Raw genomic sequence first — 56724 nt, forward strand, 5'->3', positions numbered from 1 at the left:
ACGTGTCGATGCTGGGCGCGACGCTGGGGATCGCGGCGCTGCAGACCTCGGAATATTTCGGCAGCGGCAAGGATCCCGGCCGCATGGGCTCTGCTCATCCCCGCAATGCCCCCTATCAGGCGTTCCAGGCGCGGGATACATATTTCGGCATGGCGGCCGGCAACGACGCCTTGTGGCACAGCGTCTGCGCCACGGTGGAGCGGCCCGATCTGGCGAGCGATCCCCGGTTCACCGACACATCGGCCCGCGCCGCCCACCAGATTGTACTGCGGGAGATCCTTGAGGAAATCTTCGCCACGGCGGATGCCGCCGACTGGCTCGAACGATTCCGCGCGGCGGGCGTCCCCTGCGCACCCATCAACGCATACTCACAAGTGCTGGACGATCCGCAGGTCGCGCATATGGGCTGGGTTCAGCCGATCGACCTGCCCAATGGTCAACGGACCCGGACTTTCGGCCCGCCGGTGGCGTTCTCCGATCAGCAGACCGCGATTCGGCGCGGGCCGCCGGCGCTGGGTGAGCATACCGAAGAAGTGCTGGGTGCCTTGCCACGGGGCAAAACCTGATGACCGCCGGTCTCAGCATCGACCGCCGCGACGACGTCTGCACGGTCACGCTCGACCGGCCCGAGAAGCGGAACGCCCTTGGCGCCGACGTCGTCGAAGCCCTGATCCGGACGGTTACCGAAGCATACGGCGACAGCACCCGCTTGCTGGTGCTGCAGGGCACGGGCCGGAACTTCAGCGCCGGCTTTGATTTTGGCGGCATCGACCAATCGAGTGATGGCGAATTGCTGTTGCGATTCGTGCGCATCGAGGTGCTGCTGCAAATGATCGACCGGGCCCCGTTCCTGACCCTCGGCCTTGCCCATGGCCGCACGTTCGGCGCCGGGGCCGACCTGTTCGCCGCCTGCAAGTGGCGCATCGCAGCCGAGGGTGCAGAGTTCCGGATGCCGGGCCTGAAATTCGGCATCGTGCTCGGAACGCGGCGATTTGCGAAATTGGTCGGCCGCGACATGGCACGGGGTATACTGGAGACGGCACGCCCATTCGACGCGGCCGAGGCGCGCAAGATCGGCTTCGCGACCCGGATCGCCGATCAGCCTGCATGGCCCGAAATCATTGCTGAGGCCGCCGATGCCGCGCGCAGCCTTCCCGATACCAGCCGGTCGCAGCTTTACGAGGCGCTTGGCGACGACGGATCCGACGGCGATCTCGCCCGGCTCGTCCGGTCGGCCGCGGAACCGGGTTTGGTGGACCGCATTCGCCAGCACCTCGCCGCGCCGCGATAACGCAGGAGACCGCTCATGGCCCTCAGATTCATCGACAAGAACAAGCAGGTCTCGCTGGCCGAGCTGGCGGCCAGGGTGCCGGACGGCGCCTCGGTGGCGCTGGGCGGCAGCTTTCTGCACCGGGGGCCGTTCGCCTTCGTGCGCGAGTTGATCCGCCAGGGCCGCCGCGACCTGGAGATCATCAAGCAATCGCCAGGCTATGATCTGGATATTCTGTGCCGGGCCGGTGCCGCCCGCAAGGCACGGGCCGGCATCGTGGCGATGGAGGGCAATTTCGGTCTGGCGCGGGGCTATCGCAAAGCCGTGGAAAGCGGTGCGCTGGAACTGGAGGAACACGCCTGCGCCAGTCTGACGGCGGGGCTGCGGGCCGCTGCCTTCGGCGTTCCGTTTCAGCCCTGCGGCGGCCTGCACGGCAGCGACATTCCCGAACTGAACGGGTGGAAGGCGCTGGCCGACCCCTATGGCTCCAACAGCGATGTCTGGGTCATCCCGGCTATCGCACCGGATTTCGCGGTCATCCACGCGACCGAGGTCGACACCGAGGGCAATGTCCGCGTCGCCGGCACCAGCCATTGGGACCGGATCATGACCCGTGCCGCCAAAAGCGTGCTGGTCGTGGCCGAACGCGAGGTCGACACGCGCGAATTCAAAGCCCGGCCGGAATGGACTCTCGTGCCGTATTTCATGGTCGAAGCCGTAACCGTCGTGCCGAACGGCGCCTGGCCCGGATCGGCCTGGCCGGACTATGGAATCGATTATCCGGCGGTCGAGGCCTATGTCGCCGACAAGGATCTCTCCCGCCATCTCGATGCCGCACCGGAAAGCAGGGCTTGATCGATGACTGATACCTGGACGGGCTTTTCCTATATCGTCACCAATCTCGCCCGCTTCATTCGGCCCGGCGAAGTCACCTTCAGCGGCGTCAACTCGACGCTGCCGATGCTGGCCTGCCTGATGGCCAAGCGCGCCTATGACTGGGATTTCATCTATATCAACGTCGCCGGCGGCGTCGATCCGGAGCCCTCGGCAATTCCGCTGTCGAGTTCCGATCCGCTCCTGGCCGAACAGTCGGCGTCGATTTTCTCGAATGAGGATTTCTACGACCTGTGCACGCGCGGGCAGATGGATCTGGCCTATCTGGGCGCTGCCCAGATCGACGGTGAGGGGTCGGCGAACAACTCGGTCATCGGCGACTGGCATGCGCCCAAGGTGCGGCTGCCCGGCGGTGGCGGCGGGGCCGTCATGCTGCCGACGGCCAATCGCGCCTGCACCTGGCGAACCGAGCACTCGCCCCGCACGCTGGTCGAAAGGCTGGATTTCGTGACCTCGTGGGGCGGATTCCACGGCGTCGCCACGCCGATCGCCGTCTTCGTCAAGCGCGACGGTCGACTGGCGCTGGAGTCCTGGCATCCGGAAGCCAGCCTGGACGAAGTGCGCGACCGGACCGGTTTTGCGTTCGACGCAACCTCCGCCAGACCCACGCCGTTGCCGACCGATCGCGAGCGCGCGGCGCTGGCCGCACTGGACCCGGAACAGCGCTTCGAACGCGATGCGGCGATCGAATTGCGGTGACCTTCATGAATTTTCAGTGGCCCTCCCTTCCCGAAGCCTGCTACCGGCAATGGCACTCGTCGGATCTGCGGGAGCGCATTGCGCTGGTCTCGGACTCCGAACAGCTGGATTATGCCGCGCTGGCCGAACGAACGGCAGCAGCGGCGGCGGCGCTCGTCACGATGGGGACGGCGCGCGGCGATATCGTCGCCATCGCCATGAACCGGTCGATCGATGCGGTGATTGCCATCCTCGGGGCCCTCTGGGCCGGCGCCTGCCCCTGCCCGCTCGACAGCCAGCTATCGGCCGGGCAATTGCGCGCCATGCTGTCGGCGGTCGGGGCGGCGTGGATCGTGGCCGACGACGATCACATGGATTGTGCCCGGGACCTTGGATATGGCGCCAGCCGTCTGATCGCGGCGGATTTCAGTACAGCGGCCGCCTATCGCGACCTCGACCTCGGACCCGACAACCGGGCGCTGTTGCTGTTCACCTCGGGCAGCACAGGCCACCCGAAAGGGGTAATGCTTTCACACCGCAATCTGCTCAGCAATGCCGATGGCGTCATTCGTCATACGCAGCTGACGGACAGAGACCGGTTGCTGCACAGCATGCCGCTCCATCACACCAACGGCCTGAACAATCAGATATTCGCGCCATTGCTGGCGGGCGCCACCGTCGTCCTGGGCGGACGCTTCAAGGCCGACACCTTTCCCGATCTGGTCGACCGGCACCGCCCGACGATCATAACCGGCGTGCCCACCATGTATGCGCGCCTTCTGGACCAGCCATTCAACCGCGAGGCGTTGCAGGGCCTGCGCATGGCCCGCTGCGGGTCGGCCCCGATCACCGAGGATCTTCACCGGCGGGTCGAGGCTCATATGGGTTGTGATCTCGTCGTCTCGTACGGATTGTCGGAGGCGACCTGCACCAGCCTGATGAATCCGCCGGGCAGGCGCCGGATCGGTACCGTCGGGACGGTGCTGCACGGCCAGCAGGTGTCGCTGCTGAAGCCCGGCAGCAGCGAGCCGGTGGCCGACGGCGAGGAAGGAGAGATTGCGATCTCGGGGCCCAGCCTCATGACCGGTTATCTCGGCGCCGATCCCCAGGCCGACCGCGCCGTCGTCGATGGGCGGCTTCGCACCGGCGATCTTGGCCGATTCGACGCCGACGGCTACCTGACCATCACCGGCCGCCTGAAAGAAGTCATCATTCGGGGCGGCGAGAATCTGTCGCCGCAGGCGATCGAACAGGCGCTTGCCGCCGACCCGGGTGTCCGGACCTGCTGCGTTGTCGGCCGCGCCCACCATGATCTGGGCCAGGTGCCGGTCGCCTTCGTCGTTTTGGCGGACGGCACCCCCCGCGATGCCGACCGTCTGTGCGATCTGGTGGCTTCGTCGCTGTCGCGGACCCACCGGCCCGCCGAGATCATCTTTCTGGACGCGCTTCCCGAAACTTCCGTCGGCAAGATCGACCGCAAGGCGCTGGCGACCCGCGTAAAGCAAGCCGCCGACGGATGACAGATCAAAGCGTCTTTGGATTTTCGACAACTGCACCGGAGGCTGTACCGGGCGGCTGTGACGTGGCATAACGCTGCCACCATGACACTCATCACCGATCAAAAATCTCTTGACGCCTTCTGCTCCGCGATGACGCGGGAGCCGTACGTCACCGTCGACACCGAGTTCCTGCGCGAAAGCACTTATTGGCCCAAGCTCTGCCTCGTGCAGATCGCCGGCGCCGATCAGGCCGCGGCGATCGACCCGCTGGCCGATGGCATCGATCTGGCGCCGGTCCTTGACCTGCTGGCCGATCCCAACGTGCTCAAGGTATTCCACTCCGCCCGGCAGGACATCGAGATATTCGTGCAATTGACCGGGACCGTGCCTGCACCGGTGTTCGATACCCAGATTGCCGCCATGGTGTGCGGCTTCGGCGAAAGCATCGGGTTCGAGGCGCTGGTCACACGGCTGACCGACCACCGGGTCGACAAGTCGTCGCGTTTCACCGACTGGTCGCTCCGGCCGCTGTCGGAAAAGCAACTGGCCTATGCGCTGGCGGACGTCACCCTGCTGCGACCGGCCTACGAGGCGCTGCGCGACGATCTGGCCCGCAACGGCCGCGAGGCCTGGCTGTCGGAAGAAGTCCAGACGCTGACCGACAAGGAAACCTATGTAACCCGGCCGGAGGATGCGTGGCGGAGGATCAAGACGCGCTCCACCGACCGAAAGGCACTGTCTGTTCTGAAACACGTCGCGGCGTGGCGCGAACGCGAGGCCCAGGCGCGCGACCTGCCGCGTGGCCGGGTCCTGCGCGACGAACCGCTGGTGGATATCGCCATGCGGACACCGAAAACGGTCGAGGAACTGGCCAAGACGCGCGGCATCGCCCCGACCATGGCGCGCGGCAAACAGGGGACCGCCATTCTGGCGGCTATCGCCGACGGCCTTGCGGTCCCGGCCGACCAGCGCCCCAAAGTCGCCGGACGGCCGCCGGTTGCCGATAATGGCGGCGGCGTGCTGGAAATGCTGAAGGTGCTGCTGAAAATGACCTGCGAGCAGCACAAGGTCGCGCAGAAGCTCGTGGCCAATTCCGCTGACCTCGAACGGATCGTGGCCGAAGACAATCCCGATGTGCCGGCCCTTTCCGGCTGGCGGCGCGAGATTTTCGGCCAGCAGGCGCTCGACCTGAAGGCCGGCCGGCTGGCGCTGTCGGTCAATGGCGGCACGGTCCGGGTTCATGACCTGAGCAAGATGGACGCCCTTTCCACCGGCGGCGACTGACCTCCTCCCCAGTGCTGCGGTTGGCGCTCTGCACCTCCATTCCGGAGTCGGTGGCAACGGGTCACCCTCCTGATCGCCCCCGACATCGATCCTGCTCGATTCACAGATCGTCCGTGCTGCGCCAACTGTACTTTTTAACCCGAACTCCGCGTCCTATCCCCTCCCCGGAGGCGCGAAGCGCCATCCGGCGACTGTGTTTATTGCCTCAGCATCCGCCCCTGTCTCATCCCCGGAAGCACGAAGTGCTGTCCGGGGTCCACACGTTCCGCGAGAGCCCGGCCCGCGTTTCGCCCGCCGAGAGCCACGGCACCCGATCCCGGGTCTGCAGCCCGTCACTTCGCGCCGCGCTGCGCACGGGAATTGGAGAAGGTGGAAAGCGCCCCGGACCACCTTTTCCTGCCCCGAAAGCGCGAAGCGCCACCCAGGATCAACAACCTCAGAGAGAGCGTTGGCAGTATGGGCCCCGGCCCTGCGAAGCAGCATTTCATGCTGCATCGCGTCCGGGGCGGGGGAGTTCTTTGGGCGCTGTCCCCTTGTCCGTTCGCCAGGAAAGGAAAAAGCGCCCGGGACGATCAGGAGATCGGAAGCGCATTGTGTGAATACCGTAGAGATGGGACAGGGGATCTTCCCTGACTACCGTGTAAGCGCCAGAGCAACCAGGCGCAGGGCATCACGGGCGTCCTGCTCGAAGACCTCGCCGTGACTCCAGTGCATATCGGGCGTCAATGTCGGACTTCCGGGCTGCACATGGACGAGCCGGTTGCGCAGCAAGCGCAATTCCTCGAACTCCGCCGGCAGGCCCAGCCGATGGAAAAGGTCGCGGGTGTTCTCCAGCGCATTGCCCGGGGCGGCGGTTTCCCGGAGATGAGCCTCGATGACAGCCGTGGACAGGATCACGGCCGACAGCCATGCCCCGACGCAAAACACGTCCTCCAGTTCGGCAAGCAGCGCCTCTGCCTGCTGGCCCGGCTGGGCGGCGGCATCGTCCAGTGCGCGGGTCACCGTTTCGGCGAACCAGCGCCGCCGCGCGGTCCAATCGGCTTGTGTCGGTCGCTCGGACGTCACTCGAACTCCATGATCTTGCCGTCGACGGACAGGCTGTCGCCGGGCCTGGCATGAAAAGCGGTCACGGTACCTTCCCGCTCGGCACGCAGGATGTTTTCCATCTTCATCGCTTCGACCACGCAGAGCGCCTCGCCGACCTGCACCTGCTGGCCCTCCTCGACCATCAGTGACACCAGAAGGCCTGGCATCGGCGACAGCAGGAATTTGGACATATCCGGCGCCTCGCGCACCGGCATCAGATCGGCGAGTTCCGCCGTGCGCGGCGACAGGACCTCGATATCCACGATCGCCCCGGCGTGGTACATGCGATAGCCGATACCGAGCCGGTCGATCTGTATGGCCACATCGCTGCCATCGACCGACCCTTCCCACAGCGTCAGGCCGGGCCGCCAGGTGTCTTCCACCAGAACCTGCTGTCCTTCGACCGTCACCGTGAACGCGCCGCCGGACCGGCGCACGATAACCGGCAGGTTGGCCCGATTAATCCGGATCGCCCAATCGCTCTGCGTCGGCGTATCGGTATTGGCGATCCGGCCGGTGAGGCTGCGCTCGCGGTCCGCAATTCGCCAATGAACGCTGGCAGCAACTGCCATGACCCGCATAAGGGCATCGCCGTTAAGTTCCGCCGGCCTGACACCGCCGGGAAATTCTTCTGCGATGAAGTTGGTCGTCATGTCGCCGGCGCGGAATCGGGGGTGAAGCATCAGCTGCGCCAGAAATCCGGCGTTGTGCTGGATGCCCCGAACCTCCAGCCGATCGAGCGCGCCGATCATGGCGTCGATCGCCTCGATCCGGGATTGGCCGCTGGTCACCACCTTGGCGATCATCGGATCGTAGTACATGGTTATCTCTGATCCCTCGGCGACACCGGTATCGATTCGGACCGTGCCGGTGGCCGGCGGCGTACGATAGCGGGTCAGGCGGCCGATCGAGGGCAGAAATCCGCGATAGGGGTCTTCGGCATAGAGCCTCGTTTCCATCGCCCATCCGCGCAGAACGACGTCTTCCTGCCCGAAGCTCAGCGCCTCGCCCGCCGCAATGCGGATCATCCATTCGACGAGGTCGGTATCGGTGACCATTTCCGTGACCGGGTGCTCGACCTGGAGCCGGGTATTCATTTCCAGGAAGTAGAAGTTGCGATCCTTGTCGACGATGAACTCCACCGTTCCGGCCGACACATAGCCGACGGCCCGTGCCAGCGCGACCGCCTGCTCGCCCATCGCCTTGCGGGTGGCGGCGTCCAGAAACGGAGACGGAGCCTCCTCGACCACTTTCTGGTGGCGGCGCTGAATCGAGCACTCGCGCTCGCCCAGATAGACGACGTTGCCATGGGTGTCGGCCAGCACCTGAATCTCGATATGCCGGGGTTGCTCGACGAATTTCTCGATGAAAACCCTGTCGTCGCCGAAACTGCTGCGCGCCTCGCCGGTCGCGCCGTTGAAGCCGTCGACCACCTCCGCCGCGGCGTTCACGACGCGCATGCCCTTGCCGCCACCGCCCGCCGACGCCTTCAGCATGACCGGGAAGCCGATCTCCTCGGCGATGCGCTGGGCCGACTCGACATCGGCGACGGCGTCGGGATGGCCGGGCACGGTGCTGACCCCCGCCTTGGCAGCGAGCTTCTTCGAGGTAATCTTGTCGCCCATGGCGGCGATCGCCTCGGCGCCCGGGCCGATGAAGACGATGCCGGCTTCGGCCAGGGCTTCGGCGAAGCGGGTGTTTTCCGACAGGAAGCCATAGCCCGGATGGACGGCCTCGGCGCCGGTATCGCGGCACGCCCGAACGATGTTCTCGATGACCAGATAGCTCTCGGCCGCCGGCGCCGGGCCGATGGCCACGGCCTCGTCGGCCATGCGCACATGCACGGCGTCACGGTCGGCGTCGGAATAGACCGCCACCGTGGCAATGCCCATGGCGCGCGCAGACCGGATCACCCGGCAGGCAATTTCCCCGCGATTGGCTATCAGGATCTTGGTGAACATCGGGTGGGGCCTCATGGCGTTGTTGTGGGCATTGTTACGGTATGGTCCTGGAACGAACCGTCAAATGGCGGGTTGCCGGATTGGACCATCGGCCACACCATCCGGCAACAGGGAATCAGCATGCTACAGCACCGATGCGCACCGCTCATCCCCACAGTTATCCACCGATCCATACACAAGATCATGTAACATCGGGCCGTCAAGGCACATAATCTGGTTGCCAGCCGGAGGTGCCAGGGCCTATCGTGGCCGCCGCATCGGTGATTGCCGCTTCGGCCCGCACCGATGCCGGGGTGCTGGCGGTTCTTCCCGGCTCGTTAGCGCTCTATTAACACTTGTCGGATCCCAAATCACTAGATATAGTATGGTTGGTCCGTTTGCTCACTAAATATTGGAGCAAATCCCGGCTAATTTTGGTTCCGGCCGACGGCCCACATCTATTCACGATCTTTCGAAGAAGAGGCACGGCAATGCGTATCGATCGGCGATTCACCGCTGACATTCACGCCGACGGCAAGGATGTCTATGACGGCATTCCCTTCCGCAAGGGATCGTCGGAGATCCGGAATCCGAATGGTTCCGTGGTGTTCCGCCAGACCGATATCGACGTGCCCGAGGACTGGTCCCAGGTCGCCTGCGATATCATCGCCCAGAAATATTTCCGCAAGGCCGGCGTCCCGGCCCGCCTGAAACCCGTTCCCGAGGACGGCGTGCCTGAATGGCTGTGGCGTTCGACCGCCGACACCAAGGCGCTGGCCCATCTGCCGGAAGACCAGCGCTATGTCGGCGAGACGACGGCAACGCAAGTGTTCGACCGCATGGCCGGCACCTGGACCTATTGGGGCTGGAAGGGCGGCTATTTCAACACCGAGGATGACGCCAAAGCCTATCGCGACGAGATGCGCTATATGCTGGCCCGCCAGATGGCGGCGCCGAACAGCCCGCAATGGTTCAACACGGGGCTGCACTGGGCCTATGGCATCGACGGCCCGGCTCAGGGTCATTACTACGTCGACCACAAGACGGGCGAGGTGCTCCGTTCGACCAGCGCCTACGAACGTCCGCAGCCCCATGCCTGTTTCATCCAGTCGATCCAGGACGATCTGGTGAACGAAGGCGGCATCATGGATCTGTGGGTCCGGGAAGCCCGCTTGTTCAAATACGGATCAGGCACGGGCTCGAACTTCTCGTCGCTGCGTGCCGAGGGTGAGCCGCTTTCCGGTGGCGGACGGTCGTCCGGCCTGATGAGCTTCCTGAAGATCGGCGACCGCGCCGCCGGGGCGATCAAGTCGGGCGGCACCACGCGCCGCGCCGCCAAGATGGTCAGCGTCGACGTCGATCACCCCGATATCGAAGCCTACATCGACTGGAAGGTCGTCGAGGAACAGAAGGTCGCTGCACTGGTCGCCGGTTCCAAGCTGGCCGACCGCCACCTGAACGCGATCATGGATGCCTGCCATGGCCGTGGCGACGGCACGATCGGCAATCAGGGCGACGAGCGTTTCGACCCCAAGGCCAATCCGGCGCTGAAGGCCTCGATCAAGGCCGCCCGAAAGATGATGATCCCCGACAACTACATCCAGCGGGTCATCCAGTTCGCGCGCCAGGGCTATGACGACATCGAATTCCGGGTCTACGACACCGACTGGGATTCCGAGGCCTATCTGACTGTTGCCGGCCAGAATTCCAACAACTCCGTGCGTCTGTCGCAGGATTTTCTGGAACAGGTGCTGGCCGACGGCGAATGGGCACTGACCCGTCGCACCGACGGCAAGGTCGCCAAGACCATCCAGGCCCGCGATCTTTGGGAAAAGATCGGCCATGCCGCCTGGGCGTCGGCCGATCCGGGTCTGCAGTTCGATACCACGATCAACGAGTGGCACACCTGCCCGGAATCGGGCCGGATCAAGGCATCGAATCCGTGTTCGGAATACATGTTCCTCGATGACACGGCCTGCAATCTGGCATCGATGAACCTGATGCAGTTCCGCACCCCGAATGGCGGCATCGATGTCGACGCCTATCGCCACGCCTGCCGGCTGTGGACGGTCACGCTGGAAATCGCCGTGCTGATGGCGCAGTTCCCGTCGAAAGAAATCGCCCAGCGTTCCTACGACTATCGCACCCTGGGGCTTGGTTACGCCAATCTGGGCGGCCTGCTGATGGCGACCGGCTATTCCTATGACAGCGACGAAGGCCGGGCGATCGCCGCCTCGCTGACGGCGATCATGACCGGGGTCGCCTATGCGACGTCGGCCGAGATGGCCGGCGAACTTGGCCCCTTCCCCGGCTACGAGCAGAACCGCGAGGCCATGCTGCGGGTGATGCGCAACCATCGCCGCGCCGCCTATGGCGAGATCGAAGGCTACGAGGCGCTGTCGGTGACGCCGGTACCGCTGAAAGCCGGCGAATGCCCGCAGGCTGAGCTTGGCAAGGCCGCCCGCCATGCCTGGGACGAGGCGCTGGAGCTGGGCGAGGTCCACGGCTATCGCAACGCCCAGTCGACGGTGATCGCGCCGACCGGCACCATCGGTCTGGTCATGGATTGCGACACCACCGGGATCGAACCCGACTTCGCTCTGGTCAAGTTCAAGAAGCTGGCCGGCGGCGGCTATTTCAAGATCATCAACCGCGTCGTTCCCGAGGCACTGCGCTGCCTGGGCTATGGCAAGGACGAGGTCACGGGGATGATCCGCTATGCCGTGGGTAACGGCACGCTGGCAGGCGCTCCGGCGATCAACCACAAGACCCTGACGGCAAAGGGCTTCACGCCTGAAGCGCTGGAATCGCTCGAAGCCGCGGTCAAATCGGCCTTCGACATCAAGTTTGCGTTCAACAAATGGACGCTGGGCGAGGCTTTCTGCATCGACACGCTGGGCATTCCCGCGGAGAAGCTGGAAGAAGTCGGCTTCGACATGCTCGCCTGGCTCGGCTTCACGCGCAAGGAGATCGAGAACGCCAATACCTTTGCCTGCGGGGCCATGACGCTGGAAGGCGCGCCGGGGCTCAAGGACGAACATCTGCCGGTGTTCGACTGCGCCAATCCGTGCGGCAAGATCGGCAAGCGGTTCCTGACCGCCGAAGCGCATATCCGCATGATGGCGGCCGCGCAGCCGTTCATCTCCGGGGCGATTTCCAAGACCATCAACATGCCCAATGCGGCCACGGTCGAGGATTGCAAGGACGCCTATATGCTGTCCTGGCGCCTGGGGCTGAAGGCCAACGCCCTCTATCGCGACGGCTCCAAGCTCAGCCAGCCGCTGGCTTCCAGCATCATCGAAGACGATGAAGAAGACGCCGACGGCGACACCTTTACCGACCGGCTGATCGACGCCCCCACCGGCGCTCGCGCACCGATGATCGCCGAACGGATCGTGGAGCGGGTGATCGAAAAGATCGTTGAAAAGCCTCAGGGCCGCCAGAGCCTGCCGGGCCGCCGCAAGGGCTATACGCAAAAGGCGGTGGTCGGTGGCCACAAGGTCTATCTGCGTACGGGCGAGTACGACGACGGCAAGCTGGGCGAGATCTTCATCGACATGCACAAGGAAGGTGCCGCCTTCCGCAGTCTGATGAACAACTTCGCCATCGCGGTGTCGATCGGGCTGCAATACGGCGTGCCGCTTGAGGAATTCGTCGAGGCGTTCACCTTCACCCGGTTCGAGCCCGCAGGACCGGTGCAGGGCAACGACGCCATCAAGATGGCGACGTCGATCCTGGACTATATGTTCCGCGAGCTGGCGGTGTCCTATCTGGGCCGTCACGATCTGGCCCATGTCCAGACCGACGACCTGATGCCCGACAGCATGGGCACCGGCGAGCAGCAGTCCGAGATGAACCCGGAAATGACCGAGGTCAGCCGCAAGATCGACGAGACGCTGCAGCGCATTGCCTCGACCGGGTATACCCGCGGCAACCATCTGCGGGTGCTCGATGGCGGTAATGATGGAAGCCGGGACGGCAGCCGGGATCGCGACGAGGTAAAGAGCCGGGCGACCGGTACCGACGGCCCGACGGCCTATTCGACCACGACGATCTCGACCGAACGAGTCGACGCCACGGTCTCTCGCCGGGAGGAAGGCCCCGCATCAGGCGCCAGCACCACCACATCCGCCAGCGTCTCCGCCGCGTCACAACGGCGCCAGGACATGCTGATGGCCCGCGCCAAGGGCTATGAAGGCGACCCCTGCCCGGAATGCCAGAACATGACTCTGGTCAGAAACGGCACCTGCCTGAAATGCGATACCTGCGGCGGTACGACGGGCTGCAGCTGAGGCATTTCGCGCCGTTGGCGGGACGCACCCGCTAAAGCCCCCCGGAGGCGCTTCGAGGCGCCTTCCGGGACCTAATGGATGAATTCTGACTGGCCTAGAAAGCGCTACCCGGATTTTCGTCCCGGCAAAGAGTGCAGGACGACCCGCAAAGCTCTGGCGAAGCACATACGTTGGCTTTAACAGCTTTCAGCCGGGTCAGGGTTTTCCGGGCACTGGGGCGGTGTGGAGGCGGAAGATCATCAATGTTCCGTTGCAGCGTCTCGATGGCGTCGTCGAGCAGTGGTCGTTTCATGCTGTGTCCTTGAATTTTTGGTCCGGCCCTGCTTAGAAACCTGCCCCGCCACCGGCGTTGATCTGAATCAATTCGCTGGCACACAACCCGTTTTTAGAAAATTATTTTGATTAATAAATTTCAGGTTGCGCGTATGCGTTCGGCTGCATAACTCCATGCTTGCCAACGGATGCGCGCCTGGAGTTTTCTTCTGATCTATCGCAATGGACAGATCAGGGAACGATCATGGATTGGTATCCGGGGTTCCGAACTCAGGAAGATCTCGACGCCGCTTACGATCTGGCGGCAGCCGCTCCCGACTATGCGACCTGGACCGCATTCTATCGCGACCAGAGCGCCTCGGCCCGGGACGAGTTGCCCTGCGCCCTCGGCCAGCGGTTCGGTCCGACGGTTGAGGAATATGTCGACGTGTTTCCCGCAGACAAGCCGAATGCGCCAGTCATGGTCTACATACATGGCGGCTATTGGCGGCGTCTGAGCGCGCGGGAGTTCAGCTTTGCCGCCCGTGGGTTCACGCGCGCGGGCTTCACGACCGTCGTGACCAATTACGCCCTGTGCCCAAAGGTCACGATCAGGGAAATCACGCGCCAGAGCCGGGCCGCCCTGGCCTGGGTCTATCAATCCATTGCCGATTTCAACGGCGACCGAAACCGCGTTTTCGTCACCGGCCATTCCGCCGGCGGCCAGCAGGCGATGCGCGTCGGCGTCACCGATTGGGCTGGCGAGTACGACCTGCCCGCCGATCTGGTCAAAGGCGTCGTTCCGGTCAGCGGTGTCTTCGACCTGCGGCCCCTGCCCTATAGCTATTTGGCCACGGCACTGCGTCTCGACCTGGAGACCATCCGGCTTGAAAGCCCGATGCTGCATGGGCCTGCGGGCGCTCCGCCGGTTCTGCTGTCGGTCGGCGGGCAGGAGCCGGGGCCGTTCCGGCAGCAAACGCTCGATTTTCTGAAATTGTGCCAGGACACCGGTCACGACGTCAGCTTTTTCGACCAGCCGGACCGGCACCATTTCTCGGGCATTGCCGATTTCAATGATGCCAACGCGCCGCTGGCTCGGGCAGTTGCGGATTTCGTCGCCGCCAATTCCTAGACAGGCCTTCCGGTCACAGTCGCGAACCGGGTGCATCCGGCTCGGGGTCCCCGATCGGTCGGGTTTCCACCTTCTCCAATTCCCGGGCGCAGCGCGGAACGAAGTGACGCGGTGCGACCCGGGATCTCGCGCAGCAACTTACCGCCAGCGAAACGCGGGCCGAGCTTAGACGCAGAGCTGAGGTCCACACCATCAGCGCACTCGTGGCGCGTGTGGACCCCGGACAACGCTTCGCGTTTCCGGGGACAAAATAAGGGGTGCGGCGGTTTCCACCTTCTCCAATTCCCGGGCGCGGCGCGGAACGAAGTGACGCGGTGCGACCCGGGATCTCGCGCAGCAACTTACCGCCAGCGAAACACGGGCCGAGCTTAGACGCAGAGCTGAGGTCCACACCATCAGCGCACTCGTGGCGCGTGTGGACCCCGGACAACGATTCGCGTTTCCGGGGAAAAGGTAAGGGTGCGGCGGTTTCCACCTTCTCCAATTCCCGGGTCGGCACGCTATTTCCGCAAGTGTTCGCCGTGATAGCGGAGGTGATCCTCGATAAAGCTGGCGATAAAGAAATAGCTGTGATCATAGCCCGTCTGTCGGCGCATCATCAGCGGGTGGTCGTGCTTTTCGCACACATCCTCCAGCCGCTCTGGCTTGAGTTGTTCGTCAAGGAAACCATCGGCCTCGCCCTGATCGATGAATAGCGGCTGGCGCGGATTGCCGGCCTTTGCCCCCGCTTCGACAAGCGCGCAGGCGTCATAGGCCTCCCATTCTTCGCGGTCGTCGCCGAGATAGGCCGTGAACGCCTTTTCGCCCCATGGACAGTCCATCGGGTTGACGATGGGCGCAAAAGCCGAGACCGAGCGGTAGCGGCCGGGCTGGCGCAGCGCCAGCACCAGCGCGCCATGGCCGCCCATGGAATGCCCGCTGATCGCGGCGCGCATCGGATCGACCGGCAGCAAACCGCCGACCACGTCCGGCAACTCCGCCGCCACATAGTCGAACATCCGGTAGTGCCGGGACCACGGCTCGCGGGTCGCATTCACGTAGAAACCCGCCCCCGACCCCAGATCGTAGCTGTCATGTTCGCCCGGCAGATCGGTGCCGCGCGGGCTGGTGTCCGGGCAGACGATTGCGATACCGAGGTCCGCCGCCACCCGATGGGCGCCGGCCTTCTGCATGAAATTCTCGTCGGTGCAGGTCAGGCCGGACAGCCACCAGAAGACCGGTACGGTTTCGGTTTCCGCCTGCGGGGGAAGAAAGGCGGCGAAGGTCATGTCGCAGTTCAGCACTTCGGATCGGTGGCTGAACCGCCGGTGCCATCCGCCGAAGCTCCTGTTTTCCGAGACAAGGTCGGGGGTCGCGGTCATCGCCGGTATCCTTTTATGGATGTATCAGTAATGCAGCACCGTGCGGATGCTCTTGCCGGCATGGAGCAGGTCGAAGGCCTCGTTGATCCGGTCGAAGGGCAGGTCATGGGTGATAAACTCGTCGATCTTGATCTCACCCTTCATGTAGCGATCGACATAGCCCGGCAGTTCGCTGCGCCCCTTGACGCCGCCGAAGGCCGATCCTTTCCAGACCCGGCCCGTGACCAACTGGAATGGCCGGGTGGAGATTTCCTCACCGGCGCCGGCAACGCCGATGATGATCGACTCGCCCCAACCCTTGTGACAGCACTCCAGCGCCGAGCGCATGACGTTCACATTGCCGATGCACTCGAAGGAATAGTCCACGCCACCATCGGTCAGGTCGACGATGACCTTTTGTATGGGGTCGTCGTAATCCTTGGGATTGACGAATTCCGTGGCGCCGAACTGACCGGCGAGGGTGAATTTGTCCGGGTTGACATCGATGGCGATGATGCGGGTCGCGCCGGCCATCTGCGCGCCCTGGATGACCGCCAGGCCGATGGCGCCCAGCCCGAACACCGCTACCGTCGATCCCGGTTCGACCTTTGCCGTGTTCATCACGGCGCCGATGCCAGTCGTCACGCCGCAACCCAGCAGGCAGATCTTGTCGAGCGGCGCGTCGGGCGAGACAACGGCCAACGAAACTTCGGGCAGGACGGTGTATTCGCTGAACGTCGAGCATCCCATGTAGTGATAGAGCGGCTTGCCATCGAGGGAAAACCGCGTCGTGCCGTCGGGCATGAGACCCTTGCCCTGCGTCGCTCGCACCGCCTGGCAGAGATTGGTTTTGCCGGAGAGGCAGAATTTGCACTTGCCGCATTCGGCCGTGTAGAGCGGAATCACATGATCGCCGGGTTTCACCGAGGTCACACCGGCGCCCACCTCCTGCACGATGCCGGCGCCCTCATGGCCGAGGACGGACGGGAACAGCCCCTCCGGGTCGGCGCCGGACAGGGTGAAGGCGTCGGTATGGCAAACGCTGGTGGCCGCAATCCGAACCAGGACTTCGCCGGCACGGGGCCCCTCGACATCGATCTCCGTCAATTGCAGGGGTTTGCCGGCTTCCAGCGCGACGGCGGCACGTGCCTTCATTGTAGTCCTCCGGGGATAACGGATAGCGGATGGCCAAAAGCCGAAAGGGTGGCTCGCCCGACAGTCTAGGCGAGACACCCTTTCGTTACAAACGTCGTCAGGAACGAATAATGGTCACTGAGCGACACGCATCCGCGCCGTGGTTGCCAGACCATGTTCGCCAAAACCGATCAGGCTGACGCGATAGCTGTCATCGGCCTCGCGGTAGGCAAATCGGACCGCCGTCGGCTGGCCGGCTTCTGTGCCGTCGGCAACGGGCGGAACATCGAGAACGAAGCTCTCCCGCGCCAGCAGATGCTCCAGGGTCACCATCGGTTCGAGGAAGATATACTGCCCGCCATAGTACCCCAGGATCATGGTTGCATCGAACGGGTTCTCCGACTGGATCTCGTCCAGGGCGGCCGCATGATACCCCATTGCCGGAACACAGGCATGGGGATCGTCGAGCGGCGGCAGGACATAACCGGCCGGTACGATCGCGGCGTCCGGCATCGTGGCGTCGGTGCAATCGATGGCAGCGATGGTTTCCGGGTCGTCGAAGTAGAAGTGGATGTCGAAATGCGGAACGCTGAACCGGGCCGGTGGATGGCCAAACGGCCCCCAATCGACGGAAACATGGTCGATCGACGTCGAGTCGCGAACCTCGTCGGAGAAACGCTCCAGAGCCATGATCGTCATCGGCGGCGCGCTCGTATCGGTTGGATCGAGCGCTTCGACCATCGCCAGCGGCAGATCGAATCCGGCGATCCGAATGGTTCCGTCGTTGGTGGTTTCGTCCCAGACCGCCACGGTGCCGACGGGCATCCCGGCCGCATCGTGGCCGCTGGCCAGGTGTGTGGCGGCGATCGTCAGCGCGAAGACGGAAATCGCCATGGCCGATACGGTGGCCGTCCCAATCCCTCTTCTTGTTTTTCTCGCGTCCATTTCAGTGATCCCTTGACGAAATAATCCGCCTCAAAACTCCCGGGTTGTGCTCCCCAGGGAGCCGGGCCAGCAATTCCACACCGAATGGCCAGCCGGAATCAAGTGAGCTTAAGGGGGACGAATCTGCCTTCAGCCGGGTGCCATTTCCACTTTGACGCCGTTTTCAAGCTGATGACTGCCCCTCGGCGTCGGCAACGATCCGCTTGACCGAAACGAAGCTGTCCGGCGTTACCGATATCGAGTCGATTCCACATGCCACGAGGAAGGCGGCAAACTCCGGATGATCGCTGGGTGCCTGGCCGCAGAGCCCGATCTTGATGCCGGCCTTGTGAGCACCCTTGATCGCGCGCTCGATCATCCATGTCACAGCCGGATCGCGTTCATCGAACACGCCGGACAGGGCATCGCTATCGCGGTCGACGCCGAGAACCAGTTGCGTCAGATCGTTGCTGCCGATGGAAAAGCCGTCGAACCGGCGGGCGAATTCCTCGGCCCGAATGACGTTGGATGGAATTTCGCACATCATATAGACCTGCAATCCGTCGCGCCCGCGCTCCAGACCGTTCTCGGCCATCACACGCAGCACGCCGTCGGCCTCCTCCGGCGTTCGGCAGAACGGGATCATCACCACGACATTGGTGAAACCCATGTCGGTGCGAAGACGCCGGATGGCCTGGCATTCCAGCGCGAAGCCCTCGCGGTAGCGGTCGCTGTCGTAGCGCGATGCGCCCCGGAACCCCAGCATCGGATTTTCCTCGTGCGGCTCGAAGCCGGCGCCACCCAGCAGGTTCGCGTATTCGTTGGTTTTGAAATCGCTCATCCGGACGATTACGGGGTTCGGATACGCCACGGCCGCGATCCGGGACAGCCCCTTGGACAGCCGGTCGACGAAGTATTCCGCGCCGCTTTCATAGCCCGCGATCAGGTCGGCGATCGCCGAACGGGCTTCTTTATCGACCTGCTCGGGATGGATCAGCGCCATGGGATGCGCCTTGATCGCATTGGAAACGACGAACTCCATCCGCGCGAGACCGACGCCGTCGGCCGGCAAGCGCCACCAGCGCATCGCAGCCGCCGGGTTGCCGATGTTCAGCATGACCCGGGTTTTGGTCGCCGGGATATCACCGATGGCGATTTCCTCGACCGAGATATCGCCGAACCCTTCGTAAACCGTGCCGACATCGCCCTCGGCACAGCACACCGTGACGTCCTGCTGGTCATGCAGCAGCTTGGTGGCATTGCCGGTGCCGACGATCGCGGGCAAGCCGAGCTCGCGGCTGACGATCGCGGCGTGCGAGGTGCGGCCGCCATGGTCGGTGACGATCGCCGCCGCCTTTTTCATGATCGGCACCCAGTCCGGATCGGTGGTGTCTGTTACCAGCACGGAACCCTCGACGAACCGGTCAATCTCCTTGACGTCGCGGATCAGGCAGACACGGCCGGTGACGATCTGGTCGCCGATACTAAGGCCAGTCGCCAGCGTCTCGCCCCGATTGTCCAGGCTATAGCTTTTGAGAACCTCGGCCCCCCGGCGTGACTGCACCGTCTCCGGCCGGGCCTGAACGATATAAAGCGGGCCGCCGCGGCCTTCGCGGGCCCATTCCATATCCATCGGCATGCCGTAATGGTCTTCGATGATGCAGGCCCAACGCGCCAGAGCGACGATCTCGTCGTCGTTCAGGACATAGCGCCGCCGCTCGGCCTCCGAGGTCGGGACGGTCCGCGTTGGTTTGCCGTCGGAAGCGGGATCGCCGCTGCCGGCATAGATCATCTTGCGGTCCTTGGCGCCAAGCCGCCGCTCGATGATCGGCGACAGCGCCGGGTCGGACAACAGCGGCTTGAAGACCTGATATTCGTCGGGGTCGACAGCGCCTTGCACGACCGTCTCTCCCAGCCCCCAGGCGCCAGTGATCAGGACGACGCTGTCGAAACCGGTTTCGGTGTCAATGGAGAACATCACGCCGGCGCCGCCCTTGTCGGCCCGCACCATCTTCTGGACGCCGACCGACAGCGCGATCTTCATATGATCGAAGTCTTTGGCCTTGCGATAGCTGATCGCCCGATCGGTGAACAGCGACGCATAACAGCGGCGGCAGGCGTCGAGCACGGCCGCCTCGCCGGCGATATTCAGATAGCTTTCCTGCTGTCCCGCGAAACTGGCGTCGGGCAGATCTTCCGCCGTCGCGCTGGAGCGCACGGCCACCGCCGTATCGGTCTCGCCGGTTCTTTTGCCCAGTTCGCGATAGGCGCCGAGAATCGCTTCGGCGCTTTCGGGGGGCCAATCGCCGTGCACGATCGCTGACCGGATCATCCGGCCGATTTCGGCCAGCGATTTCTTGCCCGCCTCCCAATCGGAAAGCGCGCCGCGGATCGTTTCGGTGAGCGTGTTATGCTCGATGAACCGCCAATACGCATCGGCCGTCGTCGCGAAACCCGGTGGGATCGGAACTCCCTTGGCCGCCAGGTTGCGCGTCATCTCGCCCAGCGACGCATTCTTGCCGCCGACGACGGCGACCTGCTCGCGGTCGATGTCATCGAACCACAATACGGAATTGGCCATGGGATCCCCCTCGCGCCTTGCAAACCGACTATTCGGGTGTGAGGTCAAAGGATAACCAATGCAGTCGCGCCGTCGTTGATACAGATCAACGGCTTGGAACCCATTGGCGACAGGCGTACAACACACACTCGCGTCACCTCGTGGCACCTTGCTCGCTGATACCGGAAACTCCATGACGACCGAAGACCTCAAGACAAGCAGTCCCCGGGGAGGATTGATGCTGATCCTCGGAACGGTGACCGGCATTCAGGCTTTGGCCAGCCTCGCCGTTCTGGCCCTGGCAACGGTGGCGCCGGTCGCGTCGGCCAGTTTCGGCATTGGCGCCGAGATGATCGGCTATCAGGTCAGCCTGATGTATATCGCGGCGTCGTCCACTTCAGCCGTCGGCGGAACACTGGTGCGGCGGTGGGGCGCAGGTACTGTCAGCCAGGTGACACTACTGGTCGGGATTGTCGGCGTCCTGGGTGTCGCCAGCGCCAACCTCGTTCTGCTGGTCATCGGATCGCTGTTGATCGGCATCGCCTATGGCTTGCCCAATCCGGCCGCGTCCCATCTGCTGTTCAAGGCGACCCCGTCTCATCTGCGGAACTTCGTGTTTTCGCTCAAGCAGACCGGCGTCCCGATCGGCGGCATCCTGGCGGGCTTGCTGCTGCCGGCGGTGACGGTGCTGGCCGGCTGGCAGGCGGCGATGATCACGACGGCGGCCCTGCTGGGCCTGCTGGCCATCGCGATGATACCACTGCGCGCCCGCTGGGACACCGACCGCGACCCATCCGCCCGAATATCGGGTTCCCTGCTCGATGGCATCCTGCTGATCTGGCGCCTGCGGGCTCTTCGCGGACTTGCAATCATGGGATTCTGCTTCGCCGCGCTACAGTTGTCGCTGCTGACCTTCGTCATCACCATGCTGGTTAAGGATCTGGGCTGGTCGCTGGTACTGGCGGGCGGCGTCGTCGCCATCATGCAGGTGTTCGGCGCCGGCGGGCGCATCGTCTGGGGGGTGGTTGCCGACCGTCTGGGTAACGGACGTTACGTTCTCGGCATTATCGGGCTTCTGTCCTGCGTTGCCACGCTGGTGACCGCGATGCTGGCCCCCTACTGGCCGATTTGGGCCGTCGCGGCTCTGCTGTGCTTTTTCGGCATCTGCTCGATCGGCTGGAACGGCGTTTTTCTGGCCGAGGTCGCCCGCCTGGCCAATCGCAACGAGGTCGGAACCGCAACCGGTGGCGCGTTGTCGCTCACCTTTCTGGGTGTGGTGCTTGCACCGTCGCTGTTCTCTACCGTCTATCCTCTCACCGGCGCCTATACCACGACCTTCGCCCTCATGACGATCTTTCCAGCCATTGGGACTATTGCACTCATCGTCTTTCGCCCTCGTTAACGATAGTTTAATTGCTATCTAATTATTTTTGGGCCGATGTTCTCGACCAATACAGTCGATGTTGAGCAAAGGCGACTCCAATGTCCGTCAAGCTGCCGGCAATCTGGATTTTTGGCGTTCTGGCCGTCCTGTTGACCGGCCTTCGCTATCCAACAGAAGGGAGCACGGTCACCGTTGTCTTCGCCTCGCCGCCAACGGCGATGCTGGCGATCCAGCGGCTGGCGAAACTCGACGCCGTTGCCGTGGGCACTTCGGCCACCGGCCGCTTCGTCACCGCCCGGTTCGATGCAACGCCGTCGCCGGGTGCCCTTCGGTCCGCCGGAATTCTCCTCGTCCTGCCCGGCGGGGGCGCGGGATGCCGAGGCGGGGCTGAAGCCTGACCCGAATTTCTTGCCCGGGTATTCTGAAGCCATCCTGGATCTGCCGTTCCCACCGTCGCTCGTCACAGTATTGCGGAATTCGTTTCATGACCTCACTCGATCAGATCCGCCAACGCGTGGCGTGGGCCTTCGCCATTCTCGTTGCCCTTCATCTTCCGATCGTGATTATCCTGGGATGGGCAGTTGAGGTGACGTGGATGCCGGCCGCCACGGGGACGGCGATCCTGTCGGCACTGCTGACGGCGACCACGTGGACGGCGCCGCGCGCGACGACGACCCATGCCCTGGCTGCGGTCAGCCATGTGGCCGTCATCGCCATTCTGGTGGCCATGCTGAACGGCCACCCCTGGCAGATCGACATGCACATGTACTTCTTCGCCGGGATCGCTCTGATCGGCATGTTCTGCAACTGGCGGCTGATCGTCATGGCCGGCGGGCTGATCGCCGTACACCATCTCGGCCTCAATATCCTGATTCCGGCAGCCGTGTTCCCCGGCGGCGGCGATATTGGCCGCGTTCTGCTGCATGCGCTGATCGTCGTCGTCGAAGTCGGCGCGTTGTCGTGGCTTGCCGTCCGCCTGGTCGCCGCCTTCGCCGGCGCCGAAGCGGCCATCGCCGACGCCCGCGCGGCACAGGCCGAAACTGCCCGTCTGGCCGCCGAACAGGCGGATTACGAGGCCACGATCCAACGGACAGCCACCCAGCTCCGCTGCGAAATCGCCGCCGGGTTCGAGGCCGATATCGGCGGCATCGTACGCGAGATGGCCATCGCCGGACGAGACCTGCAAGGCGCGGCCAGGGGGCTGACGGATGTGGCAGAGAACACCCGCCAGGGAGCAGCAGGCGCCAACCGCAGCGGAGAGAACGCTGCGGTCAACATCGATGCCATCGCTCTGGCGTCCGACGAACTGTTGCAGTCGATCTCGGAAATTGCCCGCCAGATCAACCATTCCGAGACCGGTGCGCGCGATACGGCCGCGAAGGCCGGGCAGGCCGCCGAAACGGTTCGCCAGTTGGGCGAGCGCACCGCCGAGATATCATCGATCGTGGACCTGATCGACGACATCGCCGAGCGCACCAATCTTCTGGCCCTGAATGCCACGATCGAGGCAGCGAGAGCCGGAGAGGCCGGCCGCGGCTTCGCCATCGTGGCGGGCGAGGTCAAGGCACTGGCACGCCAGACGGCGGAAGCCACGCGCGGCATCCAGCGCCAGGTCGAGGATGTTCAGGCGGTCAGCAAGCAGGTTGAGGCGGCCATCTCCACCATTGATGGTGGCATTCGCGCCGTTCTGTCGGCGGTCGGCGCGATATCGAGTGCGGCCGAAGAACAGGAAGCCGCCACCCGCGAGATCGCCAACAAAGTGCAAGCGGCCGCCGACGGTACAAGGGATGTGTCAGCCGCGATCGCGGGCGTCGATGCCGTCGCGGTCACGGGCGAAGAGCGATCCGGCGTGGTTCTGCAGGCGTCGACGGCGTTAAATGACATTTCCGGGCGTCTGCGTGCCGCCATGACCGACTTTGTCGACCGCATCAAAGCTGCCTGACCAGCCGGGCTCCGCGACCATGGACCGAGAACCGGCTTGACCCGCCTTTGCCAAGGCAGAGACACTCTGGTCGCATATAAGAACAGGAAAAGGCGTACCCATGTCCAGAATGCCGCTGTCCGTCATTTCGCACGCTTCGCTCGCCGCCGCTGCGGCCCTGATGTCACTCACGGTGGTTCCACCAACCGCCGGCGCGCAGTCGGTCGCCGAGGTCTCGGAGTCCTTCGCCCATGTCGCCGGATATCGGCCGATCGATGTCGAGGGATTCACGAACGCCATCATCGATGATTTCGAATGGCACGGCACACCCAGCATCACGCCGGTGCGAACGATCGGCCCGCTGGCGATGGCCATTCTGGCGGTCGAGGCCTATGAAGCGCCGTTGGAGCGCGTCAGATACCGCATCGAGTACGGCATGGCACAAGGCGGCGGCGAGCCACCGAACGGGCCGACCAATGTCAGCCTTATCCGGATCGACCGCATCAATCTGGGCCCTGCGATACGCGAAGACATCATCGACAGCTATGGCCGGGAGAATGCCCCGCCGCCGGGCGTCTTCGGCGACGGTCCCCATGTTTCCTACCGGTTCGCCATGAGCCCGATACAAGGCACGCCGGCCTCGATCAACGCGATCTCCCGCGCGGAAATGCCGGACGCCCAGGTGGCTTCGCTGGATTGCTTCGGATCGCCATGCATGACAACGGCGTCGGTGATCGAAGATGCCGCGTCCTGGCAGAACGAACGCACCGCGGCGATGAACTTCGACCAGCCATACGGCGTCTATCGCGACAATGTGATTTCGCCGGCCGCCGCCATGGATCTCATTTCGCTGCAGCACGGTCTGGCAGTCAACCACGAAGGCTGGATCAGCTGGAACGGCTTCGAGGCGCGGGAAGGCGTCCCGGAGGGCGAATCTTTTGCCGAAGCCGTGATCGAAATCAATCTGGGGCAGGAAGAAGCTGTCGATTCGGCGCTCCGCGACACCCATCTGATGGATCACACCACCGACACCTTATGGCGGCGAATCGCTGCCGTATCCATGGGCCCCAATGCCGTACCGCACATAACGGCATTCGACGCGGTCGAACCCCGCATGCAGCAAGCTGGCCCTGCCCCGCGCGCCGATCGTGATTCTTCGCCAACCCGGCCCCGGAACGCGCCCGGCCCCTCAATCGACGACATCGTTCCGGACGAAGCCTTGAAGATGCCAGCCTATCGGCCCGACGGCGCCCATCTGCCGCCGGTCGCGGCAGCGGATCTCGTTGATTGCGGCGCCATCGACCAGAGCCGTCCGGGTGGTATCATTGCGTTTCCGAATGCCCGGGGTCGAAACTGGACCGAAGCCGGTATGGGACCGGTGACCGTCGGTTTCGTCGGCTGCTCCAACACCTTCGAAGCCAATATCCAGTACGAAGCGTTTCACGGCCAGGACGAGGATCCGACGATCGAGGGTTTCACCATGGGCGGCACGCTCGGCGACTGGCGAGCCTTCGAATTCGAGGAGAGGTTCTGGACGGCAGGGGAATGGACATTGGTCGTCTTCGAATACGATGCCGCAAGCGGGGACCGGCTGGAATATGATAGCGTCACGTTCACCGTCGAGCGGTGACGCCGTCCCGTTCGCCCGAACCCAACGACCGATCCGACCGAATTCCAGTTCCGCAACCGAGAGCCGACGACCGCCAATGACCCGCAATACGCTACACAGCCTCGTCATTCCGTCGGAATGGATCGATTACAATGGTCATATGAGCGAGGGCTACTATGCCCTCGTTTTCAGCGACGCAACCGACGCCCTCTATCTGCATGTCGGCGCCGATGCCGACTGGCGGGCAGCAAATCGGCAATCCCTCTATACCGTCGAAACCCATATCCGCTATCTACGCGAAGTCACAGAAGGCGCGACGGTCTCGGTCGTCACCATGGTCGTCGGACTCGACCGCAAGCGGATCCACCTGGCTCACGAACTGATGCTGGGCGAGGACTGTGTCGCCACGCAGGAGGCCATGGCCCTGGCCGTGGACCTGGAAACCGGGAAAAGCACGGCCATCGAGTCCGGCCTGTTCGACACCCTGGAGGACCTGGTCGTGGACGAGGCGCCGAGCTATGTCGGACGCCGGATCGCCCTGCCTTGAGGCTATTCCTGTACGCAGCCCAGGCTCGCAAAAGGGGGGTCAGCCGCCCTCGGCGTACCGCTTCAACCGGTCATTGATCGTTCCTGTATGAAGCTCAAACATATGATTGTCGTCATCGTAGAAATATATCGAACGCCCTTCGCCCTCAACGCGTGACCGGCCCTCCCGGACCTCCAGGCCAAGTTCGCAAATGCGTTCCAGATAGCGCTCGTACTCGGCGTCGTCGATCTTGAAGGCAATGTGGTTGTAGGTCCGCGTCGGCAGCGGGTCGCCCTCCATTGTCGCCATCCAGATCGGCTCTGCGCCTTCGCCAACGAGGAAAAAGCGCTCCCTCGACAAAGAGAACGTCTCCGGGCCGCTGTCGTAGACCATTTTCGCGTCCAGAACCGTCGTCAGGATTTCTTGCATCCGGTCGAGATCGCGCACGATGAACGTCATGTGGCTGAGACCCTGAACCAGATTTTCCTCCTGTTGCCGGAAAAGACGGCGTCACCGATGCATAAGCGCCCCGGTCAGCAAGACATAATGAAGCTGGCGATGACTAATAGCGCACCGAAAGTTGCACGCCGACTTCATCGCCGCTGTGATAGGCATTGAGCGAGACGTTGTCGTTGTCGAAGGGGCTCATTCCGGTGGTCAGGCGGCCGATGCCGTATCCAACCAGCGCACCACCGACGACATCCGACAGGAAATGACCGTCGTCGTTGATCCGCGAAAGCGCGACGCCGGTGGCAAGACCATAGCTGACGATGGGAACCACCGGCGTGTCGCGGTATTGTTCCGCGACCACCGATGCGGCCGCGAACGCGGCGGCGGCATGCCCTGAAACGAAGGACGAATTTCTGAGTGACCCCGGCCCACCCCAGTCCCACGCGTCGTCACCGTCGCCGGGACGTCGGCGGCCACCGACCCACTTGATGCCTTCGACCGTGGCGGCCGTGATCAAAAGGCTCTGAGCCGCCAGCAATGCCGTCGACTGAAGGCGGCGGTTGCCGGAAACCGCACCGACCAGATAGGCCGAACCGGTTCCGATCGCCATGTTCTGAACGACGCCCATCTCGTAGAACGGCTCGGAGACATCGTCCGATCCGTTGCTGCGCAGATCGTTCTGCCACGACCGCTGAACGCTCTCGTCCAGGGCGAAGGCGAGCCCGATCCCCGCCAGCGCCAGCGCATTCTGCGTCAGCCCCTCGCGGTCCGTGCGAAACGGCTGCCGCAACGCCTGTCCTGCCACTCTTGGATAGTTGAGCAGGTATTCGGTGTCGAACGGGTTCACGATGCGCGACGTTTCGGCGCCGGCTTCCTGGGCGCTTGCAGCGCCGGGAACCGCCAACCCGCCGATCAGCGGGATGCACAGGATCATGGCCCGGCAGACACATCCGCCCATGCGGGAAAGCAGGCGCAACGGCATTGGTCTTTTTCCTTTTGGTCGGTCGAAGGGGGATGTGTAGAAGGCGGGTATTACTTTTGCGTGAATGAGCGGGGCGGTCCGGCTGGACGCTGTCTCCTACTTTTGAGGTAGAATCGATGTACCACAGAAGCTGGTCGTCCGGAAGAACGCGGAACAGGATTCGGCCCACCCACGTTACCCGAACATTCCGGAACCGAACATCCAGGAGCTTCTGCGCAACTTGCTGTTCAGCGGTCCGCCAGCTTTCATGAATACCATCGCTACCGCCGTTCCCCGAAAATGGGTCGGGACCGACATCTGGTCACCGCGCGCCGTCGCCATGATCATGGGCGCCTATTTCGTCCTGCATGCCGTGACCCGGCTGCTCATGGGTCCGGTACTCGGAATCGACGACGCCGAACAGACATTGTTCGCCCAGCACCTGAATTGGGGCTACCGATTCGCTCAACCGCCTCTGTTCACATGGATCTATGTCGGCCTTGGGAACGCGATAGGATTCGGCATCGTCGCGGCGACGATCATGCGCTACGCATTGCTGGGGCTGACGGCGTTCTTTCTTTATTCGACGGCACGCCGCCTGATCCCGGACCGGCGACTGGCTGCGCTGGCGCTCTTCAGCTTCGGCCTGATCTATGTATTTGCCGTCTATTCCCACCACGACCTGACACACACGACGACTCTCGCCGCCACGATCGCGGCAACGCTCTACGTCGTCTGCCGACTGACCGAATCCCCCCGGTGGCGCTGGTATGCGGCGCTCGGGATATGCGTGGGGCTCGGCGTGCTCGCCAAATGGAACTATGTAATGCTGCCGGCGGCATTGTTCCTGGCCGCCGTGGCGCGGCGGGAAACGCGGGAGTTGGTCTTGACGCCGAAGCTGGCCGCAGTCCTGCTCCCCGCCGCAGCGATCCTGGCCGGGCCGCTGGTCTGGGTGTTCTCACATATCGACAGCTTTGCGTCGGTACAGAGCTCGGTCCTTTCCGAAGGCGGCGCTCCGCCGACGTTTCTACAGACGCTGGCCTCTGGAACGGCCGATTTCCTCGTCGCCCTGGCAGCGTTCCCCCAGCCCTTGCTGGTCATCTTCGCAGCCGTTTTCCTGCCCGGTCTTTGGTTCCTCCGGCACGGCCGGCGGGACGCGAGCCCGCGTCCCGCCTCGCACCCCCGCGGCGCGTGGGATCGCCGTCACCGCCTGCTGCTGTCGACGATCGTCGCCGGTATCATTCTCCATTGGGCACTGGTTCCGGTACTGGGCGCGGTGTCGTTCAACGAACGCTGGATGCATCCCGTTCTGATGCCGGCGCCGCTGCTGGCTTTCGCCGCACTTGCGTGTCGGCCACCAACCGACCGGGCTGTGCGCATCTTCATCGCCATTCTGGTCGGCGTCACGGCACTGGCCTGGACGGGGCTGGTCGTGCGCCATCTTCTGGGCGCCGACGCCTGCGGAAGCTGCCGAACGCTGACACCGATTCCGGAGCTGGCCGAACAGATCGCCGATGAAACCGCCTTCGACAACGGAACCATCGTGACGAGCGGATTTCATCTGGGCGGCAATCTTCGCGTCGCTTTTCCGGGCGCGCGCGTGATAGAAACCGGCTATCCCGATGCCGTCTGGCCTCCATCGACGGGCGCCGACGGGCAATGTCTCGCCGTCTGGACGGTATCGCCGGGATCCGACGCATCCGCACCGCGGGTCCCGGAAGCGATAATGAACCGGCTGGGCGTATCTCTGGGCATCAGCGCCGCACAGTCGCCTCAACACCACGGCACTGTGGAAACGTTGATGCATGGATCGGAAACCCGCCGCTACGCACTCGGCTACGCCCTGTTCGACAATGAAGAAGCGACCTGCTGATGCCCAACGAAAGCCGCGCCCCGATCTCGGCCCCCGGCACCAAACCCGATACCAGCAATGGCACCGACCCGCGGCCCACCATCGCGGTTGTGGTTCCCGTCTTCGATGAAGAAGACAGCCTCGGGCCACTGGTGGACGAATTGCTGGCGGTCGCTGCGGAGCATAATCTCGCGCTCCGCCGCATCGTCATGGTCGATGACGGCAGCCGGGACGGCAGTTGGAGCGCGATACGAACACTGTCGACGACTCATCCGGTGGTATCGGGCCTGCGGATGCGCCGGAACTTCGGCAAATCGCTCGCCCTGGACGCCGGTATCCGCACCGTCGACACAGACATCATCGTGACCATGGACGCCGACCTGCAGGACGATCCGTCGGAACTGCCGCGCTTCATCGCCGAGATTGACGCAGGGTGGGATCTGGTATCGGGCTGGAAGCGCCAGCGCAACGATCCGACCTCGAAAACCCTGCCGTCGCGCCTGTTCAACCGCGTCACGGCCGCAGCCAGCGGTGTAAAGCTCAACGATTTCAACTGCGGGTACAAGGCGTACCGGCGTGAAGTCTTTCACCGCGTGCAGCTTTACGGCGAATTGCACCGCTATGTGCCGGTGCTGGCCCACTACAACGGCTTTACCGTCACGGAAATTCCGGTCAACCACCGGGCCCGGCGGTTCGGGCGATCGAAATTCGGCGCCGAGCGCTTCATAAAGGGGTTCCTTGACCTGCTGACGGTCATGGCGATCACACGTTTTGCCCAGCGCCCCGGGCATCTGTTCGGCGGCGCCGGCATTCTGATGATGCTGCTGGGCGGCGGCACGCTGACCTATCTGACGCTGCTGAAACTGATCACGGGGGCCGATATCGGCGGACGGCCGCTTCTGATGTTCGGCGTCATGATGACGATCATCAGCGTCCAGTTGATCGTGTTCGGCATGCTGGCGGAAATATTCAATGCCCGGATGCGGCCGGGCACGTCGCTCGACGCGGTCAAGGAACGGACCGGCCCGCCCGCATCCAGACCCCCGATGCCGGAGTCTCCCGCACCGACATCCCCTGTCGCAGGCGAAACCGAACGCCATGGCTGATCCTGCGCGTGTGGGCGCGCCGCCTTCGCGATCCCGCATCTGGCTTCGGCGCGCGGCGTTCAGCCTTGCCGGCCTCGCTATGGCCGCAGCGATGCTGTGGGTTCTGATCACGCCGGAGTCCGCGGCCGCCATGCGATCAGCCGTGCGTGGCGCGTCTCACATCTGGTTTCTCGCCGCCCTGGCGCTGATGCCACTGATCCAGACCATCCGGGCGGCGCGTTTCGGTCGGCTTCTGTTCGGCAGCGACCGCCGACGGCCGGGGCTCTGGGCCGTCACCACGACATTGCTGGCGGTGAACACCATCCTGCCGTTCAAATTGGGCGAAGCCAGCTTTCCGGTCATGACACGGCGCCTTTATGACGTTCCACTCGCAGACGGAACCGGCGTCATTCTGTTTGCCCGGTTCCTGGACCTCGCCGCAACGCTGACCCTTTTGGGTCTGGCGGTCATGCTGGCCGATATCGACACCGGCATCGGTATTCCCCGGTGGCTATCGATCGCCGCCGTAAGCCTGACGGCCACCCTCAGCCTCGCGCCGTTTGCACTCGTCCCCGCCGCCCCGCCGAACACGCCGCCAGCGGCACAGGCTGGCCGATTGCCGAGCCGCCTGAAGACGATCCTCGCCGACATAACGCGGCTGCACACCCGTATTACGAACGCCAGGACGGCGGGCGCGATCGTGGTGTCGAGCTATGGCATCTGGGTCCTGCACGCCCTGGCCGCGATGTGTGCCGTTGAGGCCGTCGACGCCACCCTTCGCGTTCATATCAACGCCGGAACGTCCGCCGCCGCTGGTCTGGTGACCAATATCGCCTTTGCCTTGCCGATAACGGGGGTCGCCGGGCTCGGCGCGCCCCAAGCCGCCTGGGTCGCACTGGCGCGGCTGGCCGATATACCGATGGCCGACGCCGTTGTGGGCGCATTCGCCTATACCGCGGTGACGCTGACAGCGACTGCCGTTCTGGGGGCGACCGGCGCCACTCTGCTGTCCTGGCGGCTCGCCCGACAGCCGGCGCACCGGCGCGACGCGGACGGCAATGGTATTCCCCCGCGCCCTGATCGGCGTTAGCCTTCACCGCGAACCCTGCTCCTGAGCCCGATCGATGGACACCCAATGCTGGAAATCCTGACCAATCGCACTTATCGCCACCTGTTTGCAGCACAGATTTTCTCGCTGATCGGCACAGGCCTGACCACGGTGGCGCTGGGCCTGCTGGCCTACGATCTCGCCGGCGCCAATGCCGGCGCAGTCCTCGGCACCGCGCTGGCGCTGAAAATGGTCGCGTATGTCGGCATTGCCCCAATCGCGGGGCCGATTGCGGCACGCCTGCCACGACGGCAGCTGCTGGTGACGCTCGACGCCATCAGGGCGGGGTTCGTGCTGCTGCTGCCCTTTGTTTCCGAGATCTGGCAGATCTATGCGCTGGTCTTCCTGTTTCAGGCGTGTTCGGCAATATTCACCCCGACCTTCCAGGCGACGATCCCGGAAATCCTCCCCGACGAACGGCAATATACCCGTGCGCTGTCGTTATCCCGGCTGGCTTACGATCTGGAATCGCTGGTCAGCCCCCTGCTGGCTGGATTGCTGCTCACGGTTATCACCTTTCAGTGGCTGTTCATCGGCACGACGCTGGGTTTCCTCGCCTCTGCCCTGCTGGTCGTATCGGCCGGCGTGCCGAGCCTGGTCAAGCGACTGGCCGACGAAACCTCCTTTTGGGAGCGGGTGACGCGCGGCTTGAAGATCTATCTGAAAACGCCGCGGCTGAGGGCATTGCTGGCGCTCAATTTCGCCGTTTCCGCGGCCGGGGCGATGATAATCGTCAATACGGTCGTTCATGTCCGTGCCAGTCTCGGCGGCAGCGACAGCGATGTCGCAATGCTGTTCGCCGCCTATGGTCTGGGCTCGATGGCGGTGGCGCTGTCGCTGCCCCGGCTGTTCGACCATCTGACGCCGCGATCGATCATGCTGCCGGCGGGGGCTGTGCTCGCTGTGTTGACCGCGTTGGGCGCGACCGCAGACACCTTCGCCATCAGCCTCATTTTGTGGCCCGCCATGGGCGCCGCCGTTTCGGCGGTCATGACGCCGGGCGGGCTGTTGCTCCGGCGTTCGTCCCATAGTGACGACCGCCCCGCCCTGTTCTCGGCACACTTCGCCCTGTCCCATGCCGGCTGGCTGATCACTTACCCGCTGGCAGGGTGGCTCGGCGCCCGCGCCGGGCTGGATGTCACGTTCCTCGTCATGGCGGTGCTGGCGCTGGCGGGTGTCGGACTGGCGGCCGCGCTGTGGCCCCGTCCGGATGAGGAAACGTTGGAACACGCTCACCCGGTTCAAGAACACACGCATACGCATGTGCATGATGAGCATCACCAGCACGACCACGAGGGCTGGGAGGGGCCGGAGCCGCACAGCCATCCTCATCGCCACGGTATGCTGCGCCATGCCCACCCGTTCGTGATCGACGATCATCACCCGGTCTGGCCGTCCGGGTAGCGGTTCGGCGCCGGCGTCACGCGCTGCAGACCCGGGCCCACGCTATCAACGCTCTCGCTGAGGTTGTGGACCCCGGATGACGCTTCGCGTCTCCGGGGATGAGATAGGGGGCGGATACTGTGTCAATAAACACAGTTGCCGGGGATGGGTAAGGGGCGGCGACGCCCCACAAAGCCACCCTGCCCCGGACGCGATGCAACATGAAATGTTGCTTCGCAGAGCCGGGGACCACACTTTCAACGCTCGCGCGGAGCGTGTGGACCCTGGATGACGCTTCGTGTCTCCCGTCAGGTCTTGAGAACCGCCATCCGCGCGGCATTCCAGCCGATCCAGATCCGGTCGTCGTCGATCCGGTCCAGAATGAACGGATCGACCGAGGCCTGCAGGGTGGCATCGCCGCGATCGGGCAAAGCAATATCAATGGTGGTGCGATTGCCCTTGAAGACGCGCCGGATGACCCGGCCCTCCAGAACATTGGTGGTGCTGGGCGCCGTGTCCGGTCGATAGGACTGACACAGAATGTTCTCCGGGCGCACCGCGGCTTCGACCCGCGTCCCGACCGCGACCGTTCGGCCGGCGCCAGTCGCCCTCAACTCGGCGCCGTGCCAGTCGAGCACGATCTCGTCGCCGTCCCTGCCCTTGACCGTGCAGTCGATGAAATTCGTTTCGCCGATGAATCCGGCGACGAAACGGCTGAGCGGTTGGTGATAAAGCTCCTCCGGCGTTCCGTCCTGTTCGATGCGGCCCTCGTTCATGACCACGATCCGGTCCGACATGGTCAGCGCTTCTTCCTGATCATGGGTCACGAAGATGAACGTCTTGCCGGTGCTGCGCTGGATGGACTTCAATTCGACCTGAACCTGACTGCGCAGCTTGGCATCCAGAGCGCCCAGCGGCTCGTCCAGCAACAGCACCTTGGGATCGGGCGCCAGCGCCCGCGCAAGCGCGGCCCGCTGCCGCTGACCGCCGGAGAGCTGGTCCGGCATCCGCCGCGCGTGCTCGCTCAGTTGAAGGAAGTCTAGAAGCGATTCGACACGTTCGTCGATCTGCCGGCGATTCCGGCCCTGTAATTCCAGACCGAACGCCACGTTGCGATGGACCGTCATATGGGGAAACAGGGCATAATCCTGGAACACCATGTTGACGTTGCGTTTGTTCGGCGGCACCCGAGTTACGTCGCTGCCATCGAGCAGAATGCGCCCCCGGTCGGGAACCTCGAAGCCGCCCAGCAGACGAAGCGTGGTCGACTTCCCGCAGCCGGACGGCCCCAGCAGCGTCACGAACTGGCCCTCGGCGATTGACAGGTCCAGATCGGCCACGGCTTTGGTGGCACCAAAACTCTTGGTGATGCCGTCGAGACGGACGATAGCGCCAGCTTCATCATTCATGTTTTTCTCAACTCCGATTCAATCGTCGCATCGACCGTTCCGCCCACAGGCCGCCCAGCGCGGTCAGCAGCAGCACGACCGTCGCGATGGCATTGATTTCCGGCGACATGCCCGATCGCAGTTCGGCGAAGATCAGCACCGGCAGCGTCGGCTGATACCCTCCCAGGAAGAACGAGCGGACGAAATCGTCGAAACTGAGCAGCAGGCAGAACACGGTGCCGCCAACGAGCGCGGGCTTCAGATAGGGCAGCGTGATCCGCAGGAAAGTGATCAGGTTGTCCGCGCCGAGATCGCGGGCGGCATCCAGATGGCTCTGGCGCAACGACGACAGCCTCGCCATCACCAGCAACGCCACGAACGGCACATTGTGGATGGTGTGGCCGAAGATAATCGCCCCCATCCCCGGCTCGATACCGATCAGGCGAATAAAGATCCTGAGCGCAATGGCCGAGATCACACCCGGCACGACGGCCGGCAGGCACATCAGGCCGAAGACCGCGAGCTTGCCCCAGAACCGCGTCGGGCCCAGCAACAGGGCCACCCAGGTGCCGATGAAAAGCGAAAGTACCGTCGAGACGACCGCGATCGTGATGGAATAGATAAACGTCGATCTGATCGTGGGGTCCGTCAGGGCGGTGTAATACCAGTCGGTCGTCCATTCGTTGATCGGAAAGCCGATGAACTGGGAATCCTTGAACCCCATCAGCGTCATCATCGCCAGCGGCAGAAACAGATAGGCGACAAAGGCCCAATAGATGAAGGTGAGCGTATTCGGACCGCTGGTTCTCGTCATTTCAGGAGCCCTCCGCCCTTGCGGCCCATGACCTTAAGAAAGATGCCGGTAAGCGTGAGCGCACTGATCAGCATGATGCTTGAGAACGCGGCGCCGACCGGCCACTGGTCGCCGGCGACGTGGAAGAACCGGGCCACTGTCTGAGCAAAGACGGTCGTATTGGGGCCGCCCAGAAGGACCGGTGTGGCGTAATAACCCGTCGACAGCAGGAATACCAGGGTACAGCCAGAGGCGATGCCGTCGCGCGACAACGGCAGGATTATCCGGCGGAACCGGGTGAACGCCCCGGCGCCGAGGTCGGACGCCGCCTCAAGATAGTTGTTCGGGATTTTTTCCAGCGCCGAATACAGCGGCAGCAGCATATAAAGCGAGGTCAGATAGATCACGCCCATGCCGAGCGAGAAGTTCGTGTACATGAAGGGTATCGGCCGGTCGATCAGCCCCATCCAGTCCAGCACAATGTTCACGAAGCCGCGATTGCCGAGCAAAATCATGATTGCATAGGTACGGACGATCTCACCGGCCCAGAACGGCACCAGCAAAAGCAACAGGAACAGCAACCGTCGATCCGCCGGCACCAGCTTGGCGATGTAATACGCCACCGGATACATGATGATCAGCGTGATGAAGGTCAGCGTCGCCGCAAATACGAATGTCCGCACAAATGTCGAGACATGGATGGGGTTGCTGAAGAACTGCGCCCAGTTGTCCAACGTCCACGATGGCGTCTGCCCGGAGCTTGGCGGATAGGCATCGAGAAAGCTGATCTGGAACATCTGGACGATCGGGCCCAGATGCATCGCGAATATCCAGAACAGCGGAAAGAGCGCCAGCAACCAGAAACGGCGGCGTTCGGTGGCCAGCAGCGGACCGGTGATGGACAGATACACCGGATTGCCGGTCAGGCGTGCCCATACTCCCCGCCTGGACGGAGTGCCTGCTCGCCCACCGGGCCGATCCCTCGTAACATCCATTGCGGAAAAGCCCTCGGCCCTGAACGGGAACAAAAATCCCCGCACCAACAGGGCCCGGTGCCGGGAATGGGACGCCCGCGGACCGTCATCGACGGATTCCGCGGGCGCTTCTGCGTTTCGATGCTATGGCTTACGCGCGCATCATCCAGCCTGAATTTCTTCAACGGCGGGATCGACCAGTTCATACTTCATTTCGTTGGCGTCGGCCCTGAAGAAGCGCAGCCCCGACAACTCTTCCTCGGTGAACGACGACGCCTGCTGTTCCAGTTCGGTCAAATGCTGCTCCACACCACGGAACGTCGAGATGAAGCCCGACGCGCGGGTCATTGCCGCGCCCACTTCCGGACTGGCCAGAATGGCGTCGAGCAGACGATAGGCGTTCTCTTCGTTGGGCGCGTTGTTCGTTACGTTGAAGTTATAGACGAAACCATAGGTGCCTTCCTGAGGGATCGTCATGTCGACCGGGAAGCCATCCATGATCAGGCGGGAGATGGGGCCCGACCAGGCATGCGCCAGCACGATATCCTGGTTGACGAACATCTGCTGCACTTCGGCGCCGGCGGAATAGAAGTTTCGCACCATGTCCTTGTGCTCGATCAGGAAGTCGCGGGTTTCGTTTACGATCTCCTGGGCCCGTTCGCGGTCTCCCATATATTCGATCATGTTGCCGTCATAGCCCAGATAGAGCATCGCCACCGACATCATGTCCTGAATGATATAGGCCGTCTGTCCGCGATACTTGGGATCGAACATCACGTCCCAGCTGCGGGTTTCCGATTCGTCGACGATCTCGGTGTTCCAGGCCAGCACCTCCGCGCCGGTCAGAATGGGCACACCCCATTTTTCGCCATTGATGACGATCCAGTCGCTGTCCCTGTAAATCGGATTGACCGTGCTCCAGTTCTGCAGCCGGTCTTCGTCGATCGGGACCAGCAGATCGCTGTCGATGAACTGGCGGAACCGGTGACCGGCAATGGTCATCAGGTCGACTGATGGTTCCGGTGCTTCGGCGGCCAAAAGATTGAACTGCTGCCCCTGGTCTTCCACCAGCCGAATTCTGATCTCGATGCCGGTTTCATCCTGGAACTGCTCGCGGAATGCATCCGGAATGAAATTGGCATAGGTCCAGACATTCACGACGTTATTCTGTGAAAACGCCGACCGCGACCGGATGATGGCGGGCGCCGCCAGGATACTCGCACCGATCGAGGAGTTCTTGATGAATCCGCGCCGGGTAGTTTGGAATTTTGACATTGTCGTGCCCCCTTGTTGATGAGTGTTATTGCCGTACGAGAATCAAACGGCCGTGTCCGGCGTGTATCCCGCCGTTGCAAGCCGCTTCAGGTCTTCAGGTCCGAGTCCGTCCAGCCCCACCGCCGGCAGCAGATCGTTCTCGCCGGCGAAATCGCGCCCATAGGCAGCGCCGAATATGGCAATGCCCGACTCATGCAATCGCGCAGGAACGCCGGCCAGTGAAGCCAGACGCGCCGTGGGAACAAGCCCGAACGGAACGTCTTCCAGCACATAGCGGCTTTCCAGCGTGTCGGGACCGATACCTCCGCGGCCGGCGGCATGCATTTCCTGGTTCATCGCCGACACCGACGCCATGGGAACGTGAAACGACAGCGAGAAGTGCTCGAAGATCGTTCGGACCTGAACACCGAAAGCTTCGGCAACGGCCAGACGTTCAGCGTCGAGCGCCTCCAGCAAACGGCCGACGGCCGGCGTCACGTTCTCGCCCTGCCCCCATTTCTCGCCGCGCTCCATGCGCGTCAGATTGCACAGCGCGATGCCCATATGGTTCTGCGGGTTCAGATTGGAAAGCGCGATCGCCAGGAGTCCGTCGCGCCGCACAAATCGGTCGCCGAACAGTTCGGTGCAGATCGCGTGGCCGGCGTCAATCGACGCTGCAGGAACGGTCGCCAGATCGATCCGCTGGCGCACCGTGTTGACGTTCACCTGTGTATCGCTGGTCTGGCGCCCGGTGGTCAGCGTGGTTCCCCAGGCGACGATCGGGACCGAAACGCCGCGGCGCGCCAGCAGACGGGAAAGATAAAGTGCCCCGAACGAGGCATGCGACGATATCACGACGATCTGCCCGGCCTGAAGATGGGGTGCAATGGCATCCATCGCCATCTTGTGGCCATTGCCGGGAAGCGCCAGTAGAACGACGTCCTGATCGGCGACCGCCTCGGCAGCGTCAGCGGCGACCCGGGGAACGAAGCTTGTCTCGATCGCACCCGTTGCAACCAGCGGCGCGCCACCGGCAAGCGTTCGCGTCCGCTGCCCTGACGGCGACCAAATGGTGGGCCGGTGGCCGGCATCGTTCAGAAATGCCGCCATGCCGAAGCCTATGGCACCGGCGCCCAGTATTCCCACACGCATCAACGACGCTCCTTCCGGCCGTCACCTCGATCAGAATGAGCCGCGGAAAGGTTCACCCTTCATGCCGCGCAAGACCGCCGGCAAGGCGGACAAGCGAAGGATGTCGGGCAAACCCCATGCGGCATGACCCTCCGCCTTCCGATGTCCTGAAGTCGCTTCCAGCCCCGACATCACTTACGTACCGGATCACGACTGAAATCCGTCGATCGAGGCCTTGACGCTGCGAGGACCGCAACACAGTGGTATTACGAAAACCCTAGGAGAAGTGTCGGCGGGAAGTCAACGCCGATCCATCGTCTGTCGGCAAGGGCCCCATTCACAATCTGTTTGATGATATGGACGGTGTTTCACGTTCCCGTCCGCTAGATTCCGCGTGCCATCCGGGCTTTCCGGGTCGACGACATCTTCATCCCCGGGGCGGTGAGGCGAGCCTCCGGCCCGATCCATGCATAGGCCAGCAGGCAGGGTTCGCGATCCGCCGTCGTAATGCGGTGCTCGTCGCCGGGCCGATTGAGGATCAGCGACCCCGGCGCATAGACAGCGACATCGTTCTCGGACCATGCGCCCGCGACCGAAACATAGCTTTCCTCGATCTCTTCGTGGCTATGCTGTGGATAGGTCGTCTTCGGTGCGAATAGAACGAATCCAAGCACCAGCCGGTCTGACTGCACCGGCCCCCGTGGCCCGAGAATTTCGCAATAGGCGTATTTCTTCTCAAGCGCCCTGGGAACCTTCTTGTAGCCGTACGCCCACGTCAATTGGTCGGAAACCCGCGACAACGCACGGGCCAGACCCTGGACGACGCCCCGCTCGCCCAGATCGAGTGCGCGAGGCAGATGAGCGGAGACCGGCTTGCACTCGCAGGGGCGCGTCAAAATTTCCGGGTTGGCGTCGATGACCGCGGAGAGCGTTTCTCGAACGCGTTTACGGTGGCTGCGGATCAACTTGCTGCCGCCGGCAGAGCCGTGGCGGTAGAGCGACTCAAACTCCCGCAGCAGGTAGACCCAACTTGGGCGGTCCATCAGCCGCGGCTGTGACGACGTTGGCGCCTGGGCGGGTTCGCAGCCGGAGTCGGGGCCGGAATCGGGGCCGGAATCGGGGCCGGGCTTCTGGGCCGGCTCCGTCATCGAGGGGAGTTCAGCAGCCATCTGAGCGCCGTCAAAACAGATATGCATTCGGGGGGGATGGAAGTGGTGCCCAGGGACGGAATCGAACCGCCGACACGGAGATTTTCAGTCCCCTGCTCTACCGACTGAGCTACCTGGGCCACCGCGTTTCGGCCGGGGCCGAACGCGCCCCCTCGTATAGAAAACGCGGGTTCCGCTGTCCAGCCGAATTTTGCCTATGGCTGAAATTCTATTGCCCAGGGTCGGGAAGCGGCGTCGGCTTCAGCCGCGTTCGGGATCGTCCCCGTCCTCGTTTGCCGATCTTGCGAGGGCTTCATCGCTCTCGTCGGGTGCCTCGACCGCCGGTATGCGATAGTCTTCGCCGAACCAGCGGGCGAGGTCGACATCGCGGCAGCGATTCGAGCAGAAGGGACGGGTTGCGAGGCTTGCGGCCTTTCCGCAGATCGGGCAGGCAGCGGCTCGTTTCTTCGGTTCCGATTGCATGAACAAGGTCTTCCAGCTCCGTCGTTCAGACGCGGGCACACCAGGGCACCGCTTAGATATCATCCGGGCTCAGAATCGCCGACAGGGGCATGCCCCGGCGTTCGCGCGCAAACTGTATCAGACCCAAAGGCGACGGGCCGTCCAGCGCGTGGATACGGCGGGGGTCGCCAGCGAGGGCCGATTCCAGCCGCGAGCGAATTCCCGTCAGCGGCTTGCGCGACCGATCGGTCAGAAAGTCGATCACGATCGTACCCGCCAGGTTGCGCAGTCGCAAATGCCGGGCCACGGCATCCACGGCTTCGCGGTTCACCTGCGCCGGTGTCGGACAGCTTCCCTGGTCGACATCGACCGTCACACAGGCTTGCGTCTGTTCCATTATGATCCTGCCGCCGGACGGCAAGGCGATCTCCGGCCCCAGCAGCATGGCAGCCGCCTCGACCAGATCAGACGCCCGATTGTCGGCCACCACATTGACATCGGGCAGTCTCGGCCGAAGCTGTCCCGCAAGAAACAGCGCGGCGTCACCGGTCGGGCAGAGAACCTTGCTGCAACCGGGGTGATCCAGCAGCAGCCGCTCTGCCGGCCTGGTGGCAGGGGCCAGCACTTTCGGCAGGGTATCGGCGGAACGGCTGCTGTTTTTGCAGTCCTGCCAAACGGATGACAACCGCCGCACCTCGTCCGCGATTGCCGCGTCGTCGGCCGTCACGGCGGCAGTGCGAAGAATCCAGCCCAGCGATTGTCCGCCCGGGCCGCCGCCCTCACGCACCAGTGCCGCCACCGTCTGGCGGCGTGGGTCGGGCCAGTTGCGTCCGCCACGGATCGCCGAATCGAACGGCGTCAACACGACGAAGCGGCCGGTAAGGCCGATATCGCGGGCTACGGTGAAGCCTTTGCCGTCCCGGGGCAGACCCTTGATCTGAAACAGTCCGGTGTCGGCTGCGATGCCGTTGCCCTTCTCGGCGTCGGGCGCGCGGTCGGTCCCTTGGGCGAGAAAGGCCGGCTGCGACGCCCCGATCTCGACACGCAGATTGCGCCGCTTTGGATCGTGACCGACGACACGGCCCAGAACGACCGCATCCAGGCCGAGCCCGTCCGTATCCACCGCGTCACACACAATGTCCGTGATGGTCTCGCCCGACGAAACACCAGCGATTTCCACCTGCCGGCCGTCACGGCGGCGAATGGTCATGCTGATGACGTGCTGGACGCCACCGGCCGCCTGATCGGATCCCGTATGTTCAGATTTGGGGGGCGGCATGGCAATCGGTCATGGACGCGCCGGCCAGACCCTTGAGAATCGGGAAGCCCACGCCAGCCAGCATCGATCCGGTTTCCCAGAGCGGCAGCCCCACCACATTGCTGTAGGACCCCTGCAGGGATCGGACGAACAGCGCCGCCAGCCCCTGCACGGCATAGCCGCCAGCCTTGCCCCGCCATTCGCCAGAGGCCAGATAGGCGTCGGTCTCCTCGGCGGTCAGGCGCTTGAATGTAACCGTCGTCGTGACGAGGCGCTGCGCAATACGGCCATCTGGCGCCATCAGCGCGACCCCGCCATGCACCCGATGCCGCCGACCCGACAGCAGGTCGAGACAGCGGCGTGCGACCGCCGCATCGTCCGGTTTCGGCAAACAACGGATGCCGCAACCGACCACCGTGTCCGCCGCCAGTACGAAGCGCCCCTCGTAAGCGCCCGCCACGGCACGCAATTTTGCCGCCGCAAGGCGCTGAGCAAGATCGCGTGGGCGTTCGGCCTGCCGAGGCGTCTCATCGACTTCCGCCGGCGCCACTGCTGCCGGTACAATACCGATCTGTCGCAACAAATCCACGCGCCGCGGACTTGCCGAGGCGAGCACCAGCCCACCGGGACGATCGGCGCTTGGCCCAGGGCCCACGATGCCGTGATCCGTGCCCACTATTTGAATCGGAACGTTATCCGTCCCTTGCTCAGATCATATGGGGTCATCTCGACATTGACCCGGTCACCAGCAAGCACCCGGATGCGATTCTTGCGCATTTTGCCCGATGTGTGGGCGAGCACCTCGTGCTCGTTGTCGAGGCGGACGCGGAACATTGCATTTGGAAGCAATTCCATGACCGTCCCATTAAATTCTATCAGATCTTCCTTTGCCATGTTGGCCTTTGGCTACCTCTTGGTTTTGATCACATGCGACCGGTTCGCTCAGTCGGTTGATACCTGTGCGACCAAGCGTTGACGGTCAAGAACTTTTCCGATTGGCAACATCCGAACCTCGCCCGGATGGCGTATTCACTGATCGGGAGTCGCCACCGATTCGCCCCGACGCCGGACCGGAAGCCACAGCATTGCCGGACTGAAACCGTTCCTCGATCCGCCCGATCAGCTGATCCCGTGTGTTTCTGTACGCCTCAACCTGCTGATCGCGGGTTCCGCGTATGGCCGTCGGGTCGAAAGTCGGCCAGTAGACGACATCGCAGGACGTCGTTCTCGTAAGCTCCAATGCCCTGTGATGTGCTTCCGGAGACAGGGTTACCACAAGATCGAAGGTCCCATCGTCCAAATTATCGAGCGATTTGCTGCGATGTGCGGAAAGATCCATGCCCTGCTCGGCCATGACGGCGACAGTGAACGGATCGATATCGGCCGGTACGATGCCCGCACTCTGTACGAAAATGCGCTGTCGAGCCACGCGTTTCAAGATCGCCTCGGCCATCGGTGAGCGTATGGCATTGTGCGTGCAGACGAACAGTACGCTGGTCGGGATCGGCGCCATATGCAATCAGCCTCTGATATGCAGGACGCACAGCAATGTAAAAAGCCGTCTTGCCGTATTGTGATCGACGCTGACCTTGCCTTTGAGACGCGATTGAAGAATGCGCGACCCTTCATCGTGGATTCCGCGCCGCCCCATGTCGATTGCCTCGATTCTTGATGGTGGTGCCGATTTGATCGCCTCGTAGTAGCTTTCGCAGATAAGAAAATAGTCGCGAATAATTTGCCGGAAAGGCGAAAGCGACAAATGTATGCTGCGCAATGTTTGGCCGTCTTCTGCGCGCCCGATATCCAGGACGAGCCGATTGTCCTGCACACCCAACGACACGAAATAGGGTCCCGGCTCGCAGTTCTGCGGTGAAAAACTGTTCTGTTCGAGCAGGTCGTATATGGCGATCCGGCGTTCGTGTTCGATCTCCGGCGATCGCCGGGCATTCAGGCTGTCATCGAGCGTTATCGCGGCTATGCGCTGCGGCTGGTCGGCCCCGTCGGCCCGTCCCCGATCACCTGACCCCGGATCGCCCGCCCCCACATCACCCGATCCCGAATTTTCGATCTCCGATTCTCTCGGCATCTCTCTCCTGCCTTGCGCCGTGCACGATGAGGCCGGTCGCTATCCTTCGGGTGCGGACATCAAGCGCACGCGAATCGACAGCGCGTGCGCGCTCAACCCCTCTTCTTCGGCCAGGGTCATTGCGGCCGGGCCAATGTTGCCGAGACTGAGCGGATCACAGCGAACGATGGTCGTCCGCTTCACAAAATCCGCCACGCTCAGACCGGAGGCAAAGCGCGCGGTCCGATCGGTCGGCAGAACATGATTGGGACCGGCGACATAGTCGCTGACGGCCTCCGGCGTGTAGCGGCCGAGAAAAATCGCCCCCGCATGGCGGACTCGGGCGGCCAGCCCCTCGGCGTTGGCAACCGCGAGTTCCAGGTGCTCCGGCGCGATACGATCGGCGAGATCGACCGCCTCATCCATCGTGGCCACCGTGATCACGGCCCCATGGTCGTGCCACGAGGCACGGGCGATTTCCGCGCGCGGCAACACCTCGAGGTGAGCCTCGACCGCGCGCTGCACGGCTTCGGCAAAGGCCGGATCGTCGGTGATGACGATCGAGCGTGCCATCGGATCATGTTCGGCCTGCGCCAGCAGATCCGCCGCGATCCACGATGGGTCGCTGTCGCCGTCCGCAATCACCAGCACTTCGGACGGACCGGCAATGCCGTCGATGCCGACGCGACCGAACACCTGGCGCTTGGCCTCCGCGACATAGGCGTTGCCGGGACCGACGATCTTGTCGACCGGCGAAATCGTGTCGGTACCGAAAGCCAGCGCGGCGATCGCCTGGGCACCGCCGATGCGATAGACCTCGTCGACGCCGGCCAGACGGGCAGCGGCCAGCACGACATCGCCTATGCCCTCGCCGGCGGCCCCCTGATGCACGGCCTCGGGGACCGTCATGACCACACGCTGAACGCCGGCGACCCGCGCCGGCAGCACATTCATCAACACGGTGCTGGGATAGGCGGCCCGGCCGCCCGGAACATAGACACCGACGGAATCGATCGGCGTGTATCGTGCCCCCAGCCCGACACCGGCGGCATCGGTATAGCGAAAGCCCTCGAAGGTCTCGCGGGCGTGGAATGCCTCGATACGCTCGGCTGCTGTTTCGAGTGCCGCCCGCGTTTCCGGGGAAATGCCGGCCAGCGCCGACTCAAGCCGCTCGTCCGGGATTCGCAGATCGGCAGCCGTGTCGATCGGCGCATCAAACTGGCGCGTCAGATCGAGCAGAGCGTCGTCACCCTCGTCGTGGACGCGTGCAAGAATACCTGCAACCGTGCGCCCGACATCGTCGGCCGGTGACCGGCGGCTCTCCAACACGCGCTGGAAGCGGCTCTCGAAATCCGGGTCGAACGTTGAAAAACTTTGCGGCATAAGCTTCAGGCGGTCTCGACCGCCTCCTCGAAACGGTTGATCCAGGGCGCCACATCGTCCGGCCGCGTCTTGAGCGCCGCCCTGTTGACGATCAGGCGTGAGGTGATGTCGGTGATGTGCTCGATTTCGCGCAGGCCATTGGCTTTCAGAGTTGCGCCCGACGAGACGAGATCGACGATCCGGCGGCAAAGGCCCAGGCTCGGCGCCAGTTCCATCGCGCCGTTCAGCTTGATGCATTCCGCCTGCACACCGCGCGCCGCAAAGTGACGGCGCGTAATTCCGGGATATTTGGTTGCCACGCGAATGTGGCTCCACCGCGTCGGATCGTCGTCGTCGCCCATGTCGACGGGTGCGGCGACAGCCAGCCGGCAGGGGCCTATACCCAGATCGAGCGGTGCATAGATTTCCTGATAGTCGAACTCCATCAGAACGTCGCGACCGGCGACGCCGATATGTGCCGCGCCGAAGGCGACAAAGGTCGCCACGTCAAAGGATCGCGCTCGAATGATTTCCACGCCGGGAACATTGGTCTTGAAACGCAAACCGCGATGGCCGGGGTCGTCGAACGCCGGCTCCGGCTCCAGACCGGCGCGCGTCATCAGCGGCCGCAGTTCGTCCAGAATCCGTCCCTTCGGCAGGGCAATAACGAGCGGTTCATCGATAATGGCGGTAACCCCTTGTCGGCTTTCCGGTCACTGTCGGCTCGGTTCGCACGGGTAATCCGGCGAATGCGCGCCACCTTAGGGCCGGTTCATCATGTTCTCAAGGCCTGCGGGAGCCGCAGAGGGATTTGGGCTCAATCATGCTCCGGAACCGTCGTCGTCGGCCAATCCGTGATCGGGCATGCGATTGGTCGGCCACGGCTCGCCCAGGTCTTCCAGCAGAATATCGAGGTCCAGGGCGGTTAGACGCGTCCAGGCACCACCGGAGAACGCGATCAGAATCTCGACTTCACCCGGCGTCGCCCCGGCGTCGGCTGTAATCGCCAGAATATTCAGGAATGCGCCCCGATCCTTTATATCGATGCCTTTACTGGCAACATGCGTCACCGACGAGACCCGAACGGCAGCGTTGGTGCGATAGTAATGTCCGCCACCATCCTCGCCGCGCGCCTCTGCCTCGTCGTCCTCATCCGATCCAAGTCGGGAACTGTCCTCGACCATCCCCACATCCCACCGGAAGCGGTTGACGACCATGGCGAACAGTTTCTCGTCCTTCAGGAAGGCCATATCCATGACCGGGACGATGGCATCCTGAAGCTGGGCCGAAAGCACGAGGAGGTCGTCCGCGTCCCGCGCGCGAAGCCGCAGCGGCGCCGGCGTGCCTACCGCAGGGAGTGGCGCCGAATCCCTGGCTTTCGCTCCGGCCTTCGAAGCGTCGCTTGCACCCGAAGCCTGAATGTTTCTATCGGTCGGTGAACCCGTCATTCGTCATCCGCTATTCGTTCGATGTCGGCGCCGCATGCCGACAGTTTCCGCTCCAGTTCCTCGTAGCCGCGATCGAGATGATACACGCGGTTGACGATCGTTTCACCCCGCGCCATCAGCCCGGCCAGAACGAGTGAGACGCTCGCCCTCAGGTCCGTCGCCATCACCTGGGCCCCTGTCAGGCTCTCGACCCCGCGCACCAGAACCGAACTCTGGTGTACTGTAATATCCGCTCCCATGCGCATCAGTTCCGGCACATGCATGAATCGGTTCTCGAAAATCGTTTCCGTGATCATCGACGCACCGCTGGCCGTACACATCAATGCCATGAACTGCGCCTGCAGATCGGTCGGAAAACCGGGATAGGGTTCGGTCATCGCGTCGACGCCCTTGACGCTGCCGGGCGCGCAGGCCACGCGAAAGCCGTCGGGCTCTTCGGTCACGGCGATACCAGCCCGGCGCAGGATATCGACCATGGCCTGCAGCGTGTCGATCCGCGCGCCCTGCAGCAGGACATCGCCGCCCGCGATCGCCGCGGCCATCGCGTAGGTGCCGGTCTCGATACGGTCGGGAATGACCGGATGCCGGGCGGCCGACAGCCGATCGACGCCCTGAACATGGATCGTGTCGGTGCCAAGCCCCTCGATCCGCGCGCCCATTGCCTGCAGGCACAGGCCCAGATCGACGATCTCGGGCTCGCGCGCGGCATTGACCAGCACCGTTTCGCCGTCGGCCAGGGCAGCGGCCATCAACAGGTTTTCCGTGGCCCCGACCGAGACCTTCGGAAATACCACCCGCGCACCCTTCAGACGACCGGCCGGAACCGAGGCGTGGATATAGCCCTGATCGATCGACACCTCGGCGCCCATCGCTTCCAGACCGGAGATATGCAGATCGACCGGACGCGTGCCGATTGCGCAGCCACCGGGCAACGAGACCTCGGCCTTTCCGCATCGCGCCAGCAGCGGCCCCAGCACGAGCACCGATGCGCGCATCTTGCGTACGATGTCATAAGGTGCGGTGGTGGAGAGAATTTTCGGCGCCGCGAGCTCCAGGACCGCGCCCAGGCGGTCCTCGTCCGGCTCCTGGACGCTGCGGTCGACGATCTCGACCCCGTGCTGGCCCAGCAGCGCACTCATCGTGCGGATATCGGCCAGACGCGGAACGCCCGTCAACGTCACCGGTTCGTCGGTCAGCAGCGCGGTCGCCATCAACGGCAGTGCCGCATTTTTCGAGCCGCTGATCGGCAGGCGCCCCGTCAGCCGATTACCACCGCGAATGCGAATCCGGTCCATTCATTTACTCCCCTAAATCGGCGTAGCATTGATCAGCGCATTGGGGCCGGCGTCGCCCATTGCCCGGCACCGCATGATGCCCCGCTATAGCCTGGGCAGCGTGACGCCGCGCTGGCCCATATATTTGCCCTGGCGGTTGGCGTACGAGGTCTCGCAGGGCTGGTCGCCCATAAGGAACAGGAACTGGCAGGCCCCCTCATCGGCATAGATCCGGGCCGGCAGGGGCGTCGTGTTGGAGAATTCCAGCGTCACATGGCCTTCCCAGCCCGGCTCAAGCGGGGTGACATTGACGATGATCCCGCACCGGGCATAGGTCGACTTGCCGACGCAGATCACCAGCACATCGTCGGGCACCCGGAAATACTCCACCGTCGACGCCAGCACGAAGCTGTTCGGCGGGATCACGCAGGTCTTGGTCTTGCGGCGGACGAAGCTCGTTTCAGAGAACGCCTTGGGGTCGACGACATCGTTGTCGACATTGGTGAAGATCAGAAACTCATCCTGGACGCGGGCGTCATAGCCATAGGACGACAGTCCATAGGAGATAACGCCGTCGCGATTCTGCTTTTCGACGAACGGCGTGATCATGCCGGTCTCCGCCGCTTTCTCGCGTATCCAGATATCGGACATGATCGTCATGGCCGGCCTTCTCCATATGCTCTTACTGGTTGGGATCGCCGGAATTCGGATTACTGGCGGATCCCGGTTCCTTGTTCGTGCCGCCGTCGTCCGGTCCACCGGATTCCGACCCGCGATCTGCCCGTGCGCCGTTCGTTGCCGTGCTGCGCCGGGCCCGCTGCTGGCTTTTGCGCCGGGCGAGATTGGCCCGCAATGCGGCGGCTTCGCGGGTTTCCCGATCGCCGGACCCACCGGATGCGCGCGATGATGCCATGACCCTCTCCGTCGCCGAAAATAACGCCATCCGTAACGGCGCTCGTTCGCGCGTAACGGATAGCGTAACCGGTATGGTCGTGCGACGTAAAATTGTCCATAGCGGGGCAGATACGCGATGAGCAATAGACCGAAAAAACGGTTGAGTCCCGGGTCATCAAAGTCCTTGCCCCCCGGCACAAGCTGTGGCAGTTTCCGCGCGCATTGGGACGCGGCCCTGCGGGGCCGGGCGTCGGAAGTTTCTTCGCCCCGTCGTAATCTTGATACGGCGCTGCTGTAGCTCAGGGGTAGAGCACTCCCTTGGTAAGGGAGAGGTCGTGGGTTCGATTCCCCCCAGCAGCACCATTTATCCGTAAAAATCAGACTATAAGAATGGCCGACGTGTCCGCCATCCCGGCGCTCGTGCGGAGTCAGTGTGCCACCGATATGACCCATCCCAACGCTTCTACGGATCGCAAAAGCGGGTTCCCGAAGGCCGGGTCGGACAGACTTCGGTGGAACTGCGGGTTATCAGGCAAGACATCCCCGGCACGCTCATACAGGGCATAGGCTGCCGAATGACCCGCCATCAAACCTCCGACACCCCCATCGACACCGTCGCAAGCGAGACCGGTTACACCGAGCCGGCCGCCATCCACCGATACTATTGGGCGGTATAGCCGCCGTCGACGACCAGCTCGCTTCCCGTCACGAATTTCGATTCATCCGACGCCAGATAAAGGATCGCATTGGCGATATCGTCCGGTTCGCCAATGTGGCCAATGGGATGGAGTGAATTCAGATACCGGCGGCCTTCTTCGACGTCGCCCTGGGATTTCAGGAAATTTTCCACCATCGGCGTCCAGATATATCCGGGGTGAACCGAATTCACCCGAATATTATAGCCCGCTTTGCCGCAATGCAGCGCGGCGGACTTGGTGAATATCCGAACGCCGCCTTTGCTGGCGTTATAGGCGGCAAGATTGGGATCGCCGACCAGCCCCTCGATCGACGACAGGTTGATGATCGACCCGCCGCCGGACGTCTTCATCGCGGCGATGGCGTGTTTCGTGCCAAGGAACACACCGTCGAGATTGATCGACATGAGCCGGCGCCAATCTTCCAGCGTGGTCTCTTCTACGGACCCCGAAAGGGCAACGCCGGCGTTATTGACCAGCACATCGAGCTTCCCGGCCATCGCCAGCGCTTGTGACAGAGCCGCGTCCCATCCTTCCTCCGTCGCCACATCGTGCTCGACAAAGTAGGCTTTGCCACCCTCATCGGTGATGGCCTTGACGACCGCCTTGCCCTCCTCAACCTGAATATCGCTCGCGATGATCGTTGCGCCTTCGCGAGCAAGCATTAAGGCCGCCGCCCGGCCGAGACCCAACGCCGCACCGGTCACCATTGCAACTTTACCAGATACACGACCCATCATCCTGCTCCTCAAATATGTCTGACCTGAATTCTGAGCGTGCGGCGGTGGCCCTGCATTGAGCCAGATCAAACAGCGTTAACCTTGATCTGCATCAATGCGCATGACGTCTCCGCCGCTAGACTCGATTTGCCAGCGTGCGGGAATGGGCGGTTTGGTGCTGTGGGGAGTACGATAAATGGAATACCCACCGATCGTGAAATCGCTACGGCCGGGCGAGGTCGAACCGAACCTCCGGCACTACGAGGAATCCTGCGAGACCTTTGACTGGGATGCCGCCCGCGATATGCTGGACGGCCTGCCCGATGAACGCGGCCTCAATATCGCTCACGAAGCCGTGGACCGTCATGCGAACGGAGAGTTGGCCGAGCGCATCGCCATGCGCTGGCTCGGAAAGGACGGCGAACGCCGCGACATCACCTACGCCGAGCTTCGCGACCAGACCAACCGCTTCGCCAATGTGTTGGCAACCCTCGGCGTCGGCAAGGGCGATCGGGTATTCGTCCTGGCAGGGCGCATACCGGAACTTTACATTGCTGCCTTGGGCTGCCTGAAGGCGGGTTGCGTCTTCTGCCCGCTTTTTTCGGCGTTCGGCCCGGAACCGATCAAAGCGCGCATGACCATCGGCGACGGCAAGGTCCTCGTCACGACCGCCGCGCTCTACCGTCGCAAAGTGGCCGGCATTCGCCCTGAACTTCCCTCATTGAAGCACGTCATCGTCGCCGGCGGCGACACGCCGGAGAATACGCTTGCCTTCGGTGAATTGATGGAGGCCGCCTCCCCGGCCTTCACGATCCCGCCGACCGACCCGGAGGATCCGGCACTCCTGCACTTTACCAGCGGGACCACCGGTCGGCCCAAAGGCGCCGCGCACGTCCATCAGGCGGTGGTAATGCACCACATCACCGGCAGGCTGGCACTGGACCTGCATGATCGCGACGTCTTCTGGTGCACGGCTGACCCCGGATGGGTGACCGGCACGTCCTATGGCATCATCGCACCGCTGACCAACGGGGTGACGATGATCGTCGACGAGGCCGAGTTCGACGCCGATCGTTGGTATCGCATCCTTCAGGATCAAGCGGTCACCGTCTGGTACACGGCGCCAACGGCAATTCGGATGCTGATGAAAGTCGGCGTCGAGGCCATGCGCAACGCCGATCTGAGCCGGCTGCGCTTCATGTGCAGCGTCGGAGAGCCCCTGAACCCCGAGGCCGTCGTATGGAGCGTCAAGGCATTCGGGATGCCGTTTCACGATAACTGGTGGCAGACCGAAACCGGCGGCATCATGATCGCAAACTATGCGGACATGGACGTTCGACCCGGATCGATGGGCAAGCCCTTGCCCGGCATCCAGGCTGGTGTCGTTCGCCGCAATGACGACGGCACGATCACTGAAATCACCGATCCGGGCGTCGAGGGTGAGCTTGCCTTGCGTGCGGGCTGGCCGTCGATGTTCCGCGCCTACCTCAACGAGGAAGAGCGTTACCGAAAATGTTTTGCTGACGGCTGGTATCTGAGCGGGGACCTCGCAAGGCGGGACAGCGATGGCTACTACTGGTTCGTTGGCCGATCCGACGACGTCATCAAGTCCGCCGGGCATCTCATCGGCCCCTTCGAAGTCGAAAGCGTCCTTATGGAACACCCGGCCGTCGCCGAAGCCGCCGTGATCGGAAAACCCGACCCGGTGGCCATGGAAACGGTCAAGGCCTTCGTCAGCCTGAAGCCCGGCTACAAGCCGGACGAGGCGTTGCGGCGCGACCTGATGGGGCACGCACGCAAACGGTTGGGTCCGGCTGTTTCGCCCAGGGAAATAGACTTTGTGGCGAGCGTTCCCAAGACCCGCAGCGGCAAGATCATGCGCCGCTTGCTGAAAGCAAGGGAACTGGGGCTGCCGGAAGGCGATACGTCCACCCTGGAGGACAGCTGATGAGCGAGAAAATCCATCTGGATCACGACCACGCTCATCATCTGATGAAAGCCATGCTGCGCATACGCCGGTTCGAGGAGAAATGCGCGGAATTATACAGCGGCGGGAAGATCCGCGGTTTCCTGCATCTCTATATCGGCGAGGAAGCCGTAGCGGTTGGCGTCATGGAAGCCATCGGGCCTCAGGATACCGTGGTCGCGACCTATCGCGAGCACGGCCAGGCCCTGGCCCGGGGCGTTCCCATGACCGCGGTAATGGCCGAGATGTATGGCAAGGTCGAAGGCTGCTGTCGCGGGCGGGGCGGTTCGATGCACATTTTCGACCGCGAACGGCAATTCCTGGGCGGGAACGCCATCGTTGCGGGCGGTCTGCCGGTGGCCGTCGGATTGGCGATGGCCCACAAGCAACTGGGCCGGAACGCCATTGCCGTCTGCTTTTTCGGCGATGGGGCCGTTGCCGAGGGCGAATTTCACGAAAGCATGAATCTGGCTTCGCTTTGGGATCTGCCGGTCTTGTTCGTCTGTGAAAACAATCTCTATGCCATGGGGTCGGCGATCGAGCGGGTACAGGCCGAACCGGAGCTTCACAAGAAGGCGGCGGGATACGCCATGGTTGCCGAACGTGTTGACGGCATGGATGTGATCGCCGTCGAAGCGGCGGCCCGACGCGCGGCCGAAACAGTCCGGACGTCCGGAAAACCATATTTCCTGGAATGCCGGACCTATAGATTCCGCGCCCATTCCATGTTCGATCCGGAACTCTATCGAGAAAAGGCCGAGGTCGAGGTCCACCGGCAGCGGGATCCACTGACGGTGTTTCCGGCTTTCATGAAGGAATGCCATCTGGCCAACGACGATGACATCGCCCGCTTTGAGGATGAAGTTGCCCGCGAACTCGATGAAGCCGTGGCCTTCGCCGAAGCCGGCCATTGGGAACCGATTGCGGATCTTGCCCGAGATTTGTACCGGCGGGAGACCTTGTGAATGAACGAACGCCGGATCACCTATCGCGAAGCCCTGCGTGAAGGGCTGCTGGAAGCGCTGCGCACCGATGAACGCGTCTTGCTGATCGGCGAGGATGTCGGACGTTACGGCGGGACTTACGCGGTCAGCAAAGGCTTTTTCGATATGTTCGGAGCCGACCGGATCAGAGACGCCCCGTTGTCGGAATCCGGCTTCGTCGGGGCGGGTATTGGGGCCGCCATCGGCGGGCTGAGACCGATCGTGGAGATCATGACGGTAAACTTCAGCCTTCTGGCGCTGGATCAGATCGTCAACAACGCAGCAACCCTTCTTCATATGTCGGGCGGACAATACAATGTTCCGGTCGTCATCCGGATGACGACCGGCGCCGGCCGGCAATTGGCCGCGCAGCATTCCCACAGTCTGGAAGGATGGTTCGCGCATATTCCGGGGCTGCGCATCGTCACGCCGGCGACACTGGAAGACGCCCGCGGCATGCTCTGGACGGCGTTGGATGACCCGGACCCGGTCCTGATTTTCGAACATGCCATGCTGTTGAACCGGGAAGACGCCATCGATGACGAAGTCGGCGCCGTCGATCTCGACCATGCCGTCATCCGGCGGCCCGGTAGGGATGTTTCGCTGATCACCTATGGTGGCATGCTGTTCAAATGCCTGGATGCGGCGGATATTCTTTTCAACGAGGGTATTGACGCCGAAGTGCTGGATTTGCGTAGCCTGCGGCCACTCGACGAATCCGCCATCATCGCGTCGGTTCGCCGAACCGGCCGGGCTGTCATCGTCGATGAAGGATGGCGAAGCGGCAGTCTTGCCGGTGAGATCAGCGCCCGGCTGATGGAACAGGCCTTCTACGACCTGGCATGCCCGGTGGCGCGGGTTTGCACCGCAGAAATTCCCATTCCCTATCCGACCCATCTCGAACAGGCCGCACTGCCTCAGATCGACGACATCGTCGCCGCCTGTCTGGAGATGTTCCATGACCAGTGAATTCCGTATGCCAACCCTGGGGGCAGATATGGAGGCGGGCACGCTGGTGGAATGGCTGAAAAATCCGGGCGACGCGGTCACCCATGGCGACATCGTAGCCGTGGTGGAAACCCAGAAAGGCGCGATCGAGATCGAGATTTTCGACGACGGCATTCTCGATTCCCTTTTGGTCGCGCCGGGTGAAACGGTCCCCGTCGGAACGCCATTGGCCCGTATCCGACAGGCGGACGAGGCACCCGCAAGCGAACCGGCCCCTGCTCATGCCCCGGCCCCGACCCCAACCCCGACCGTTAACGCAGGTGAAAAGCCCGCCTCACATCCCGCAGAGCCGCCCGCAAAGCCCCGGGAAAAGCCGCCGGAAAAGCCGCCGGAAAAGCCGCCGGAAAAGCCCCAGGCCGTGAGCGAAGATCGCCATCGCATCGATCGCCGGGAAAAGAGGCAACGGCCGAGTTCGGGACCCGTCGTTACGCCAGCGGCACGAATGCTCGCCCAACAGCATGGTTTGGATCCGAAGGAACTGAGGGGCAGCGGGCCGGGTGGGGCCATTCTGAAAGGCGATGTCGAAGCCGCCGTCACGGCCATCACCAAGGAAAGCGGATTAACCGCAACACCGGACACGGGATCAGCTGCTCCCGGCCCCACCGATCGCAAAACGGCCATGCGCCAGGCCATTTCGGCAGCCATGGCGCGGTCCAAGCGCGAGATCCCCCACTACTACCTGTCGACAACGATCGACATGTCGGCTTCGGTGCAGTGGCTAACGTCGGAAAACGATCGCCGCAGCGTGGCCGATCGGCTGTTACCCGCCGCCCTGCTCATGAAAGCGACGGCGCTGGCGCTGAAAAAGTTTCCCGATCTGAATGGGACCTACGGGCCGGAGGGGTTCGTGCCCGGTCAGACAGTGCATCTGGGATGGGCTATTGCGCTCCGTGGCGGCGGACTCATGGCGCCCGGGATCGCGACAGCGGATGAGAAGTCGCTCAGCGAGTTGATGGCGAGCCTTCGTGATCTGGTTCAACGCACACGACAGGGCGGTCTCAGAAGCTCGGAATTGTCTGCGCCGACCATTACCGTCACCAGCCTTGGTGACGTGGGCGTGGAAACCGTCTTCGGCGTTATCTTTCCGCCACAGGTTGCAATCGCCGGTTATGGCTCGATCGTTACCCGCCCCTGGGCAACGGGCGACACGGTCGTGACCCGGCCGACAATAACGGCATCGCTCTCCGCCGATCACCGCGTCAGCGACGGGCATCTGGGCGCAATGTTCCTCCAGACTGTCGATCGCCTCCTTCAGGAGCCGGAGAAATTATGAACACCGACACCAAAGCCACCGTTATGGATATCATCGCCGCTATCGCTCCCGATGCCGATCTCAATGAATTGGCGGGAGACCAGGATTTGCGTGAAGCCCTCGATATCGACTCGATGGACCATCTGAACATCATCATCGCCATCCACGACAGATTCGGTATCGAGATTCCAGAGCGTGATTACGGTAAACTCGTCACGGTCGATCAGCTTCTGACTTACATCGAAAGCAAACGCGCCAACTGAACGCAGCAAGCCCGCATCGGGGATGACATGCTGGACTTTCGCAACGAATTTGGGCCCCCACGCATGAGCGCCGTGGTCATGTCGTGCGACCGTCTCTGCCTCCCGTAACCCGGACGATCCGGCCATCCTCCAGGGTCAGAATATGGTCCGCCCCTTCGAGGATGCGATTGTCATGCGTCACGAGCAAGGTCGCAGTGCCCCGCTCAGCGCCAAGGCGCTTGAGCAGATCGACCACATTGGCGGCGCTGTCCTTGTCGAGCGCAGCCGTCGGCTCATCGGCCAGAACCATGGTGGGGTTGCCGACCAGCGCACGCGCTACCGCGACGCGCTGCTTCTGCCCGCCGGACAGGTTGGCGGGCCGATAGTCGAGCCTGTCGGAGAGACCAACCAGGGCGAGCGCCCGGGCCGCCGCCCGCTGCGCCAGCTCGTCCGGCACACCGGGACGGACCTGCACCCCCATGATGACGTTCTGCAACGCCGTCAGACTTTCATGCAGGTTGTGGGACTGAAAGATGAAGCCGAGCTTTTGTCGAAGCGAAATCAGTTCCGCTTCGCCCGCGCCGTTCAGTTCGTGCCCCATCAACCGCACCGACCCGTCCTGCACCGAGCGCAGGCAGCCGATCAGTGTCAGCAACGTGGTTTTCCCTGATCCGGATGGCCCCATCAGCGCGGTAAAGCTTCCGCGTTGCAGCGTCAGGTTGACGTCGAAAAGGGCCTGCTTGCGCGCATCGCCCGTGCCGAACCAGTGGTTCAGCCCGCGCGCCTCGACGATCATTTCACTGGGCAAGGCTTCCTCGCTCAAAACAAGTCAGCCGGGTCAGCCGCCGCGAGCCGTCGCGTGGCGATGACGCCGGAGAGGACCGAAAACACCACCGTCCCGACAAAGACCGTGACGGCCATGCCCGGCGTCATTGCCAGCGGCAGGGTCGTGACGTTGGCCATCAGTGTCAGGATCGCCGTTCCTACCGCCAGTCCGGGCAGAAAGCCCAGCAGGCCCAGCACTATCGCCTCTTCAACGACAATTCCCAGGAAGAAGCGCGGACCGTACCCCATCGCCTTGAACGTGGCGTATTCGCGCAGGTGGTCAGCCACATCGGCGGACAGAACCTGATAGACGATCACCAGCCCCACCAGCACGCCAATAAGAACGCCAAAGCCGAAGATCACGCCGGTGGGGCGCTGCGTCTGCTGATAGCGCAGATCCTCCTGCGCGGCCTCGGCGTAGCTGCGGATGCGCAGGGTCTTGTCGGAAATCAGGCCGCGCAGTCGATCCGCCACGACCGCAACATCGGCGCCGGGGCGAACGCGCAGCAGGATATGATCCGGCGCGGCGGAAACGCGGGACGCGAACAGGGATAGAAACGTCTGGTCGGAGACGAACATGAAGCCATCCCCGCCGAAACCGCCGCCACCGGCGAACGTGGTCGGCGCTGTCACCGTGCGCCCTTGCGTCTCGAAGGTCAGCGGCGTCTGCGGTCGGATCGCGGCGGCGTCATCCCGCGACAGGCCCCGCGCCAGCCGATCGACGATGGCGACGTCCTGAACCTGCAAATGCCCGATGTCGGCAGCGATTTCCGGTGCAATGAAATCCACCTGGCCCGGATCGACGCCAAAAGTCGTCAGAGCAATATCGAATCCGTCCCGGTCCCACGACGCGTTGCCGACGAACAGCCCCATACCGGCTGTCACGTCGCTGTCGGCAAAGGCCTGCAACATCCATTGCCGCGCGACATTGCCACCTTCCGCCAGCGCGTTCGCATCCGCTGCGGAAATCATGATATCGGCGTTGAAAAACTCGTAGGGGCGCAGCGTCGCGGTTGCCA

At 63.3% G+C, this 56724-nt stretch carries 51 protein-coding genes and 2 tRNA genes (2 of these 53 running past the window's edge); 23 read left to right on the top strand and 30 right to left on the bottom strand.

Annotation, left to right across the window (positions count from 1 at the left end; translation table 11 throughout):
• The 6 genes from ABZ728_RS13530 to rnd all read left to right on the top strand — a co-directional run.
• A protein-coding gene (locus tag ABZ728_RS13530; RefSeq protein WP_366656700.1) for a CoA transferase crosses the window boundary here: on the top strand, window positions 1–566 show its end. Its footprint begins 586 nt before the window's first position; the window shows 566 of its 1152 coding nt (coding positions 587–1152); the start codon falls outside the window, past its left edge; its stop codon occupies window positions 564–566.
• On the top strand, window positions 566–1291 hold the full coding sequence (locus tag ABZ728_RS13535; protein ID WP_366656701.1) for an enoyl-CoA hydratase/isomerase family protein: 726 nt from the start codon (window positions 566–568) through the stop codon (window positions 1289–1291). Before ABZ728_RS13530 ends, ABZ728_RS13535 begins: the two co-directional genes overlap by 1 nt.
• A gap of 15 nt (window positions 1292–1306) precedes the next feature.
• Complete coding sequence (locus tag ABZ728_RS13540) at window positions 1307–2125, top strand: CoA-transferase (RefSeq protein ID WP_366656702.1); 819 nt, start codon at window positions 1307–1309, stop codon at window positions 2123–2125.
• Between the two features lie 3 nt (window positions 2126–2128).
• On the top strand, window positions 2129–2863 hold the full coding sequence (locus ABZ728_RS13545) for a CoA-transferase (protein ID WP_366656703.1): 735 nt from the start codon (window positions 2129–2131) through the stop codon (window positions 2861–2863).
• 5 nt (window positions 2864–2868) lie between these two features.
• Window positions 2869–4362 carry a class I adenylate-forming enzyme family protein gene (locus ABZ728_RS13550; RefSeq protein ID WP_366656704.1) on the top strand — a complete coding sequence of 498 codons (1494 nt, stop codon included), beginning with the start codon at window positions 2869–2871 and terminating at the stop codon, window positions 4360–4362.
• Between the two features lie 81 nt (window positions 4363–4443).
• Window positions 4444–5625: a ribonuclease D gene (gene rnd, locus ABZ728_RS13555; RefSeq protein WP_366656705.1), complete on the top strand. Its 1182-nt coding sequence runs from the start codon at window positions 4444–4446 to the stop codon at window positions 5623–5625.
• 633 nt (window positions 5626–6258) lie between these two features.
• Here the strand turns inward: rnd and ABZ728_RS13560 are convergent.
• Window positions 6259–6690, bottom strand: a complete 432-nt coding sequence (locus ABZ728_RS13560; RefSeq protein ID WP_366656706.1) for a hypothetical protein — start codon at window positions 6688–6690, stop codon at window positions 6259–6261.
• The gene (locus ABZ728_RS13565) at window positions 6687–8672 is read right to left on the bottom strand and encodes an acetyl/propionyl/methylcrotonyl-CoA carboxylase subunit alpha (RefSeq protein WP_366656707.1); all 1986 of its coding nucleotides are present in this window, start codon (window positions 8670–8672) and stop codon (window positions 6687–6689) included. Before ABZ728_RS13565 ends, ABZ728_RS13560 begins: the two co-directional genes overlap by 4 nt.
• Window positions 8673–9142: 470 nt before the next feature.
• Here ABZ728_RS13565 and ABZ728_RS13570 point away from each other — a divergent pair, with 470 nt between their 5' ends.
• The gene (locus ABZ728_RS13570) at window positions 9143–12943 is read left to right on the top strand and encodes a vitamin B12-dependent ribonucleotide reductase (protein ID WP_366656708.1); all 3801 of its coding nucleotides are present in this window, start codon (window positions 9143–9145) and stop codon (window positions 12941–12943) included.
• 517 nt (window positions 12944–13460) lie between these two features.
• Window positions 13461–14327, top strand: a complete 867-nt coding sequence (locus ABZ728_RS13575; protein ID WP_366656709.1) for an alpha/beta hydrolase — start codon at window positions 13461–13463, stop codon at window positions 14325–14327.
• A gap of 500 nt (window positions 14328–14827) precedes the next feature.
• Here the strand turns inward: ABZ728_RS13575 and fghA are convergent, their stop codons facing one another.
• The 4 genes from fghA to ppsA all read right to left on the bottom strand — a co-directional run bounded on the left by fghA (window position 14828) and on the right by ppsA (window position 20306).
• Window positions 14828–15688 carry an S-formylglutathione hydrolase gene (gene fghA / locus ABZ728_RS13580; protein ID WP_366656710.1) on the bottom strand — a complete coding sequence of 287 codons (861 nt, stop codon included), beginning with the start codon at window positions 15686–15688 and terminating at the stop codon, window positions 14828–14830.
• 24 nt (window positions 15689–15712) lie between these two features.
• The gene (locus tag ABZ728_RS13585) at window positions 15713–16822 is read right to left on the bottom strand and encodes an S-(hydroxymethyl)glutathione dehydrogenase/class III alcohol dehydrogenase (RefSeq protein WP_366656711.1); all 1110 of its coding nucleotides are present in this window, start codon (window positions 16820–16822) and stop codon (window positions 15713–15715) included.
• A 114-nt stretch (window positions 16823–16936) separates the two neighbouring features.
• The gene (locus ABZ728_RS13590; protein ID WP_366656712.1) at window positions 16937–17746 is read right to left on the bottom strand and encodes a hypothetical protein; all 810 of its coding nucleotides are present in this window, start codon (window positions 17744–17746) and stop codon (window positions 16937–16939) included.
• A gap of 163 nt (window positions 17747–17909) precedes the next feature.
• Window positions 17910–20306, bottom strand: coding sequence for a phosphoenolpyruvate synthase (gene ppsA, locus ABZ728_RS13595; RefSeq protein ID WP_366656713.1), 2397 nt, complete (start codon window positions 20304–20306; stop codon window positions 17910–17912).
• Between the two features lie 172 nt (window positions 20307–20478).
• On the opposite strand from ppsA, the gene ABZ728_RS13600 reads away from it, so the two are divergent.
• The 5 genes from ABZ728_RS13600 (at window position 20479) to ABZ728_RS13620 (ending at window position 25746) form a co-directional block, all read left to right on the top strand.
• Window positions 20479–21687 carry an MFS transporter gene (locus ABZ728_RS13600; protein WP_366656714.1) on the top strand — a complete coding sequence of 403 codons (1209 nt, stop codon included), beginning with the start codon at window positions 20479–20481 and terminating at the stop codon, window positions 21685–21687.
• Window positions 21688–21767: 80 nt separating this feature from the next.
• Window positions 21768–22067 carry a hypothetical protein gene (locus tag ABZ728_RS13605; protein ID WP_366656715.1) on the top strand — a complete coding sequence of 100 codons (300 nt, stop codon included), beginning with the start codon at window positions 21768–21770 and terminating at the stop codon, window positions 22065–22067.
• 86 nt (window positions 22068–22153) lie between these two features.
• Window positions 22154–23611, top strand: coding sequence for a methyl-accepting chemotaxis protein (locus tag ABZ728_RS13610; protein WP_366656716.1), 1458 nt, complete (start codon window positions 22154–22156; stop codon window positions 23609–23611).
• 100 nt (window positions 23612–23711) lie between these two features.
• Window positions 23712–25220 (top strand): hypothetical protein, encoded by a 1509-nt coding sequence (locus tag ABZ728_RS13615; protein ID WP_366656717.1) that lies wholly within the window; start codon window positions 23712–23714, stop codon window positions 25218–25220.
• 76 nt (window positions 25221–25296) lie between these two features.
• Window positions 25297–25746 carry a thioesterase family protein gene (locus tag ABZ728_RS13620; RefSeq protein WP_366656718.1) on the top strand — a complete coding sequence of 150 codons (450 nt, stop codon included), beginning with the start codon at window positions 25297–25299 and terminating at the stop codon, window positions 25744–25746.
• 39 nt (window positions 25747–25785) lie between these two features.
• On the opposite strand, the gene fosX is transcribed toward ABZ728_RS13620, so the two are convergent.
• Window positions 25786–26184 (bottom strand): FosX/FosE/FosI family fosfomycin resistance hydrolase, encoded by a 399-nt coding sequence (gene fosX / locus ABZ728_RS13625; protein ID WP_366656720.1) that lies wholly within the window; start codon window positions 26182–26184, stop codon window positions 25786–25788.
• A 103-nt stretch (window positions 26185–26287) separates the two neighbouring features.
• On the bottom strand, window positions 26288–27157 hold the full coding sequence (locus ABZ728_RS13630) for a phosphatase PAP2 family protein (protein ID WP_366656722.1): 870 nt from the start codon (window positions 27155–27157) through the stop codon (window positions 26288–26290).
• A gap of 247 nt (window positions 27158–27404) precedes the next feature.
• On the opposite strand from ABZ728_RS13630, the gene ABZ728_RS13635 reads away from it, so the two are divergent.
• The 4 genes from ABZ728_RS13635 to ABZ728_RS13650 are packed head-to-tail and all read left to right on the top strand — an operon-like array spanning window position 27405 to window position 32585.
• Window positions 27405–29009, top strand: a complete 1605-nt coding sequence (locus ABZ728_RS13635; protein WP_366656723.1) for a glycosyltransferase family 39 protein — start codon at window positions 27405–27407, stop codon at window positions 29007–29009.
• Window positions 29009–30094, top strand: a complete 1086-nt coding sequence (locus ABZ728_RS13640) for a glycosyltransferase family 2 protein (RefSeq protein ID WP_366656724.1) — start codon at window positions 29009–29011, stop codon at window positions 30092–30094. Before ABZ728_RS13635 ends, ABZ728_RS13640 begins: the two co-directional genes overlap by 1 nt.
• Window positions 30087–31163, top strand: coding sequence for a lysylphosphatidylglycerol synthase transmembrane domain-containing protein (locus tag ABZ728_RS13645; protein WP_366656725.1), 1077 nt, complete (start codon window positions 30087–30089; stop codon window positions 31161–31163). The genes ABZ728_RS13640 and ABZ728_RS13645 overlap by 8 nt, the downstream gene beginning before the upstream one ends.
• Window positions 31164–31208: 45 nt before the next feature.
• Window positions 31209–32585 carry an MFS transporter gene (locus tag ABZ728_RS13650; RefSeq protein ID WP_366656726.1) on the top strand — a complete coding sequence of 459 codons (1377 nt, stop codon included), beginning with the start codon at window positions 31209–31211 and terminating at the stop codon, window positions 32583–32585.
• A 287-nt stretch (window positions 32586–32872) separates the two neighbouring features.
• Here ABZ728_RS13650 and ABZ728_RS13655 read toward each other — a convergent pair whose 3' ends face one another.
• The 19 genes from ABZ728_RS13655 to ABZ728_RS13745 all read right to left on the bottom strand — a co-directional run bounded on the left by ABZ728_RS13655 (window position 32873) and on the right by ABZ728_RS13745 (window position 48034).
• A complete protein-coding gene (locus tag ABZ728_RS13655) occupies window positions 32873–33973 on the bottom strand; it encodes an ABC transporter ATP-binding protein (RefSeq protein ID WP_366656727.1) in 1101 nt (366 codons plus the stop codon).
• A gap of 7 nt (window positions 33974–33980) precedes the next feature.
• Window positions 33981–34766, bottom strand: a complete 786-nt coding sequence (locus ABZ728_RS13660) for an ABC transporter permease (protein WP_366656728.1) — start codon at window positions 34764–34766, stop codon at window positions 33981–33983.
• Window positions 34763–35740, bottom strand: coding sequence for an ABC transporter permease (locus ABZ728_RS13665; protein ID WP_366656729.1), 978 nt, complete (start codon window positions 35738–35740; stop codon window positions 34763–34765). Before ABZ728_RS13665 ends, ABZ728_RS13660 begins: the two co-directional genes overlap by 4 nt.
• A gap of 141 nt (window positions 35741–35881) precedes the next feature.
• Complete coding sequence (locus tag ABZ728_RS13670) at window positions 35882–36994, bottom strand: extracellular solute-binding protein (protein ID WP_366656730.1); 1113 nt, start codon at window positions 36992–36994, stop codon at window positions 35882–35884.
• A gap of 42 nt (window positions 36995–37036) precedes the next feature.
• Window positions 37037–38125, bottom strand: a complete 1089-nt coding sequence (locus ABZ728_RS13675; protein ID WP_366656731.1) for an NAD/NADP octopine/nopaline dehydrogenase family protein — start codon at window positions 38123–38125, stop codon at window positions 37037–37039.
• Between the two features lie 362 nt (window positions 38126–38487).
• The gene (locus ABZ728_RS13680; RefSeq protein ID WP_366656732.1) at window positions 38488–39273 is read right to left on the bottom strand and encodes a dimethylsulfonioproprionate lyase family protein; all 786 of its coding nucleotides are present in this window, start codon (window positions 39271–39273) and stop codon (window positions 38488–38490) included.
• Between the two features lie 43 nt (window positions 39274–39316).
• Window positions 39317–39392 (bottom strand) — tRNA-Phe (locus tag ABZ728_RS13685).
• 121 nt (window positions 39393–39513) lie between these two features.
• Window positions 39514–39735 carry a DNA gyrase inhibitor YacG gene (locus ABZ728_RS13690; RefSeq protein ID WP_366656733.1) on the bottom strand — a complete coding sequence of 74 codons (222 nt, stop codon included), beginning with the start codon at window positions 39733–39735 and terminating at the stop codon, window positions 39514–39516.
• A 52-nt stretch (window positions 39736–39787) separates the two neighbouring features.
• Entirely contained in the window at window positions 39788–40993 is a 1206-nt protein-coding gene (locus ABZ728_RS13695) for a ribonuclease E/G (protein ID WP_366656734.1), read from the bottom strand.
• Window positions 40974–41627, bottom strand: a complete 654-nt coding sequence (locus tag ABZ728_RS13700) for a Maf family nucleotide pyrophosphatase (protein WP_366656735.1) — start codon at window positions 41625–41627, stop codon at window positions 40974–40976. Before ABZ728_RS13700 ends, ABZ728_RS13695 begins: the two co-directional genes overlap by 20 nt.
• A 20-nt stretch (window positions 41628–41647) precedes the next feature.
• Window positions 41648–41866 carry a translation initiation factor IF-1 gene (infA, locus tag ABZ728_RS13705; RefSeq protein ID WP_366656736.1) on the bottom strand — a complete coding sequence of 73 codons (219 nt, stop codon included), beginning with the start codon at window positions 41864–41866 and terminating at the stop codon, window positions 41648–41650.
• 85 nt (window positions 41867–41951) lie between these two features.
• Window positions 41952–42485, bottom strand: a complete 534-nt coding sequence (locus ABZ728_RS13710; RefSeq protein WP_366656737.1) for an arsenate reductase ArsC — start codon at window positions 42483–42485, stop codon at window positions 41952–41954.
• 6 nt (window positions 42486–42491) lie between these two features.
• Complete coding sequence (locus ABZ728_RS13715) at window positions 42492–43058, bottom strand: UPF0262 family protein (RefSeq protein ID WP_366656738.1); 567 nt, start codon at window positions 43056–43058, stop codon at window positions 42492–42494.
• 39 nt (window positions 43059–43097) lie between these two features.
• Complete coding sequence (hisD, locus tag ABZ728_RS13720) at window positions 43098–44420, bottom strand: histidinol dehydrogenase (RefSeq protein WP_366656739.1); 1323 nt, start codon at window positions 44418–44420, stop codon at window positions 43098–43100.
• 5 nt (window positions 44421–44425) lie between these two features.
• Window positions 44426–45085 carry an ATP phosphoribosyltransferase gene (hisG, locus tag ABZ728_RS13725; protein ID WP_366656773.1) on the bottom strand — a complete coding sequence of 220 codons (660 nt, stop codon included), beginning with the start codon at window positions 45083–45085 and terminating at the stop codon, window positions 44426–44428.
• A 135-nt stretch (window positions 45086–45220) separates the two neighbouring features.
• Window positions 45221–45847 (bottom strand): DUF2948 family protein, encoded by a 627-nt coding sequence (locus ABZ728_RS13730; protein ID WP_366656740.1) that lies wholly within the window; start codon window positions 45845–45847, stop codon window positions 45221–45223.
• A complete protein-coding gene (gene murA / locus ABZ728_RS13735) occupies window positions 45844–47142 on the bottom strand; it encodes a UDP-N-acetylglucosamine 1-carboxyvinyltransferase (RefSeq protein WP_366656742.1) in 1299 nt (432 codons plus the stop codon). The genes ABZ728_RS13730 and murA overlap by 4 nt, the downstream gene beginning before the upstream one ends.
• Before the next feature lie 84 nt (window positions 47143–47226).
• Window positions 47227–47781, bottom strand: a complete 555-nt coding sequence (dcd, locus tag ABZ728_RS13740) for a dCTP deaminase (RefSeq protein ID WP_366656744.1) — start codon at window positions 47779–47781, stop codon at window positions 47227–47229.
• 22 nt (window positions 47782–47803) lie between these two features.
• Window positions 47804–48034: a hypothetical protein gene (locus ABZ728_RS13745; RefSeq protein WP_366656745.1), complete on the bottom strand. Its 231-nt coding sequence runs from the start codon at window positions 48032–48034 to the stop codon at window positions 47804–47806.
• Window positions 48035–48303: 269 nt separating this feature from the next.
• Here ABZ728_RS13745 and ABZ728_RS13750 point away from each other — a divergent pair.
• A tRNA-Thr gene (locus tag ABZ728_RS13750) sits at window positions 48304–48378 on the top strand.
• A 298-nt stretch (window positions 48379–48676) separates the two neighbouring features.
• On the opposite strand, the gene ABZ728_RS13755 is transcribed toward ABZ728_RS13750, so the two are convergent.
• Window positions 48677–49447 carry a glucose 1-dehydrogenase gene (locus ABZ728_RS13755; protein ID WP_366656746.1) on the bottom strand — a complete coding sequence of 257 codons (771 nt, stop codon included), beginning with the start codon at window positions 49445–49447 and terminating at the stop codon, window positions 48677–48679.
• Between the two features lie 178 nt (window positions 49448–49625).
• Here ABZ728_RS13755 and acsA point away from each other — a divergent pair, with 178 nt between their 5' ends.
• The 5 genes from acsA to ABZ728_RS13780 are packed head-to-tail and all read left to right on the top strand — an operon-like array spanning window position 49626 to window position 54901.
• A complete protein-coding gene (acsA, locus tag ABZ728_RS13760) occupies window positions 49626–51377 on the top strand; it encodes an acetate--CoA ligase (protein WP_366656747.1) in 1752 nt (583 codons plus the stop codon).
• Window positions 51377–52360 carry a pyruvate dehydrogenase (acetyl-transferring) E1 component subunit alpha gene (pdhA, locus tag ABZ728_RS13765; protein ID WP_366656748.1) on the top strand — a complete coding sequence of 328 codons (984 nt, stop codon included), beginning with the start codon at window positions 51377–51379 and terminating at the stop codon, window positions 52358–52360. Before acsA ends, pdhA begins: the two co-directional genes overlap by 1 nt.
• Window positions 52361–53347, top strand: a complete 987-nt coding sequence (locus tag ABZ728_RS13770) for an alpha-ketoacid dehydrogenase subunit beta (RefSeq protein ID WP_366656749.1) — start codon at window positions 52361–52363, stop codon at window positions 53345–53347. It begins immediately after the preceding gene.
• The gene (locus ABZ728_RS13775; protein ID WP_366656750.1) at window positions 53337–54659 is read left to right on the top strand and encodes a dihydrolipoamide acetyltransferase family protein; all 1323 of its coding nucleotides are present in this window, start codon (window positions 53337–53339) and stop codon (window positions 54657–54659) included. The genes ABZ728_RS13770 and ABZ728_RS13775 overlap by 11 nt, the downstream gene beginning before the upstream one ends.
• On the top strand, window positions 54656–54901 hold the full coding sequence (locus ABZ728_RS13780; RefSeq protein ID WP_366656752.1) for an acyl carrier protein: 246 nt from the start codon (window positions 54656–54658) through the stop codon (window positions 54899–54901). The genes ABZ728_RS13775 and ABZ728_RS13780 overlap by 4 nt, the downstream gene beginning before the upstream one ends.
• 76 nt (window positions 54902–54977) lie before the next feature.
• Here ABZ728_RS13780 and ABZ728_RS13785 read toward each other — a convergent pair whose 3' ends face one another.
• A complete protein-coding gene (locus tag ABZ728_RS13785; RefSeq protein ID WP_366656753.1) occupies window positions 54978–55688 on the bottom strand; it encodes an ATP-binding cassette domain-containing protein in 711 nt (236 codons plus the stop codon).
• 11 nt (window positions 55689–55699) lie between these two features.
• A protein-coding gene (locus tag ABZ728_RS13790; RefSeq protein WP_366656754.1) for an FtsX-like permease family protein crosses the window boundary here: on the bottom strand, window positions 55700–56724 show its 3' portion. The gene runs 148 nt beyond the window's last position; the window shows 1025 of its 1173 coding nt (coding positions 149–1173); the start codon falls outside the window, past its right edge — the gene reads right to left on this strand; it ends in the stop codon at window positions 55700–55702.

Origin of the sequence: Fodinicurvata sp. EGI_FJ10296 (assembly GCF_040712075.1) — a bacterium.
Taxonomy (GTDB): domain Bacteria; phylum Pseudomonadota; class Alphaproteobacteria; order DSM-16000; family Inquilinaceae; genus JBFCVL01.

What these genes read in the sequence shown, in the direction of transcription:
- ABZ728_RS13590 (WP_366656712.1), bottom strand. Translation starts at nt 17,746, where the DNA reads ATGGACGCGAGAAAAACAAGAAGAGGGATTGGGACGGCCACCGTATCG.
- ABZ728_RS13610 (WP_366656716.1), top strand. Translation starts at nt 22,154, where the DNA reads ATGACCTCACTCGATCAGATCCGCCAACGCGTGGCGTGGGCCTTCGCC.
- ABZ728_RS13540 (WP_366656702.1), top strand. Translation starts at nt 1,307, where the DNA reads ATGGCCCTCAGATTCATCGACAAGAACAAGCAGGTCTCGCTGGCCGAG.
- ABZ728_RS13680 (WP_366656732.1), bottom strand. Translation starts at nt 39,273, where the DNA reads ATGGCTGCTGAACTCCCCTCGATGACGGAGCCGGCCCAGAAGCCCGGC.
- ABZ728_RS13675 (WP_366656731.1), bottom strand. Translation starts at nt 38,125, where the DNA reads ATGCGTGTGGGAATACTGGGCGCCGGTGCCATAGGCTTCGGCATGGCG.
- fosX (WP_366656720.1), bottom strand. Translation starts at nt 26,184, where the DNA reads ATGACGTTCATCGTGCGCGATCTCGACCGGATGCAAGAAATCCTGACG.
- ABZ728_RS13755 (WP_366656746.1), bottom strand. Translation starts at nt 49,447, where the DNA reads ATGGGTCGTGTATCTGGTAAAGTTGCAATGGTGACCGGTGCGGCGTTG.
- ABZ728_RS13585 (WP_366656711.1), bottom strand. Translation starts at nt 16,822, where the DNA reads ATGAAGGCACGTGCCGCCGTCGCGCTGGAAGCCGGCAAACCCCTGCAA.
- ABZ728_RS13665 (WP_366656729.1), bottom strand. Translation starts at nt 35,740, where the DNA reads ATGGATGTTACGAGGGATCGGCCCGGTGGGCGAGCAGGCACTCCGTCC.
- ABZ728_RS13660 (WP_366656728.1), bottom strand. Translation starts at nt 34,766, where the DNA reads ATGACGAGAACCAGCGGTCCGAATACGCTCACCTTCATCTATTGGGCC.
- ABZ728_RS13550 (WP_366656704.1), top strand. Translation starts at nt 2,869, where the DNA reads ATGAATTTTCAGTGGCCCTCCCTTCCCGAAGCCTGCTACCGGCAATGG.
- ABZ728_RS13565 (WP_366656707.1), bottom strand. Translation starts at nt 8,672, where the DNA reads ATGTTCACCAAGATCCTGATAGCCAATCGCGGGGAAATTGCCTGCCGG.
- ABZ728_RS13670 (WP_366656730.1), bottom strand. Translation starts at nt 36,994, where the DNA reads ATGTCAAAATTCCAAACTACCCGGCGCGGATTCATCAAGAACTCCTCG.
- murA (WP_366656742.1), bottom strand. Translation starts at nt 47,142, where the DNA reads ATGGACCGGATTCGCATTCGCGGTGGTAATCGGCTGACGGGGCGCCTG.
- ABZ728_RS13770 (WP_366656749.1), top strand. Translation starts at nt 52,361, where the DNA reads ATGAACGAACGCCGGATCACCTATCGCGAAGCCCTGCGTGAAGGGCTG.
- ABZ728_RS13745 (WP_366656745.1), bottom strand. Translation starts at nt 48,034, where the DNA reads ATGGCATCATCGCGCGCATCCGGTGGGTCCGGCGATCGGGAAACCCGC.
- ABZ728_RS13575 (WP_366656709.1), top strand. Translation starts at nt 13,461, where the DNA reads ATGGATTGGTATCCGGGGTTCCGAACTCAGGAAGATCTCGACGCCGCT.
- ABZ728_RS13535 (WP_366656701.1), top strand. Translation starts at nt 566, where the DNA reads ATGACCGCCGGTCTCAGCATCGACCGCCGCGACGACGTCTGCACGGTC.
- ABZ728_RS13615 (WP_366656717.1), top strand. Translation starts at nt 23,712, where the DNA reads ATGTCCAGAATGCCGCTGTCCGTCATTTCGCACGCTTCGCTCGCCGCC.
- ABZ728_RS13545 (WP_366656703.1), top strand. Translation starts at nt 2,129, where the DNA reads ATGACTGATACCTGGACGGGCTTTTCCTATATCGTCACCAATCTCGCC.
- fghA (WP_366656710.1), bottom strand. Translation starts at nt 15,688, where the DNA reads ATGACCGCGACCCCCGACCTTGTCTCGGAAAACAGGAGCTTCGGCGGA.
- ABZ728_RS13730 (WP_366656740.1), bottom strand. Translation starts at nt 45,847, where the DNA reads ATGACGGGTTCACCGACCGATAGAAACATTCAGGCTTCGGGTGCAAGC.
- infA (WP_366656736.1), bottom strand. Translation starts at nt 41,866, where the DNA reads ATGGCAAAGGAAGATCTGATAGAATTTAATGGGACGGTCATGGAATTG.
- ABZ728_RS13630 (WP_366656722.1), bottom strand. Translation starts at nt 27,157, where the DNA reads ATGCCGTTGCGCCTGCTTTCCCGCATGGGCGGATGTGTCTGCCGGGCC.
- ABZ728_RS13780 (WP_366656752.1), top strand. Translation starts at nt 54,656, where the DNA reads ATGAACACCGACACCAAAGCCACCGTTATGGATATCATCGCCGCTATC.
- ABZ728_RS13710 (WP_366656737.1), bottom strand. Translation starts at nt 42,485, where the DNA reads ATGGCGCCGATCCCGACCAGCGTACTGTTCGTCTGCACGCACAATGCC.
- dcd (WP_366656744.1), bottom strand. Translation starts at nt 47,781, where the DNA reads ATGACGATCATGTCCGATATCTGGATACGCGAGAAAGCGGCGGAGACC.
- ABZ728_RS13775 (WP_366656750.1), top strand. Translation starts at nt 53,337, where the DNA reads ATGACCAGTGAATTCCGTATGCCAACCCTGGGGGCAGATATGGAGGCG.
- ABZ728_RS13640 (WP_366656724.1), top strand. Translation starts at nt 29,009, where the DNA reads ATGCCCAACGAAAGCCGCGCCCCGATCTCGGCCCCCGGCACCAAACCC.
- ABZ728_RS13620 (WP_366656718.1), top strand. Translation starts at nt 25,297, where the DNA reads ATGACCCGCAATACGCTACACAGCCTCGTCATTCCGTCGGAATGGATC.
- ABZ728_RS13695 (WP_366656734.1), bottom strand. Translation starts at nt 40,993, where the DNA reads ATGCCGCCCCCCAAATCTGAACATACGGGATCCGATCAGGCGGCCGGT.
- acsA (WP_366656747.1), top strand. Translation starts at nt 49,626, where the DNA reads ATGGAATACCCACCGATCGTGAAATCGCTACGGCCGGGCGAGGTCGAA.
- ABZ728_RS13600 (WP_366656714.1), top strand. Translation starts at nt 20,479, where the DNA reads ATGACGACCGAAGACCTCAAGACAAGCAGTCCCCGGGGAGGATTGATG.
- ABZ728_RS13690 (WP_366656733.1), bottom strand. Translation starts at nt 39,735, where the DNA reads ATGCAATCGGAACCGAAGAAACGAGCCGCTGCCTGCCCGATCTGCGGA.
- ABZ728_RS13715 (WP_366656738.1), bottom strand. Translation starts at nt 43,058, where the DNA reads ATGCCGAGAGAATCGGAGATCGAAAATTCGGGATCGGGTGATGTGGGG.
- hisD (WP_366656739.1), bottom strand. Translation starts at nt 44,420, where the DNA reads ATGCCGCAAAGTTTTTCAACGTTCGACCCGGATTTCGAGAGCCGCTTC.
- ABZ728_RS13605 (WP_366656715.1), top strand. Translation starts at nt 21,768, where the DNA reads ATGTCCGTCAAGCTGCCGGCAATCTGGATTTTTGGCGTTCTGGCCGTC.
- ABZ728_RS13570 (WP_366656708.1), top strand. Translation starts at nt 9,143, where the DNA reads ATGCGTATCGATCGGCGATTCACCGCTGACATTCACGCCGACGGCAAG.
- rnd (WP_366656705.1), top strand. Translation starts at nt 4,444, where the DNA reads ATGACACTCATCACCGATCAAAAATCTCTTGACGCCTTCTGCTCCGCG.
- pdhA (WP_366656748.1), top strand. Translation starts at nt 51,377, where the DNA reads ATGAGCGAGAAAATCCATCTGGATCACGACCACGCTCATCATCTGATG.
- ABZ728_RS13650 (WP_366656726.1), top strand. Translation starts at nt 31,209, where the DNA reads ATGCTGGAAATCCTGACCAATCGCACTTATCGCCACCTGTTTGCAGCA.
- ppsA (WP_366656713.1), bottom strand. Translation starts at nt 20,306, where the DNA reads ATGGCCAATTCCGTATTGTGGTTCGATGACATCGACCGCGAGCAGGTC.
- ABZ728_RS13635 (WP_366656723.1), top strand. Translation starts at nt 27,405, where the DNA reads ATGAATACCATCGCTACCGCCGTTCCCCGAAAATGGGTCGGGACCGAC.
- ABZ728_RS13645 (WP_366656725.1), top strand. Translation starts at nt 30,087, where the DNA reads ATGGCTGATCCTGCGCGTGTGGGCGCGCCGCCTTCGCGATCCCGCATC.
- ABZ728_RS13655 (WP_366656727.1), bottom strand. Translation starts at nt 33,973, where the DNA reads ATGAATGATGAAGCTGGCGCTATCGTCCGTCTCGACGGCATCACCAAG.